This is a genomic window from Micromonospora sp. NPDC053740, assembly GCF_040677775.1.
GTDB classification, from domain to species: domain Bacteria; phylum Actinomycetota; class Actinomycetes; order Mycobacteriales; family Micromonosporaceae; genus Micromonospora; species Micromonospora alfalfae.
In genome coordinates this window covers 95,617-150,407 of the sequence record NZ_JBFASO010000014.1, presented here as the reverse complement: position 1 = coordinate 150,407, position 54,791 = coordinate 95,617, and the positions used below count along the sequence as shown (strand labels likewise).

Sequence of the window (54,791 nt, the reverse complement as noted above, 5' to 3'; positions counted from 1 at the left end):
CCGTCCCCCCGCACCGGTACGGGTTGCGCGAGTCGATCCGTGGCCGGATGGCCACTGTCGGTGGCCGGGCCGACGTGCACTCGGCCGTCGGTTCGGGCACCCGGATTCGGCTGGAGTGGCCCGGTGTCGGCTGACCTGAACGCCCCGGCGCACCCCACCGACGCGCCGGAGACACCGAATCGCACCAGCGTTCCGACGCCCCGGGAGCCGGACTCTCCCGCGGCGCTCGCCGCTCCGGCCGCCGTGGCGCACGCGTCCGACCGGGGTGCCCGGATCGCCGCCGTCGCCATCGCGTTGGCCTGGCACGTCGCGATCGCGCTGCCGGCGGTGCTGTCCGCCCGTGCGGAGTTCGCCGCGCCAGCGGTGGTGCTCGGCGCCTGGATACTGGTCGCCGTGACCGGCGCGGTGGCCGGCGTACGGCTGCTGCGAGGCTCGCCGCTGCCGCCATGGCCGCTGGCCGGGCTGCTGCTGGTCGTCGACGCGGCCGTCTTCGCCGCGGCCGGTGAGCGGCAGTTGTTCACCGCCGCCAACTGGGTGTGGGGCACGCTCGGCTGGTTCTTCGTGCTGGCGGTGTGGGGTCGGCGCGTCGTGGGGCTGATCGCGCTCCTCAGCACCCACGCGTTGATCGCCCTGGTCGCCGTGCTCGGGCACGGCCCCGACCCCGCCGACGTGGCCCGCTACGTGATGTACGTCTACGGCACGTTCTCCCTGCCGGTGGCGGTCTTCGTGGGCAGCACCGTCATCGTCGGCCTGGCTCGGGAACGGGCCGCCGTCTCGGCCGCCGGTCACGCGATTGCGGCGGAGCGGGATGCCGCCGAACGGGGCCTTCGGGAACGCCGGGACCGGCTCGCCCTGGTCAGCTCGGCGGCCGGTCGGGTCCTCGGGGACCTGGCCGCCGGCCAGGCCGACCCGGACGACCCGGAGGTGCAGCGCCTGTGCATGCTGGCCGCCGCCCGGCTGCGCCGGCTGATCGCCGAGTCCGACGATGTGCCCGACCCGCTGTTGCACGAGTTGCGAGCCGCCGCCGACGTGGCGGAACGCAACGGCCTTCCGATCGACCTGGTCACCATCGGCACCCCGCCGCCGCTGCCGGTGGAGGTCCGCCGCCGGCTGGCCGACCCGCTCACCAGCACCCTCGCCGACGCCCGGGGATGGGCGCGCCTGACAGTGGTCTCCGGCCCGGACGAGGTGGTGGTCAGCCTTGTCACACCGGACCGGGAGGGGCCGGAGTCGACCGGCCCGCCTCCCGGGGAGCACGACGACGGGCCGGTGCAGTACCTCTACGAACGGGACGGGAACATCAGATGGGCGCAGACCCGGTGGCGGCGGTGACCGGCGATCGACCGGTCGGGGTGGCGATCGTCGACGACCATCCGGTGGTGGTCGAGGGGGTCCGCGCCTGGCTCGCCACCGAGCCTCGCCTGACGGTGCTCGCCACCGGCGACGACCCGGACGCGGTGCTGCGGGCGGCGCCGGGCGCCGACGTCATCCTGCTCGATCTGCGACTGCACGGGCGGATGGCATTGGACAAGTTGGCCGAGCTGAGCGCCGCCGGGCGGCGGGTGGTGGTCTATTCGGAGCACACCGACCCGCAGACGATGCTCGCCGCGCTGGACGCCGGGGCGGTGGCGTTCCTCGCCAAGCACGAGGGCCGGGAACACTGCGTGGAAACGGTGCTGGCCGCCGCGAGCGACCGCCCGTACGTGCCGCCGGCGCTGGCCGGTGCGATGGTCGGCGACCCACGGCCGGACCGGCCGATGTTGTCCGACAAGGAGCGTGAGGCGCTGCTGCTCTGGTTCCAGTCGATGTCCAAGGCGTCGGTGGCCCGGCGGATGCAGATCAGCGAGCACACGGTGAAGCAGTACGTCGACCGGGCGCGGATCAAGTACACCCGGGCGGGGCGACCAGCCGCCACAAAGGCGGCACTACTCGCCCGTGCGATCGAGGACGGTCTCGTCCGCCCGGAGGAGATCGGCATCTACCGGTCACAGGCGACACACGACCGGCCGACCCCCTAACAGGCGTCATGACAGGGGCGCTCCGGTCCGGAAGGCTTCAGTACACAGCCAGCTGACCGGAAGGTCGTGACGATGCACGCCGACGCGTCCCCCTTCTTCATCGGTCCCCACCGGTTCGACGCCCCCGACGACGACGTGGGCCCGACCCTGGACCGCCGCTACAACCTGCGCCCGACGCCCGGCGAGCGGTTGCTCGGACGACACCGGCTGCTGGTCGCGGGCTACCTGCTCGGGCCGAGCGAGGTGCGACGCCGTTGGCAGTTGCCCGAGCCGGTCGCGGTGACCGTCACCGACCAGCGGATCTGCTGGGTGGGCAGTGGCTCACAGCTGTCGCTGGTCGCCGACGGCACGCACCGGGCCCGGCCGCTGGCTCGACTGAACGGCCTGATGAGCGGTCAGATCCGCTGGCAGTGGCCGTCCCGGTTGGAGCTGCCGACGAGCGCGCCGGACGCCCCGGCGCAGTTGCTGATCGTCTGCGACGCGCTGCGCACCATTCAGCAGCCGGCGTTGGCCCTCAGCGGAACGACCGCCGAGGTCGTGGCGCTGGCCCGGCAGGTTCGCCGGGCGGTTGCCATGTTCCGGCTCAACCGTCCACAACTTGTCGACCTCTCGGCCCAGGAGCGCGACGTGCTGCTGCTGCGGGCCGGCCCCGGCCTGCTCGCCGGCGACACCCGGATCACGCTGCCCGGCTCGTTGCCGGTGGAGTTCCACTCCCGGGACGACTACTACCGATCAAGACCGGATCCGACCTCGTGGGGCGGGCTCGCAGGCGGCGCAGCATCCGGGCATCGGTGAAACCGACAGTCCGGGCGGCCGCTTCCACTGTGGTGCCATGCCCGATCAGGTGCTCGGCCCGCTCCACCCGGAGCAGCTGCTGGTAGCCGAGCGGGGTCAGGCCGGTGCTCGCCCGGAAGAGCCGGGTCAGGGTTCGTTCGGCCACACCGCCGGCGGCGGCCAGTTCGGCCAGCGGCAGGGGCTCGGCGTACCGGCTGTCGATCAGATCCTGCACCCGGTGCACCGAGTCGGACAGGTGTGAGCGGTGCCGCATCAACGCGCTGGCCTGCGGCTCGTGCCCGTTGCGGCGGGCGTAGACGACAAGCGTGCGGGCGATCTTCGCGGCGGTCGCCGGGCCGTGCCGGGTCGCCACCAGGTGCAACGCCACGTCGATGCCACTGGCGATGCCCGCCGAGGTGACCACCCGGTCGTCCACCACGTACAGCACATCGCGGACGACCTGGGCCGCCGGATGCCGGCGGGCCAGGTCGTCCTGCACCTCGTGGTGGGTGGTGCAGCGTCGGCCGTCGAGCAGCCCGGCCCGCCCTAGCGCGTACGCACCGGCGCAGACGCTGGCCACGGTGCCACCGGCCGCGTGGTGCTCGGCGAGCCGTCGCAGGTCGCCGGACGACACCGGTCCCTGCGGCCCGTGCGCCGCCGGCCGCCAACCGGGCACGATCACCAGGTCGTCCGGGGCCAGCTCCGGCCACCGGGTGTCGGCGACCAGCGCTACGCCCTGCACTGTGGGCACCTGCTCGCGCTCCGCGACGTAGTGCAGCTGATAGTCGTACCCGAGGTCGGCGGCGCTGGAGAAGACCTGGGCCGGCCCGGCGAGGTCCAGCAGGTGCAACTGTGGGACCAGCAGGAAGACGACCCGGGTCACGGCGTCAGCCCCGGCTGCCGGTGAGGGTCGCGCCGGTGACCTCGTCCACTGTGCGGATGGTCGCGAAGCGGCCAGCCAGCGCGTACTCGGTGCGGGTCACGATCTGCTCGTTCGTCAGGGTGCGCGGGTCGGCGAGGATCTCCTCGACGGTGGCGGTCTCCGGCAGGTCCCGGTGTGGGATGGGGAAGGTCAGCGTGGCGTCGGTGACGACTGTCATCCGGTAGCCGAGGTCCGCGCCGACCCGGGTGGTGGTCTCCACGCACTGCTCGGTGCGGATGCCACAGACGGTGAGGTCGGTGATGCCCGCCTGGGTGAGCAGTTGCTGGAGGTTCGTCGTGGTGAAGGCGTTGTGCGCGGTCTTGACCAGCGTCGGCTCACCGTCGGTGGGGACCAGACCGTCGATCAGCCTGACGTACCCGAGGGCGGGGTCGAACAACCCGCCAGTGCCGGGCTCGGAGTGCAGGACCCAGACCACAAGGTCGCCGCGGCCCCGGGCGGCGGTCACCAGGCGGTCGACCTGGCGGATCATGTCGGGGTTGGAGCCGTAGGCCCAGATCGGGCGCTGACGGAAGGACTCCTGCACGTCGATCACGACGAGTGCTGCTCTGCTCATGACGTCGATCCTGGTCGGACGGCGTTCGCGCCGGCAGACACCATCCTGACCGGATGCGGAACGATCCGGCCAACCAGGGCGTGTGCCGAAGCCCTTGGGCGGCCTGCGGCCGGGCCGAGGACTTCGACACACGCCTTCACCGTCAGGCGCTGGGCGCGCGCTGTTCGGCGGCGGCGTCCAGAGCGGCGGCCTCCTCCGGTGTGGGCGCGCTGCCGCCCAGGTGCGCGGGCTGCCACCAGGTGTCGTCCGGGCCGGCGGGGGTGTCCGGATAATCCCGTTGCGCCCGCTCGACGAGGGCGCTGAGGCGGGTGGTCAGCTCGGCCGCCAGCACGTTCGGGTCCGGGAAGTCCGCCGGGTTGATCGGCTCGCCGATCAGGATGGTGATCGGCGTGTGCCGACGGGTCAGAGTGCGCGGGCGGCCCTTGGTCCAGAGGCGCTGGGTGCCCCACAACGCGACAGGCAGCACCGGCACCTTCGCCGAGCGTGCCATCCGCACCGTGCCGCTCTTGAGCTCCTTGACTGTGAACGACCGGCTGATCGTCGCCTCGGGGAAGACGCCGACGACCTCGCCCCGCTTGAGCGCGCCCACGGCAGCCCGGAACGAGGCCGCGCCGGCCTGCCGGTCCACCGGAATGTGCCGCATCCCGCGCATCAGCGGGCCGGAGATCTTGTGCGTGAAGACCGAATCCTTGGCCATGAAGCGGACCAGCCGGCCCGACGCGTTCGCGCCCAGACCGGCGAAGATGAAGTCGAGGTAGCTGACGTGGTTGCTGGCCAGCACCGCCCCGCCCGTGCGGGGTACGTGGTGGGCGCCCTCAATGGTGATCTTCAGGTCGAGGACCCGGAACAGCGTCTTGGCGGCGGCGATAACGGGCGGGTACACGAGCTCCGGCATTCGCAGAATCTACCCTGACCGGCTGGGGATCGGCTGGGTGGAGAACCGGCGGCGACGCGGGTGGCGCGCCACCGCCGGCTCGGCGGCCCAATCGGTCAGTCGCCGAGATTGTCCAGGTCCAGTCGACCCCGGGCGAACGCGTCCACCCGGCCCCAACGACCGGGGATGTCCAGCACCTCGATGCGACCCATCCCCACCGGCAGCCGTGGCTCGACCGCCAGGTGACCCTCGTGCGGCTCCAGACCGAGCATGGTGCGAAGCAGCAACAGCGGCGTACCGGTCGACCATGCCTGCGGGCTGCACGCCGTCGGATACTCCACCGGGAACTTGGTCAGCTCTCGCGGATAGCCGCCGAACGCCTCCGGCAACCGGCCGTCGAAGTACGTGGCCGCGTCCAGGATGCCGTTGGCGATGGTCGCGGCCTCCTCGGCGAAGCCGTAGCGGCGCAGGCCCCAGGCGATGAACGAGTTGTCGAACGGCCAGATCGTGCCGTTGTGATAGCCGATGGGGTTGTAGCGGGCCTCCCCCTCGGCGAGGGTGCGCACCCCCCAGCCGGAGAAGAGCCGCGGTCCGACCAGGTGCGCGGCGAGCTTCTCCGCCCGCTCAGGTTCGACGATGCCACTCCACAGCAGGTGGCCGATGTTGGAGCTGAGGATGTCGCACTGCCGGCCGTCCGGGTCCAGGGCCAGGGCGAAGTACTCGCCGTCGTCCACCCACCAGTCCCGGTTGAACCGCTCCTTCAGCTCTGCCGCCTCCCGCTCCAACTGGTCGGCGAACTCGGGGTCACCCCAGAACTCCCGCGCCAGTCGGGCCGCGCGGATCTTCGCGTCGTACGCGTACCCCTGCACCTCGCAGGTGGCCCGTGGGAACGGTGGCAGCGTGCCGTCGGAGTAGGAGATCGAGTCCCAGGAGTCCTTCCAGCACTGGTTCTCCAAGCCGGTGTCGGTGTTGCGTCGCTCGTACCAGATGTAGCCGGTGCCGACCAGGTCGGCGTAGTTGTCGATCCACCTCAGCGCCGCCCGGGACTCCTGCTCCAACTCCTTGACCAGCGCCACGTCCCCGCTCCACCGCTCATACTCGTCGAGCAGCACGATGAACAGCGGCGTCGCGTCGACCGAGCCGTAGTACGGCGAGTGTGGCTGCTCCTCGAAGGCCGCGGTCTCGCCGTAGCGCATCTCGTGCAGGATGCGCCCAGGGTCCTCGTCCCGGAAGTCGTCGAACCGGCTGCCCTGCAGGGACGCCAGGATGCGCAGCGTCGTCTTCGACAACTGCGGGGTGAACGGCAGTGTCTGCAGGCAGGTGAGGATGCTGTCCCGGCCGAACATGGTCATGAACCAGGGCAGACCGGCGGCGGGCAGGGTGGCGCCGCCCAGCGACAGCGGCGAGAAGCGCAGCGCCGCCAGGTCGATCAGACTGCGCCGGTACGTGCTGGCCACCCGTCCGTGCTCGCTGTTGACCTTCGGTGCGTCGGCGATCCACTTCTCCAGGTCGTGCTGGAGGGCGAGCCGCTCGGTGCCGTGCATGCGCAGCCCAAACCGCAGATCCCGGCCGCCGGGCCCGACCGCGTGGGTCTGGACGTCGATCGAGGCGTCCCACTGCTCGTTGGGCTCCAGGTGCACCGTGTACGCGAAGCCCTTGCTGTCGTACCGGGCCGACATCGACGACGAGATGACCGTCTCCCGCCGGAAGTTCCCCCGCCGGTACCCCAGCCGCAGCCGGTCCGACTCCACCTCGGTGTAGATCTCGCCCTTCTTGTTCAGGATCTCGTCCTTGACCTGGAACAGGTCGGCGAAGTCCGACGCCGCGTCCATCCGCACTTCCAGGTCTACCGGCTTCTCGTCGTGGTTGAGGATGGTCAACTGCTCACAGAAGCTGCCACCCACTGTGCGCTCCCGGATGATCGACAGCTTCGCGTCCACGTAGTGCGTGGCCATCCCCGGGACCAGGAAGAATCGCGACTCGAAGTACTGCAGGTCGTCGTAGGAGAGCGAGTTGAGTCGCTCGCCGTTGACGGTCAGCACCCAGGTCGACAGGAACCGGGTGTCGATGGAGAAGAGTCCGGTGGGTTCGCTCGGCGTCGCCTCGATGTCACCGGTGTCCTCACAGACGACGAACGTGTTGCCGTCCAGGATCCGGATCGTGTTGCTCTGCCCCATCAGTGCACCTCCCCGGCGAATCGTCGACGCGGCCCGCGGGCGTCCGGGGAACCCGGAAAGATCCGCTCCACCTGTACGACGAGACGAGCGTCACCGGCCACCGTCATGTCCCCCCGCAACAGCGCGGCCAGGCCGTGCTCGCGCCCCGAGGCGATGTCGTCGAAGAGGACCGGGCTCGCCCCGATCACCGTGTCGGCCTCCTGGTCCTCCTGACTGACGTTCAGCCGGCCGTGGTCGATCCGCAGCAGCCAGTGCCGGGTCTGCGCCCCCTCGTGCAGGTCGATCCGCAGCGTCCCGGAGGTCTTGGCCAGCAGGGGTTCGTACCCCCGCCGGTCCAGGTCCTCGAAGAACCTCGTGGTCGCGTCCACCATCGGGTCCACTCCTCCCAGTTGCCGGGCCGGGGATCCCACCCACCGCGCTCGCGTCGCACGGACGGCCGGCGTTGCACGTCCCCGCACGGGTCCCCGCCGCTCCCCCGCTCAACCTCGCCCAGTTCGGGTGACCCGTCACCCCTCCCAGCCCTCCGCCCGCCCTTTGCGCCGCCCCGCCCCGCTCCGCCCTGCCCTGCCCTGCGCCGGTGATCAAGAGCTTTGCGTCATCACTGTCGGCGTGTCCTGACGCGAATCTCTTGATCACCGAGGGGGTGGGGACGCCACAGCGCCGGCCCTCCCGGAAGGGAGAGCCGGCGCGTGCCGCGGCGGACGGGTCAGTTGTTCGGGTCGTCGGCGCTGATGTCGGCCAGGACCGACTGCGGTTCGCGCTCGACCGCGAGGTCACCCATCGACACCAGGCCGATCAGGCGCCCGTCGTCGATCACCGGAAGTCGGCGTACGGCGTACGTCCGCATCAGGTCCGCGGCGGCCACGGCATCGTCGTACTGACTCACCGTGATCACGTCGCGAGTGGTGATCTGGCTCAACCGGGTCGAACCCGGGTCCATGTTCTCCGCGACACCGCGGACCGTGATGTCCCGGTCCGTGACGATGCCGACCACACTGTCGCCGTCGGTCACCACCACATCGCCGATCGCGCTGTCACGCATCTCCTGCGCGGCTGCGATGAGCGTGTCGTTGCCGTCCATCGTCACCAACCGGGTCGTCATGAACTCTCCGACCGTTGTCATGGTGCTCCCCTCTCGGTGTCGGCACGGCCCGTCTACCCGCCGCCCGGGAGCGGGTAACGCCGACCGCCCCGGCCTATCCGCGTGGGTGTCGCAGGCGTCGCAGTTCGTAGAGGCCGCTGCTGGTCAGGCTGTAGAACGCCGGCAGCAGCAGGAAGATCACCAACGCGAACAGCGGGCCGGTCAGGAATCCGACCAGGATCGCCAACGCGTACCCCAGGAGACCGATCGCGGCCCGGGCCCGTTCGGCCGGGAAGAACCGCTGCGGCACCGTCTGGTCCAGCAGATCGTGGTGCCGGGCGAGGTAGTGGTACAGCCCCAGCCAGCTCACCGAGACCAGCACGCCGACCAGACCGTAGACGACCACGCCGGTGCGCTGGTCCGCCTTGTCGCCGTCCCGCATGGCCTGCGAGACGACCGAGGTGGCGAACGGCAGCAAAGCGGTGCTGAACAGCACTGCGAGGTTGTACCACTGGAGGGCCTTTCCGCTGTTCACCACCCGGTTGAAGGCGGCTCGGTGGTTCAGCCAACCCACCGCCACGTACACGTACGACGTGACATAGGCGAGGTACGCCGGCCACTGCTCGACCAGCGCGTGCAGAAGCTGACCGCGGCCGACCCGAGGCGGCTGGAGGTCGAGCACCAGCAGCGTGATGATGATGGCGAAGACCCCGTCGCTGAACGACAGCAGCCGGGAGGTTTCCCGCCGCAGGGTCGGGCCAGCGGGGCCCGTCCCTGCGCTGCTCGTGCCGGCTCCCATCGCCCACCCCCTCCCCGACGTCCCGCAACGGCGAAGTGCCGCGGTATACCCGTCGACGGGCGGCACACCCGCCCACCGGCGGCGCGCGTCGACTCCGCTGCCTACCGTGGGCGGATGATGACGGGCGAGGAGGAACTGCGGGAACTGGTCGCCGGCAACAATTGGCTGACCCGGGCGCTGACTGTGGTGCGTGACTCCGGGCTGCCGGACGCCTGGATCGGCGCGGGCGCACTGCGCGACCTGGTCTGGGGCGAGCGGTACGGCGACGGGTTCGACCCGGCGCGGGTCCGCGACGTGGACGTGGTCTTCTTCGACCCGGCGAGGCTGAGCCGCGTCGACGACGACCGGGCCACCGCCCGGCTGGCGGGGCTGTGGCCACAGCCGCCGTGGCAGGCGCGCAACCAGGCGGCGGTGCACACCTGGTACGCGGCCACGTTCGGCGGCGACCCGATCGAGCCGTACCGGAGCGTGGCCGAAGCGGTCGCCACCTGGCCGGAGTACGCGACGGCGGTGGCCGTCCGGCTGGACCCCGCCGGTCGGCTCAAGGTCTGCGCCCCGTACGGCCTGACGGATCTGCTGGGTGGGGTGTGGCGGCACAACCCGGCCCGGGTGGACGTGGCCCGGTCGCGGCAGCGGTTGGCCCGGCACCGGCCGGCGCAGCGTTGGCAGGGCGTGACAGTGATCGAGCCGGGCTGACCGGCTGCGAGCGGGTCAGCCCTGAGGCGGCATGCCGTAGAGCCGCTCGACGTGCAGGCGTAGCACGATGCGTCCCTCGTCGACCATGGCCTGGCGGTACTCGTCCCAGTCGGGGTGTTCGCCGCTCAGCCCCCGGTAGAGCGCCACCAACTCCTCGACTGTCTCGTCGCCGAGTTCGGTGGCCGGCGGGGACAGTTCGGCGCGACCCTCGACCACCGCGTACGCCCACCCGTCCGCACTGCCGACGTGGAAGCTGGCACGCGGGTCGCGGCGCAGGTTGGCGGTCTTGGCGCGGCCGTCGGTGACCGAGACCCGGATCAGGCCCGCGTCCCGGTCGAAGGAGTAGAGCACGGTGGACAGCTGCGGACGCCCGTCCCGCTTGATGGTGGCGAGCACGCCCATCGAGCGGCCGGCCACCAGATCGGTCAACGCCTGCTGGGTGCGGTCATCCGGCATGGTGTCCTCCAGGTTGGACGATCGTCTCCGACCCATCCAAGCACGACCTGCCGGCCGCCGCGGGCGACCACCCGGAACAGCAGGGCGACCACCTGGAACGCCACCGAGCCCGCACCGACGGACGGCGCGGGCTCGGTGGTCGGGTGACCGTGCCGGTCAGCGGCGCTCGGCGGCGACCAACTCGGCGAGTTGCACCGCGTTCAACGCGGCGCCCTTGCGCAGGTTGTCGTTGGAGCAGAACAGCGCCAGCCCGTACTCGACGGTCTCGTCGGCGCGGATCCGGCCCACATAGGTCGGGTCCTGGCCGGCGGCCTGCAACGGCGTCGGCACGTCGGTCAGTGCCACACCGGGTGCGTCGGCCAGCAGCTCGTGGGCGCGCTGCGGGGTGAGCGGCCCGGCGAACCGGGCGTTGATCTGGAGCGAGTGCCCGGTGAAGACCGGCACCCGGACACAGGTGCCGGAGACCTTCAGGTCGGGGATCTCCAGGATCTTGCGGCTCTCGTTGCGGAGCTTCTGCTCCTCGTCGGTCTCGAACGAGCCGTCGTCGACTATCGAACCGGCCAGCGGGAGGACGTTGAAGGCGATTGGCTGGGTGAACGAGCGGGGCGCGGGGAACTCGACTGCCGACCCGTCGAAGGCCAGCCCGGCGGCGTGCTCGGCCACCTTGCGGACCTGCTCGTCCAGCTCGGCGACGCCGGCCAACCCGGCGCCGGAGACCGCCTGGTAGGTGGAGACGACCAGGCCGACCAGGCCCGCCTCGGCGTGCAACGGACGCAGTACCGGCATCGCGGCCATCGTGGTGCAGTTCGGGTTGGCGATGATGCCCTTGGGCCGGTCCAGTGCGGCGTGCGGGTTGACCTCGGCGACCACCAGCGGCACCTGCGGGTCCATCCGGAACGCCGACGAGTTGTCGATCACCACGGCGCCGGCAGCGGCGACCCGGGGCGCCAACTCGCGAGCGGTGCCCTTACCGGCCGAGAAGAGCACGATGTCCAGCTCGGAATAGTCAGCGGTCGCGGCGTCCTCGACGGTCACCTCGCCGTCGCGCCACGGCAGCGTGCGTCCGGCGGACCGCGCCGAGGCGAACAACCGCACCTGCTCCGCTGGGAACTCCCGCTCCGCCAGCACCTGCCGCATCACGCCACCGACCTGGCCGGTGGCCCCCACAATGCCGATCCTCATGCTCGCGAGGCTACCGACCCCACCGCCGAAACCGGGACCCCTTTCCCACCCTCCGGGTCCCACCTCACACCCCACCCCCGCACCCCTTCCTCCCGTTGATCATGAAGTTATTGCCACGACACGCCGTGCCGAGTGACAACAACTTCATGATCGACGGCGCGAGGGGTGGGGCGGAGGGGCGAGGGGGTGGGGTGGGGTGGGGTTAGGGGAGGAGATCTCCTAGGGCGGTGGCCTCCAGGTCGGCGCGGATCACTGCGGCGTCACCCTCGATGACCAGTGTGAGAGCTTCCGGGTGCAGGTGGGTGGCTGCCGCCGCGGAGACCTGGTCCACGTCGGCGGAGAGCAGCGACTCGCGCAACCGCGCGTGGTAGTCGTCCGGGAGGTCGTGCACCACCAGGGTGGTCAGCGCGGAGGCGATCGCCCGAGGGCTCTGCAACTCGACCGAGAGCTGCCCGGCCCGCCAGGAGCGGGCCACCTCCAGCTCGTCCTCGGTCACCCCGGTGGCCTGGGTACGGGTGATCTCGCCCACCGCCTCGACCAGAGCCGGCGCGGTGACCGCCGTCTGCACTCCGGAACTGACCGCGAACCGACCGAACCGCCGCGACGCGGCGAAGTCGCCCCGGATGCCGTAGGTGTAGCCGTGCACCTCCCGCAGCAGGTGGTTGAGTCGGGAGGTGAACGCCCCACCGAGCACCGTGCCGGCGAGCGTCATCGGCACGTGGTCGGGGTGCGCCCGGTGTGGTGACGGGTGGCCCAGCCGCAGCGTGGACTGCACCGAGCCGGGCCGGTCCACCAGGATGATCCGGCGACCGCTGTGCACCGGCACCTCGATCGGGCCGCCCCGCTCGGCGGGGCCACCACCGGTGCCGGCGAACGCTGCGGCGGCCAGCGCGTCAAGGTCGATCCGGTCCAGGTCACCGGCGACGATGAGGGTGCCGGGGCGCAGGAACCACTCCGAGTGGAAGACCGTGACGTCCTCCACGTCCAACCCGGCTACCGACTCCGGGTCGCCGTGCATCGGGCGTCCCCAGCGGTTCTGCGCGCCGAACAGGTCGGCGCGCAGCGCGGCGTCGGCGCGCGGGCCGGGGTTGGCCCAATCCATCCGGAGCGCTGTCGCCTCGTCGTCGCGTACCCGGCGTACGTCGGCGCTGTCGAGCCTCGGCGTCCGGACCGCCTCGGCGAGCAGTTCCACTGCCGCGCTCAGCCGGTCCACCGGGATCACCACGCTGGCCTGGAACGAGTCCCAGTCCAGACCGGTCGACAGAGCGGTGCCGAGCCCTTCGACGGCGAGCGCGTACGCGGCGGCGTCCCGCTGCGCGGTCCCCTCCTCCAACGCCTTGGCCAGCACGCCGGACAGACCTTCCTTGCCGACCGGCTCCTGGCCCGCGCCCACGTCGAGCAGCAGCAGGGCCACGGCGAGGTTCTGCCCCGGCAGGTGTGCGGCGACGACCTGACCACCGGCTGCGGTGCGGCGGACCACCGGCGGGAACCGGTACGGGCGGGCGGCACCCGGGCCGGGACGGTCGGCGATCAGCGTCATGAGGTCTCCTCGGGCAGGTAGGTCAGGGTCACCCGGTCGGTGGCGAGCACGTCGGCGGCGGCCTCGGCGATCTGCTCGGCGGTGACCGCGAGCAGGGCCGGCAACTGCTCGGCGATGCGGGCCGGGTCACCGAACTGCGTGGTGTACCGGCCGAGCAGGTCCGCGCGGCCGTCGACGGTGGACAGCTGACGCCACCACCCGGTGCTGAGCAACGCCTTGGCCCGGTCCAACTCGGCGGCGGTGACCGGCACGGTGGCCAGCTCGTCGACGACCTCGGCCAGCCCTTCGGCCAGCCGCTCGGCGCTCACCCCGGGGCGGGCGGTGGCGGTGGCGATCAGCGGTGCCGGGGCATGTGCCAGGTCCACCCCGTACGCCCCGACCAGGTCCGGTTGCGCGATCCGCTCGCCGTCGGCGAGGCGCTGGTAGAGCCGGCTGCCCCGGCCGCTGCCCAGGATGGTGGCGAGCACGGTGATCACGTTGTATCCCGGGCTGCCGAACGGGTAGCTGCGGTGGGCGATGTAGACCCGTGGCGCCGGCACATCGGCGCTCACCGACTCGACGGCCGTCTGCCCGGTGGCGGGGACGTTGCGGCCGTCCGGTGCCGGCGGGATGTCGTCGCGGGCGGGCAGCGCGCCGAAGTACTTGTCCGCGAGCGCGAACACGTCGGAGGCGGTGGCGTCGCCGACCACTGTGAGCACCGCGTTGTTCGGCGCGTAGTAGGTCCGGTGGAACGCCTGGAAGGTGGCCAGGTCGGCGGCGTTCAGGTCGGCCATCGAGCCGATCGTCGCGTGGTGGTAGGGGTGCCCCGGCGGGTAGAGCAGCGGCAGCAACCGCAGCCACGCGTCGCCGTACGGCACGTTCTCGTAGCGCTGCCGGCGCTCGTTCTTCACCACGTCCCGCTGGTTGTCCAGCGTCTCCTGGGTGAGGGCGGGGACCAGGCCGCCCATCCGGTCGGCCTCCAACCAGAGCGCCAGCTCCAGGTGCTCGGCCGGGACCGTCTCGAAATAGTTGGTCCGGTCCGGGTTGGTGGTGGCGTTGAGCGAGCCGCCGGAGCCCTGAATCAGCTTCATGTGCTCGGTCTTCGCCACGTTCACCGAGCCCTCGAACATCAGGTGCTCGAAGAGGTGGGCGAAACCGGTCTGCCCGGCCGGCTCATGCCGGGAGCCGACGTCGTACCAGAGGTTGACGGCCACGGCGGGCGCGGTGCGATCCTCACTCACCACCACGCGCAGGCCGTTGTCCAGTCGGGACGTCTGAATGGGCCAGGGGTAACCGCTGTCGGGCATGCCCCGACGCTATCCGATCTCGGAGGCGGAAAGGTGACGTGCCGTCGGTCGGCGAGCCGACCCGGGCGGCATCGGAGCCGCCGCGCGGGGTACCGGAGAGCAATGACCGTCACCCCGCCTCCGTCCCGGTCCGCCGGCCGGGTCGCCACCGCCGTCGAACGCGCCAGCTCCGCACTCGGCCGGCTGCGCCGTGGCCGACTGCTGCATCCGGCCGGTCGCTCGTTCGTCGGCGAGACGGTGATCTGGGGTACGCCCGGACCGCCCAGCGGGGTCGCTCTGCTGGACCAGCCCGGCCGGTACCGGACCACCGTCCGGCTCTCCAAGGGAACGCCCACACCGGGCAGTTGGCCCGACGTCCTGGGCCTCGCGCTGCGCCTGCACCACGACGACGGCCGGCCGTTCGACCTGCTGGTCAGCTCCAGCGGCGCCGCCCCGGGGCTGCGGAACCTGCCGCTGCCCAGACGCCGCTTCACCGGCACGTACAGCACGATCACGTGTTACCGCGCGGGTCGGCGCCGCCTCTGGCTGGCCGTGCTGGCCGACCCCGACTCGGTCGACCTCGGTCGCAGCCTGGCCACGGCGGTCGCCGCGACCCGGACGGACACTCCGCGCCTAGTGCTCGCTGTCGCGTCGGCGGTGGGGCCGTGGCGACTGGTCGGGCAGGTCAGCCTCGGTGCCCAGCTCAGCGCCGAGGAGGACGCGGCGCTCGCGTTCGACCCGGTGCGCAACCTGCCACCCGAACTGCGGGTGGCAGGTCCGCTGGCCTGGCTGCGCGACCAGACCTACCGGGGGTCACGCCGGGCACGCGGGGCGACCGCTCAGTCAGGCGGTTCGACAGCCACCACTGTCTGATCCGAGGTACGACGCTCCAGCACCGTGTCCGGTGCGGCGTTCTGGTCCGCAGCACGGATGTCCGACTCGGCGAGGATGGCCTCCGCCTGCGCCTCCGGGTCGTCGCTGCCCACCGCCTCCTCCTCGGGCAGGAGGTGGTGCGCGCGGGACTCCACCCGGTCCTGATCGCTCTGCTTGTGTGTCATGGCACCCCTGTTACCCCGACCGCGCCCCCGGCACGCGATCTTCGCCCCGCATCTTGGGACGACGGGACGGGTGACCGCGTCCGGTCGGGTACGCTGGCCCGGTGACGCGTTCCTATCGATGGTTTAGGCAGCCGGCTCGCACGCCGGTGACTTCACCATGAACTGACGTCACCACGGACCGAGCCGGCTGGGCAGGAGCTGTCGTTCCTGCCCTTTTGCGTACGAGCAGCCGGCTCGTCCCGGGCACCGGCCCCGGGCACTGTCGGCGGAAGGATGCCCACCGTGACGACCCCGGAGACCGATCGGGTCAGCGATCAGCGGATCGACCGTGTCGTGCCGCTGACCACGCCCGCCCTGCTGCACCACGAGTTGCCCCTGGACGCCCCGCTCGCGTCGGCCGTGTTGACCGGCCGCCGCGCTGTCGGTCGCGTGCTGGACCGCGAGGACGACCGCCTGCTGGTGGTGGTCGGTCCCTGCTCGGTGCATGACCCGGCCGCCGCCCTGGACTACGCGCAGCGTCTTCGGACGGCAGCCGACCGGCTCGCCGACGACCTGCTGATCGTCATGCGGGTCTACTTCGAGAAGCCACGCTCCACCGTCGGTTGGAAGGGTCTGATCAACGATCCCGGCCTGGACGGCAGCGGGGACGTCAACACCGGTCTGCGGCTGGCCCGGGCGCTGCTGCTCGACGTGCTCCGCCTCGGCCTGCCGGTGGGTTGCGAATTCCTGGACCCGATCACCCCGCAGTACATCGCGGACACGGTGGCCTGGGGCGCGATCGGTGCCCGCACGGTGGAGAGCCAGGTGCACCGCCAGCTCGCCTCCGGGCTGTCCATGCCGATCGGCATGAAGAACCGCCCAGACGGCAGCATCGGCACGGCAGTGGACGCGATCCGCGCCGCCGGGGTGCCACACGTCTTCCCCGGCATCGACTTCTCCGGCACCCCGGCGATCATGCACACCCGGGGTAACACCGACGGGCACCTCGTGTTGCGCGGTGGGGGTGGCCGACCCAACTACGACGCCGAGTCGGTCGCCGGGGCACTCGACCTGCTCCGCGCCGCCGACCTGCCGGAACGGCTGGTGATCGACGCCAGTCACGCCAACAGCGGCAAGGACCACCGCAACCAGCCACTGGTCGCCGCGGACGTGGCCGCCCAACTGGCCGCCGGCCAGCGTGGGATCACCGGCGTGATGCTGGAGTCGTTCCTGCTGCCCGGTCGGCAGGAGCTCGACCCGACCCGGGAGCTGGAGTACGGCCGGTCGGTCACCGACGCCTGCCTGGGCTGGGACGACACCGCCGATGTGCTCGACCACCTCGCGTCGGCCGTGCGGGCCCGTCGGGCCACCCTCCCGACGACTGTGTGACAGCCGACACCACCACCCACGGAACACGAGCGGGGGTCGGCTCGTTGACTGGGGTGTCGGTGTGTCCAGTGTCCCCGGGCCTCACCTAAATAGCCTTCGCGGAATACCGTCCGGCTGGAGCCGCGTAGTGCCACTCGCCGAGAGGCGACCTGCACACCGACACCAGCGCCGCCCCCGGCCCACGAGGCCGGGGGCGGCGCTGTCCGTAGGCGGGCCACCAGCGGGACCGGGGGTGCGACAGGACCCCCGCTAACCGTTCTGCCCGGTCATACGATCGATGTGTGGGTGATATGTCAAACGAGCTTGGCGCTTTTCTGAGTGCTCGCCGGGCACTGGTGACACCGGAGCAGGCCGGCATTCCGCATGGGGGTGTACGACGCGTGCCGGGCTTGCGGCGCGAGGAGGTCGCCATGCTCGCGGGCCTGAGCGCGGACTACTACCTGCGCTTGGAACGGGGCCGTGACCGCAATCCGTCCGTGCAGGTGCTCGAGTCCATCGCACGCGTTCTGCAGCTCGACGAGGAGCACCTTGCCTATCTGCTGACGCTGGTCTCGGATTCCGCCCGAAAGCGCAGACGTCGATCCCGCAGGGAAACGGTTCCGCCGGGTGCGCTCAAGCTCCTGGGCTCCCTCGTTCAGCCCGCTTTCATCGAGGGCCGGTATTTCGACATCCTGGCCTCGAACAGTCTCGCCCAGGCGCTCTCGCCAGGCCTTGTCACGGGGGGCAACCAGCTCAGGGACCTGTTCCTGAACCCCGCCGAGCAGGCGCTGCATCCGGAATGGGAAAACATCACTGAGTGCTTCGTGGCGAACCTGCGACAGGCGGTGGGCACCGACATCGACGACCCCCGGTTCATCGAGCTCACCGGAGAGCTCTCATTGGCGAGCGACAGGTTCCGCCAGCTCTGGGCACGCCACGAGGTACGCGGACAGCGCGGTACGCCGATCCGGTTCAATCACCCGCAGGTCGGGGAGCTGACCCTCAATCGTGAACGGCTGAGCATCGGCGGAGCGGATGGCCTGATGCTCGTCGTCTACCACGCCGACGCCGGGTCCGGTGACGCCGAGAAGTTGAGTCTCCTTGCCTCCGCCGGTCTACCCGCCGGCCGCGAGCCACGACCGGTCCAGCCCTCCCGGACCTGAAATGTGCCGGTGGCAAGTTGCGGGCGATCAGAGGGGGTCCTGTCAGACCCCGGTCTGAAGAGGGCTCCGGGTACGCCGACCTGCCGTGGTTAGCGTTCGGAACATGACCGTCACACTGATCACCGGGGCCAACAAGGGCATTGGCTTCGAGACCGCCAGACAGCTTCTGGCGTTGGGGCACGAGGTCTACATCGGCGCGCGGGATGTCGAGCGGGGTGAGAAAGCCGCGGCCGCGCTCGGGTCGCGGTTCGTCCAACTCGATGTGACAAACGATGCCTCTGTGCGCAGCGCGTTGGCGACGATCGACTCGGCCGAGGGCCGACTCGACGTCCTCGTGCACAACGCCGGCATCCTGGAGACCGACCTCGACGGGCCAGCGGCCCTGCGCTCGTTCGACACGAACGCGGTAGGGATCGTGCGCGTCACGGAGGCGGCGCTGCCCCTGCTCCGCAGGTCGTCCAATCCCACAGTCGTCACCGTTTCGAGCAGCGCCGGATCGTTCTGGGCGGTGACCAATCCCGAGCGGCCCGAGTTCGGTCTGCCGCTCGCCCTGTATTCGGCGTCCAAGTCCGCGGCCACCATGCTGACCGTGCAGTACGCGAAATCCCAGCCGGGCATCAAGTTCAACGCTCTCGAACCAGGCCCCACCGCCACCGACATGACCGCCGCCTTCGGTATCGGGCGGCCGGTGGAGGAGAGCGCCCGCCAGGTGGTGCGCCTGGCGACACTGGGCCCGAGCGGACCGACGGGGACCTTCCAGGACGAGGCAGGGGAACTGCCCTGGTGAGCAGGCGGCACCGTGGGTGCGTGGGCCGACAGGCGTGACGTTTGACCGATTCCGCGCCGGGTAGCTGATCGACGTGACCGACGACGCATCCATGACCGGCGAGCCGGACACCCGGGCCCTCGACGATCTGCTCGACGGCATCTTCAGGGCGCAGGAGCGGGTCGAGCAGGCAGAGATCTACCGCCAGGCGGTGGCTGCCGAACTCCCGCCGGAGCTGCTCGCCCGCATCAACGCGCTCCCCGAGGGTGAGTACGCGGTCGACGAGGTAAGCGACCTGCTGGGCGGTTCGGTCGGCTGAGCGACCGCAGAAGGGACACCGACATGACCAACCACGAGGACCACGACGAGAAGGTGCCGGCGCTGGGTCAGCCCCCGAAGGGCAGGGACACCACACCCGAGCCGGACTTCGCCAACGAGCACGACCGCACGGCGGTGGATCGGGACATCATCACCGGGGCGGACGAGGACGAACGGGAGCCGGAGTCGCCGCACGGTTGGTCCGGCATGCAACGTTGAGGCGTACACGAAAGGGGGGCCGGTGTCTGCCGGCCCCCCTTTCGCGTCCTGCTCGTCAGTCGTCCTGGTGCCCGCCCTCGGCGGCCTGCTGCGCCGTCGCGTAGGCCATCTGGAGGAAGTCGGACGCGGCGACCGCCGTCAGCGCGGTCGCGACCAGGCGGGTGAGCCGGGGCGCGAGCACCAGGCCACCGGTCAGCCCGGTAGCCACCCAGACCGCCAGGCAGAACGGGCAGCTCAGCAGCTCGCCGATGGCGTGCCGGGTGGGGCTGCCCGAGTCGCGGACCTGCTCCATCACCTCGCCGCTGCCGATCGGACGGTCGTAGCGGGTGAACGGCGCCCGCAACGGGCTGGTCACCGCGTCCTTGGACAGCAGCCGGCTCAGCTTGTGCGTGGCGATGGAGAGCAGCACCACGTCGGACGCCGCGGGACGCTCCGGCACCGGTCGGCCGGTCGCCTTGACCAGGCCGGCGAGAGCCCCGGTCACCCCGGCGTAGGCGCCCATCGCCACCAGGTAGCCGCCGAGCGGCCGGTGCTCGTGCGGCGCGTACGCCCGGCGCAGCCGGGCCGCCTTGTGTCGCAGGCCAGTGTCGCTCACCCGATCTCCTCACGTGTGTCGTGGTGGTGTGGGAACGGCGTCCCGCGCGGCCGGCTCAGCCGGCCTGGAGGTTGTCGGCGACCTCGCGTGCCAGGTTGGTGAGCGCCTCGTCGGCCAGCTGGTCCGGGCCGGGCCCGCCGGACCCGTCGGCCAGGTCCAGCTGGATCCGGGCGCCACCGGAATCGGCCGGCTCCACCCGAATCTCGGCGGACCAGTCGTCGGCGTCGACGTCGCCCCAGCGGGCACGCAGCTCCTCGCCGCTGATCTCCGCGGCGGGGCTGCCGTCGCCGCGCAGTGGCTCCGGCAGCCAGGCCGAGGCACGGTTGGGGTCGGTGGCAGTGCTGAAGACCACCTCGGGTGGCGCGGACATACCGCGCACGGCGCGCGCCGGCATCACGCGTCCCGCAGGCGGCTGGGGTCGACCTCGCGACCTGGGTGTCGGGCCAGGTACTCGGTCTCCAGCTCCGCCGTTCGCCGGAGGTGGTTAGCGAGTGCGGAGTCCGCCGCGTGCCGCAGGGTGTCCAGGCGGGTTCGGTGCAGGCTGTGCATCTCGCGGATCAGGTCCTCGTCGGTCAGCTCCGTCGGGTCGATGCCGAGCAAGTCGCCGTCGAGGCCGGGAGCGCCGGCCGGGTCGTCGAGCTGATCGCCGCCCCACTCCGGCACCCGCTGCTCCGGGCTCATATCCGCACTGCCGCTGGACGCAAAGCCGTCCTCACGTACCGATCCGGTCATGATCGCCCCCCTTGATCTCGTTTGGGCTGGCGTCTAGACGATTGCCCAGGCGCGGTGATGCCAAACCAAGCCGTCGGAGCGACGACTACGACACGGTGTCGGAGACCGGTAACGTCCCCGGTACCCTCAATGTCATGAGGCGGCTCTGGACCCCGGCGTGGATCGCGCGCCACGTGGCCATGGTCGTGCTGGTCGTGGGCTTCCTGGGGCTGGGCTGGTGGCAGATCAGCCGGGCCGCCGCCGGCAACAGCCTGAGCTGGGGGTACGCGGTCGAGTGGCCGATCTTCGCCGGCTTCGTGGTCTACGTCTGGTGGCGTGAGGTGAAGCTGGCCCGCCGCAAGGCGGTGGAGGCCGATGCTCCGCCTGCGGATCCGGCCGTCGAGCCGGCGCCGGCGGTCACCACCGGGTCCCGACCGGCGGTACGCCGCCCGGTGCGGGTGTCCCGGGTGCCGGCCGGCGGCGATGTCGTCGAGGACACCGACCTGGCCGCCTACAACCACTACCTGTCATGGTTGAACGCCAATCCGGGCGCCCGGCCCGGTGACTATCCCGGCTGAGCCGGGCTCGGAAGGACGGACGAAGGTGGGCGCTGCCCTTACCCGGTACCGCGTGATCGCCTGGATCGTGGGCGTGGTGCTGATCCTGCTGGTCGTGATCGGCATGCCGCTGAAGTACGCGTTCGACAACCCGGTCGTCGTGGAGACGATCGGGCCGGCGCACGGCTTCCTCTACATGATCTATCTGGTGGCCGCGTTCGACCTGAGCCGCCGAGCTGACTGGCCGCTGAAGCGGATGCTGCTGGTGATGCTGGCCGGCACGGTGCCGTTCGTCTCGTTCTACGCCGAGCGCCGGGTCAGCGCCTGGGTGGCCGCGCCGCAGGAGGAACGGGCTCCGGAGCCGGTCGCCGGCTGAGTTCGCTGAACGGCCGGTGGGCCGGCACGGCTCCGGCCCACCGCCAGCGGGTCATCGGTTGGGCCGCCACGGGTCCGCTTCGGCGAGCGGGTCTACCCAACTGCCGTAGCGGTTGACCTCCCGGGCCCGCAGCAGCGACCGGGTGACCTGGCCGAACTGCCGTTCGTCATCGGCGCTGAACAGCAGCACCTCCGAGCCTTGGTACCACCCCCACAGTTCGTGCGGCGGCGGGCGCCAGCGATCGCCGACCACTGCGAGAGCGGCCGGGAGCAGGAACACGGCACCGAGGATCAGGTACGCCCCTGCGGTGAGGCGGTGCAGACCGCCGGTGAAGCCGAGGAGCACCCCCACGCCGCCGAGCATGCTGGCGGTGATCACCACGGCCCGGACGGCGATCCGGTCGTGCGGGCCCCGGGTGGTACGCAGATGGGTCAGGTCGGCGACCCGGTAACTGTTTCGACCGACGGTGAACCGGTCGACGGTCACGATGATGCCGGGCCGCGCGTACAGCAGTGTCGACCGGGCGCCCGGCACCGTTCGCGGCGGTCGCGTCTTTGCGCCTTCACGATTCACGGTTCCTCCCGAAGGGGACGGTTGGCCGAGTGGCCCCGCTGGCGACAGTCATCGCTGCCTGTCGACGGGATTCCCGGCTCCGGACTTCATTGTGTTGCGGCGTCGCCAGTCGACCTGGGCATTTACCGGGTAGAGACAGCTCGCCACGACCGGGTGACATCGCCGAGAAACAGCATCCATTTCGCCTTTTATCGGTTATGGCGACCAGGGATACCACGGCATACGCCCGGAACGACGAAAGTCGTATATCCGTCAGTACGCCGCGAAAAGGGCGATGTTCCTTCGTTCCCAGGCGTCATCAGCCACGATGGCGACACCCAGCCCAGGGGTCCGACGCGCAACTCTGCCAACTTTCGCCACTGCTTCAACTGCGAGCGACATCCGTCCCGGGTTAGGTTGGGCGAGCCGGTCCGGCCCAGTGCCGTCCGCCCGGATGGCCCCGGCCGGTGTCGTCGAGGGCGTCAGCAGCCCCGGCGGCCGTGGGAGAGGGGCCTTCCGCTCTTGTCATCCCTGAGAAATCTGCTGCGCACAGTGGCGCTGGTCGGCATGTCGGCCGCGCTGATCGCCCCGACGGCGGTGGCCCAGGCCGAGCCGTCCCCCGCCGACCTGACCCGCCGGATCGAGACGTCCTCGGCCGAGTTGGAGCGGGTCGTCGAGTCGTACAACAAGTTGCGTGAGGAGATCAAGACAAACGAGGCCGCAGTGGCCCGATTACAGACCCGCATCGGCCCGCTCGAACAGCAGGTCGAGCAGAGCCGGGCAGACGTGGCGAAGCTCGCCTCCACCGCGTACAAGACCGGCGGCCTGCGCACCGCGGACGCCCTGCTGCGCCCCGGCGGCTCGGCCGCGCTGCTGGACCGGCTCGGCACGATCGAGCAGTTGACCCGCCAGCGGCAGGAGCGCATCTCCGGCTTCACTGCCGACCAGCAGCGGCTGCTCGACGAGAAGGCCCGCCTGGGCGCGACCTTGACCCGGCAGGCCGCACAGGCTCGTCAGCTCGCCGCGGGTAAGAAGCAGATCGAGCAGGACCTGGCCAAGCTGTACGAGCTGCGCCGGCAGGCGTACGGGGCCGCCACCGAGCGACCCGAGCCCAAGGCGGCGACGACCGAGGCCAAGAACGTGCCCGCCGTGTCCGGTGCCGCCGGCACTGCTGTGCGTTACGCGTTCGGCGCGATCGGCAAGCCGTACGTCTGGGCGGCCGACGGGCCGAACGGCTACGACTGTTCCGGCCTGACCTCGGCCGCCTGGCGGGCGGCCGGGAAGTCCCTGCCGCACAACACCCGGATGCAGTGGAGCGCTGTCGCCCACATCGGGCGGGGCGAGCTACGCCCCGGCGACCTGGTCTTCTACAGCGGGCTCGGGCACGTCGCCCTCTACGTGGGCGACGGTCAGGTGATCGACGCGCCCAGCGCCGGTCGCAACGTGCTCAAGCGTGGCATGAACATGATGTCCATCCAGGGTTACGGCCGGGTGCGCTAACCGCTGTCGAAAACGGCGAACGGCCGGCGTCCCCCTATCGGACGCCGGCCGTTCGCCGTCATTACTACCAGGTCAGGCCGCTTGCAGCCCCTCCGCCCGAGCCAGCTCGCGGAGCCGGCCGAGGGCCTGGATCTCCAGCTGCCGGATCCGCTCGCGGGACAGCGAGAAGCGGGACGCGACCTCGGTGAGCGAGTGCTCCCGGCCGTCCTCCAGCCCGTAGCGGGCCCGCATGATGCCGGCGGACCGGTCGTCGAGGTGGTTGAGCAGCCCTTCGATGCGCTGCCGCTCCAGGCCGCTGAGGACGATGTCCTCCGGCGACGGCGCGTCACTGTCGGCAACCAGGTCGCCAAGGCTGGTGTCGCCATCGTCACCAACCGGGGTGTCCAGCGAGACGGTGTCCTGCGACCAGCGGCGCAGCTCGTTCACCCGCTCGACGGTGACGCCGAGGGCGGTGGCGATCTGCTCCGGCTCCGGGTCGCTGCCCAACTCACGGGTCAGCTGCCGGGCCACGTTACGCATCCGGTTGACGTCCTCCACCAGGTGCACCGGCAGACGGACGGTGCGCTCCTGCTGGGCGATCGCCCGGCTGATCGCCTGCCGAATCCACCAGGTGGCGTAGGTGGAGAACTTGTAGCCGCGCTCGTAGTCGAACTTCTCGACCGCCCGGACGAGGCCGGTGTTGCCCTCCTGGATCAGGTCCAGCATGGGCATCCCCGAGCGCACGTAACGCCGGGCGATCGACACGACCAGTCGGAGGTTCGCGCGGATGAAAAGGTCCTTCGCGCGCTCCCCCTCGACGACCAGCCACTCCAGGTCGGCCCGGTCTACACCGGCGGGAACGGCTTCCTCACCGAGCAGGTGCTCGGCGTAGAGGCCGGCCTCGATCGCCTTGGAGAGCTCTACCTCCCGGGCGGCGTCCAGCAGTGGCGTCCGGGAGATCTCGTGCAGGTAGACGCCCACCAGGTCGCGTTCCTCGGCGACCTGATCGGTTCGCATGCCGATGTTCTTGTCCACGTTGCCCACGGTCCCCTCGCTCGCGCCGGTTGCCCGGTTCCTTGCCATTCCCCACACCTGTCAGCCCCTGGTAACTTCTGCTGTGCCCATCGGTGCTGACACCTACACAACAGATGAGACGTGTCGGGGATTCCTCGTCGTGAGTCGAAAGTGTCACGAATGCCTGAGTAGTAGCTGAGAGCACGGTCCATGTTTGCTGTCAGCACCCCATCGGGTGGCTCGCCACGGGCACCACGTACGGGTTACCGCACCATGGCAACACCGCCCGCCGCGGGGGCACAGCGACCCGGGTCACCACCGCGATGCGATCCTGGTCACTGCCAGATACGCACCGGTGAACCGGTCGGTTCATTCACGGGGGTGTTATTACCCCCCGGCCAGATGAACAATCCGAGGGCCCGTTCGCTTCCCGGTGTGGGTGGCGCTAGGAGGCGAGCAGGGCGAGGGCGCCGCGCACCTGGTCGGCCGAGCGTGCCAGCGCGGCCCGGGCAGCGTCGATCTCAGCGCCCGAGACGAGGGCGACGAGCGCCGTCTTCAGGTCCCCGTCGGCCTCGGTGAGGGCCTGCCGGGAAAGCTCTTCCGAGCAGCCGGTGGCCTCGACCAGAATCGAGATCATTCGTCCGCGGAGTTTCGCGTTGGTGGCCACCATATCGATCATGAGGTTCGAGTAGACCCGACCCAGGCGCACCATGACGGCTGTTGAAAACGTGTTGAGCACCAATTTCTGCGCTGTGCCCGCCTTCATCCGGGTCGACCCGGTGACCACCTCGGGTCCGGTGTCCACCCCGATGAACACGTCGACCGACCGGGCGGCCTCCGCCTCCGGATTGGCGCAGAGCAGCACTGTCGAGGCGCCCTTGGCGCGGGCCGCGGCAAGCGCCCCGAGGACGTACGGGGTGCGTCCGCTGGCCGCCAGACCGACCACCAGGTCCCCGGCCCGTACACAACTGGCCGCTTCGACCGCGCCGCCCCGGTCGTCGTCCTCGGCGTCCTCGACGGCCCGCCACATGGCGTCCGGGCCGCCCGCCAGGTGCGCGCAGAACCAGTGTCGGGGCGAGTTGAAGGTGGGGGCCAGTTCGGCGGCGTCGAGCACGCCCAGTCGGCCGGAGGTGCCGGCCCCGAAGTAGTGCACCCGGTGACCGCCGCGTAGCGCCGCGACCGCCAGGTCGACGGTGGTGGCGATCTCGTCGAGCACCGCGGCGACCGCAGCGGGCACCCGTCGGTCCGCCTCGTTGATCACGGTGAGTACGTCCCGGGTCGACATCAGGTCGAGGTCGACGCTGAGCGGATTACGTCGTTCGGTGGGGGCACCCACCCGGACCGTGGGGCGAGCGGGCCGTGCGGGCATCTCCGCACCGGCCGTCATGCCCGCCTCCGGTTGGCACCCACCCGGTGCGACTGGACCGCCTCGGCGGTCGCCTCCAGGGCCTTGCGGGCCCTGGCCCGGTTGCGGGCGGCCACCCCGACGAAGAGGCAGTCGACCACTGTGAGCTGAGCCAGCCGGCTGGCCGTCGCGCCGGAGCGGTAGGTGGTCTCCCGGGCCGCCGTGGTCAACACGAAGTCCGCCACGTCGGTGATCGGCGAGCGCGGGAAGTTGGTCAGCGCCACTGTCGCGGCACCGCGGGTACGGGCCTGCTCCAGCACCTCGATCACGTCGGAGGTGGTGCCGGTGTGCGAGATGCCGATCGCGACGTCTCCCCGCCCCAGCAGGGCAGCCGACGTCAGCGCGGTGTGCACGTCCGGGAAGTAGAAGGCGATCCGGCCGATGCGGTGCAGCTTCTGCTGGAAGTCCGAGGCGACGAACCCGCTGGCGCCGGCGCCGTAGATGTCGATCCGAGCGGCACCGCTGATCGCCTCGACCACCTGCTCGCAGACGGCGGGGTCGAGTTGCTCGGCGGTCTCCTCGACGGCGCGGGCGTCGTTGAACGCGATGGTGGCGATGATCTGGGCGAGGTCGGCACCGGGCGGGATGTCACCGCCGACCACTCGGGCGTCCGGTGGCTCGATCCGGCGGGCGGCCTCGGCGGCGAGGCGGATGCGCAGTTGGGGGTAACCGTCCATGCCCACGGAACGGCAGAACCGGATGACTGTCGCCTCGGATGTCTCGGCTGCGGTGGCGAGATCGGTGATTGTCCGCCGGGCGGCGGCCGCCGGGTCGGACACGACCAGCCGGGCGACCCGCTGCTCGGCGGGCGACAGCGATGGCAACAGCCCGCTGATGTGGACGATCAGCCCACCGGGCTCGTGACTCGCAGAAATCTTCGGACTCTTCGCCACGGATGAAACTTACTTTCAGCAGGCGTGAGCGTCAACTATGACTGTCCGAGGTGGGGGAAACTTCGATCGCCGGGATCACCGGTCCCGTACAGCCTGCCACTTCCCCAGGATCGCCGCCTCCTCCGCCGGGTCGAGTCCACCCTGCCGGACGGCCGCCGGGTGCGCGGCCATCCACGACGCGGTCGCCCGAACGGTATCGGCCAGCGGACGGACCGTCAGACCGGCCTCCAGTGCCGGTCGGACGTCCCGGTCCATCAGGCCGGCGGTCTCCGGCAACCGAACCCAGAGCGGCAGCGCCCGCTCCCCCGACCACTCGCGTACGTCGTGGGACAGCAGGAACTCCTGGTCGACCCAGGTGAGGGCCGGATCGGCGACGCCCAGCCCGGCGGCCACCCCGGCCAACAGCTCGGCCCGCGACATCGCCGGTGCGGTGCCGTCGTACGTGCCGCCGAGGCGGGTGCCGGCGGCGTGCAACAGCCAACGCGCCAGATCGGCGACGTCCACGAACTGCACCCGATCGGTCGGGTGCCCGGGGGCCAGCACCTCGCCACCGGCTGACAGCCGCCGCACCCAGTACGGGAAACGGTCGCTCGGATCCTCCGCGCCGACGATCAGCCCCGCCCGGCAGATGAACGAACGGTCCACGCCCACCCGCTCCCGGACCAGTTCCTCGATGCTCACCTTGCACTCGCCGTACCAGTTGTGGTCCGGGCCGACCGGACCGTCCACGTCCGCCGGGGCCGGCGGCAGGATCGGCGCGTCCGCGGCGGTCTGGCCCGGGGTGGCGTGGTCCGCGTACACCGAGATCGTCGACACGAACGACCAGTGGCCGATGTGGTCGGCGAGCGCGGCGAGCGCGTGCCGGGCGTGGCTGATCTGGCGGGTCACGTCGACCACCGCGTCGAAGCCCTCGGCGGCGAACGGGACGAGTGACTCGGGATCGTCGCGGTCGGCCGCCACGAACCGCGCCCCGGGCGGCACCGCGCCGGACACGCCACGGGCCGCGCAGGTCACCTCGTGACCCTGTTCGACGGCGAGCCGTGCCGTCGCCCGGCCGAGGAACTGGGTGCCACCGAGAATGAGGATCCGCATCCGCCGATCCTGCGCCCCCAAGCTCCTGACAATCCATCCAATCTGCCCACGGCAGACCGTGATCATGAAGCTGTCGCCATTCAGATCGGCGTGTCACTGCGACAACTTCATGATCGACGGAAGGGGTCGAAGGGGGTGGGCACTAGCGTGGGGCCCATGGGAGAGCGCAGCGTGTTGGTGACCGGGGGTTCCGGCGGGCTGGGCGGGGCGGTCGTCGCCGCGTTCGTCGAGGCGGGCTGGCGGGTGGTCGTACCGGAGCGGAAAGCCCGGCCCGGGTCGGAGCCGGCGGCGGCCGGACTGGTCCGGGTGGTCGCGGACCTTGGCGAGCCGGCGGGCGCGGCGCAGGCGGTCGAGGCCGCGGCCGGCGAACCGGCGGCGCCGCTGCGCGCCGTGGTCAACCTCGTCGGGGGGTACGCCAGCGGCGGGTTGGTGCACGAGACCCCGGTCGAGGAGTTCGAGCGGATGCTCACCGTCAACCTGCGGCCGACCTTTCTGGTCACGCAGGCCGCGCTCCCGCACCTGGTGGCGTCCGGCGGCGGCGCGGTGGTGTGCGTCTCGGCCCGCGCGGCGGTCACCCCGTTCCGCGGCGCGGCCGGTTACTCGACGGCCAAGGCTGCGGTGCTGGCCTTCGCCAACGCTGTCGCTGTGGAGTACCGGTCGCAGCACGTGCGCTGCAACACGGTGCTGCCCAGCGTCATCGACACCCCGGCGAACCGGGCCGCGCAGCCCGACGCCGACCATTCCCGCTGGGTCACCCCGGCCGAGATCGCGCCGGTGATCCGGTTCCTCGCGTCGGCCGACTCCGCCCCGACCAGTGGCGCCACAGTGCCGGTCTACGGGCGGGCCTGAGCCACCACCGGGCCGAGGTCCTCGCCGCCCGAGGCGGACGGCGGTAGCCAGGTTTCCAGGTGCGCCTGAATCTGCTCGGTCACCTCCTCGGCCGGGCGGCCCGCGTCCACAAGCACGAAGCTGGGGTACTCGGGCAGTGCCCGGTAGGCGGTGTCGGCGGCGGTCAGCCACCCCATCGTCTCGTGGTCGGTGCCGCGTTCCTCGATGCGCCGGTACGCCTCCGCCGGGTCGACGGCGAGCAGGAAGGTCACCTGCGGTGTCGGGAACAGCCGGTAGCCGGCCCGGGCGAGCCGCTCCCAGCGCTGCCCGCCGTGCGCCCTGATGCTCGCGTACTGGCAGGCCGAGTAGCGGTCCATCACCGCCGTCCGACCGGTGAGCAGACAACTGATCAGGGCGATGGCGATGGCCAGCCAGCGCAGCACCGACTCCACGGCCAGCACGCCGTCGCGACCGACGAGCCGTTGCGCGTCCGGCCGACCGAGGCGTTGGGCGAGCCGGCCGAGCCAGCGGCGGCCACTGGCGTTGCGGCGGTAGGTGGCGGGGCGTCCGGCGGCGGTCAGCGCGTCGGCCAGCCGGTGCGCCTGCGTGGTCTTGCCCGAACCGTCGATCCCGATCAGGGCGACGGTGCGCAATCGGGCCTTGCGTCGTCGCATCCCCGATGATCTGGCCACTCTCCACAGGTTATCCGACCTACGCACGTGGTCCGCGAGGTTTGTGGTGCTTCATCCCTGTTGACGCCCTACCGAGACCCCAGCAGGTGTGGACGAACGGAATGCCGGGTACCGGAGTCTGAAATCCAACCGCCGGTCCACCAACACGACGACGGAGGAACCAGATGGCTGAGCGCGGAGACGAGAGTCTGGTGCACACCCTCAAGAAGGTCGCCGCCGTGCTCAAGCAGTCCGAGATTCCGTTCGCCCTGGGCGGCAGCTTCGCGGTCTACGCCCACGGGGGCCACTCCAGCGATCACGACGTCGACTTCCTGATCCGGGAGGCCGACGTGGAAGCGGCACTGGAGGCCCTGGTGGCCGCCGGCTTCGTCGCCGAGCGTCCACCGGAGGACTGGCTGGTGAAGGTCTTCGACGACGGCCGGATGGTGGATTTGATCCACCGGCCGATCGAGACGCCGGTGACCGAGGAGACGTTCGCCGACACTGTCATCCGACCGGTGGACGCGATTCACATGCCGGTGCTGTCCGCGACCCAGCTGATGGTGCACAAACTGCTCAGCTTCTCCCAGCACTACTGCGACTTCGCCCGCGGTCTGCCGCTGGCCCGCTCGCTGCGGGAGCAGATCGACTGGGAACGGGTACGCAAGGAGACGCAGCACTCGCCGTACGCCGAGGCGTTCCTGGTGCTGCTGGACCGGCTGGAGGTGGTGCCGGACGCCGGCACCCAGCCAGGAGAGGGGACATCGTGACCCACCATCGCGACATCGACGCCGGGCCACCTGACGAGTACGTCGAGGCGGAGATCCAACGGTTGCTGGTCGAGGACCCCGCCGTCGCCGAACAGGGGATCACAGTGGTTCGACGGGAACGCGCCCTCGTGCTCCACGGCGAGGTGGAGAGTCCGCACCGGCGGGAGGAGATCCTGCGTCGGGTGTCCGAGCGCTTCCCGGACGTGCCGATCACCAGCGACATCGGGGTGATCCGCACCCAAGCGCCCACGGAGATCGAGCAACTGCCCTGAGGGAGGTTCCATGGTGATCCGGATTGCCGCTGTGGGCGACGTGCATCTGGACGAGGACGTGGTCGGCCGATTCCGGCCGGCGCTGGAGGAGCTGCCGGAGTGCGCCGATGTGCTGCTGCTGGCCGGCGACCTGACCCGGCACGGCACCGAGGCCGAGGCGCGCTGCGTGGCAGAAGAGTTCGGTGGGTTGGCCGTACCTGTGGTGACGGTGCTGGGCAACCACGACCACCAGTGCGACCAGGTGCCACAGGTGGTCAAGGTGCTGGAGGACGCGGGCATCACGGTGCTGGAGGGCAACGGCGTCGTGCTGGACTGCGCTGGTGGCCGGCTCGGCATCGCCGGCGTCAAGGGCTTCGGCGGCGGGTTCGCCGGGCGGTGCGCCAGTGACTTCGGCGAGCCGGAGATGAAGGCCTTCGTGCGGACCACCACCGACAGTGCGGACCGTCTCGGTGCGGCGCTGCGCTCACTGGACTGCGACATGCTCGTCGCGCTCACCCACTACTCGCCGGTGCCGGACACACTGGTCGGCGAGCCGTTGGAGATCTACCCCTTCCTCGGGTCGTACCAGCTGGGGCAGGCGATCGACTCGGCGCCCACGGCGCTGGCAGTGCACGGGCACGCGCACGCCGGCACCGAGCGCGGCACGACCCCCGGCGGGGTACGCGTCCGCAACGTCGCGCACCCGGTGATCAAGCAGGCGTACAGCGTCTTTCACGTTGGCGATCAACTCGACACCGATCAGGTTTCCACGCTCGGCCAGTCGGGTATTCAGAGGTCATGGAGCTGATTCTCTGGATTCTCGCAGTCGTACTCGTGGTCGCCGGCATCCTCGCGCTGTTCCGCCGGCAGATCCTGTGGGGCATCGTCCTCATCGTCGTCGGGCTGTTGGTCGGCCCGGGTGGTGTCAGCATCTTCAATTAGCGCTCACACGCTCAACACCGGGACCCGCCGGGGTCGCCGCGACCGAAGCTTCGTCCTCCCGACAGAAGCATCGGTCATGGCGATCCCGGCGCTTTTTCGTGGCTGGCCGGTCTGGTGAACCGCCCTCCCGCTCGGCGGTTTGAGCCGACCCCAGCGGGGAAATATCTCGACGATGGAGATATCTCAGGACGCGCCGGCGACCTCCGGGCGGCGAGCGTGGTGGGCCCTCGCCGGTTTCGCGGCGGCGGTCTTCGTCGCGGCCGCGATCGGCGGGCTGGGAGTGCAGGGCACCACCGAGGAGTACGCGAACCTGCGGCAGCTCGGCTGGGCCCCGCCCTCGTGGCTCTTCGGCCCGGTCTGGTCGCTGCTCTACGCACTGATCGCGGTGGCCGGCTGGCTGGTGTGGCGCCGGGTCGGCTTCTCCCCCGCCCTCTGGGCGTGGACCGCCCAACTGGTGCTCAACGCGATCTGGACCCCGCTGTTCTTCGGCGCGGGGCTGTACGGGCTGGCGTTCGCGGAGATCGTGCTGATGTGGCTGGCGATCGGCCTGACCGTGCTGCTGTTCGCCCGGGTGTCCCGGGTGGCGACGGCGCTGCTGCTGCCGTACTGGGCCTGGGTCACCTTCGCCGCCGCGTTGAACCTGTCGATCTGGCGGCTGAACGCCTGACCCGTCGGTTCCCCGACGGCGGCGACCGCCGGGGACCGTGGCCGTTGCCGGATCAGCAGCGGGGGACGTTCGGGATGTAGCCGTCGTGGCCGGTGTAGACGTACGCGTCGGCGATGAAGCGTCCGGAGCCGATCCGGTCCCAGATCGAGCTGGTTCCGTACGTGCCGGTGACAGTGGTGCCGCTGGTCTGGCAGGCGATGGTCACCCGGGTGCCGTCGGCGACGGTGCCCACCGAGGCGTACCCGGTGCCGGGGCCGGAGCGGACGGTCAGCGGCGTGCCGCTGGTGTCGACGGTGCCGTTACCGCTGCCCGAGGAGCACCCGTTGCCGCTGGTGTAGCTCTTGGTGCCCCAGTACAGCGCGAGGCTGCCGTTGAAGCGGACCTGGATGTCGGCGCCGTTGAGGCGCTGCTCGTAGTGCAGGTGTGGGCCGGTCGATCCCCCGGTGCTGCCGACCCAGCCGATCACCTTGCCGTACCCGACCGTCTGCCCGACCGAGACGTTGAAGCCGCTGAGGTGCGCGTAGTAGGTGCTGTAACCGCCCCCGTGGTTGATTCGGACGTACTTGCCGTAACTGGTACCGCCGAGGTCGGTGACGCGGTCGACGGTGCCGGGGGCGCTGGCGACCACCGGGTCGCCGGCATCGTCGGTGCGGTTGAAGTCGACCGCGTACGCCGGGCTGTGGTCCGACCGGGTCTGCCCGGACCAGGACTGCCCGCACGGGAACGGCACCCTGAAGGTCGGCGCGGCCAGCGCGGGAGTCGCCGGCGTCAGTGCTCCCCCGACCAAGAGACCCGTCACCAGCAGGCTGATCCACCGCTTTCGCATACAGCTCCTCCTATGTCGAAAACCTTCGATCCGTGGGGGCTAGCCTGACAGATATCGTCAATCTTCGAAAGAGTCCGCAGCGTGCCCCGCCACCACGCCCACCAGGCAGCCCGCAGGTTTCCGGATTGTTACTCGCTCGTGTCTGACAGGGGGTGGACCCGGCCGGATGCAAGCGCTTACATGTGTGCACGCCCAATCGGACCGGCGACGGGTCACCAGCACGACCGCGCCGGCTAGGAAGGAGGACGGCATGGCGGTCTTTACCAGACCACGCCAGGCCTTCGTGATCGCCGGTGTAATCGGGCTGGCGCTCAGCGCCACCGCCTGCGGTACCGGCGACGACAAGAAGAGCAGCAAAGCGGGCTCCGCGGAGTGCGCCGCATACGACAAGTACGAGGGCCACGACGGCAAGAAGGTCTCCATCTACGCGTCCATCCGTGACGCCGAGGCCGACCTGCTGGAGCGGTCGTGGTCGCAGTTCACCGAGTGCACCGGCATCGAGATCGACTACGAGGGCAGCGGCGAGTTCGAGGCGCAGCTCCCCGTCCGGGTCGACGGTGGCAACGCCCCCGACATCGCCTTCGTGCCGCAGCCGGGTCTGGTGAAGCGTTTCGCGGACGCCGGCAAGCTGAAGTCCCTCAGCGCCGACACCAAGGCCCTCGCCGAGCAGAACATGCCGGCCGACTGGCTGAAGTACGGCACCGTGAACGGGACGCTCTACGGCGTGCCGCTCGGCGCCAACGTGAAGTCCTTCGTCTGGTACTCGCCGAAGACGTTCAAGGAGAAGGGCTGGGAGGTTCCGACCACCTGGGACCAGCTCATCGCCCTGAGCGACAAGATCGCCGCCAGCGGCGTCAAGCCGTGGTGCGCGGGTGTCGAGTCCGGTGACGCCACCGGCTGGCCGGCCACCGACTGGATCGAGGACGTGGTCCTGCGTACGCAGGGTCCCGAGGTCTACGACCAGTGGACCACCCACGCCATCCCGTTCAACGACCCGAAGATCGTCGACGCGGTTGACCGCGCCGGCAGCATCCTCAAGAACGAGAAGTACGTCAACGGCGGCTTCGGCGGCGTCAAGAGCATCACCACCACCGCCTTCCAGGAGGCGGGCCTGCCGGTGACCACCGGCAAGTGCGCGATGCACCGACAGGCGTCGTTCTACGCCAACCAGTTCCCCGAGGGCACCAAGGTGGCCGAGGACGGCGACGCGTTCGCCTTCTACTTCCCGGCCATCGACCCGGCCAAGGGCAAGCCGGTGCTGGGCGCGGGCGAGTTCGTCGTCGGCTACGCCGACCGTCCCGAGGTCCAGGCCGTGCAGACCTACCTCGTCTCGGCGGAGTACGTGAACAGCCGCGCGAAGCTCGGCAACTGGGTCACGGCGAACAACAAGCTGGACATCGCCAACGTCGCCAGCCCGATCGACAAGCTCTCCGTCCAGATCCTCCAGGACAAGACGGGCACCTTCCGCTTCGACGGATCCGACCTGATGCCGGCCGGCGTCGGCGCGGGAACGTTCTGGAAGGGCATGATCGAGTGGCTGAACGGCAAGGCGACCGCCCCGGTGCTTCAGGGCATCGAGAGCAGCTGGCCTAAGTGATCCCGGCGGTGGCCCGGTCCGCGTTCGCGGGCCGGGCCACCGGCCGAGGTGGACCCGGAAGGGAGGGTTGATGAAGTTCGACTTCGCCGATCAGCAGCCGAAGTTCCTCATGCTGATGTACGGGCTGGTCGCCTTCGTGCTGGTGGTGGGGGGTCTGCTCCTGTTGCTCGACGTGGTGCCGGCCTGGTTCGCCCGTCGACGGGAGGCCCAGCTCGTCGCCGCCTCCGTGAGCGGGGCCCCGCTGCCCCGTCGGCCCAAGCAGCGGGAAGGGATCTTCGCGTTCTTCTTCCTGCTGCCGACGCTGCTGCTGCTCGTCATCGGACTGGTCGTGCCGGCCATCCGCACCGTGCTGCTCTCCCTGATGAACAGGACCAGCACGGAGTGGGTGGGGTTTGACAACTTCGCCTGGATGTTCTCCGACGACTCGATCGTCCGGGTCCTGATCAACACCCTGGTCTGGGTGCTCCTGGTCCCGCTGGTGGCGACCGGATTCGGCCTGATCTACGCCGTACTGGTGGACAAGGCCCGGTTCGAGTCGGTGGCCAAGTCACTGATCTTCCTGCCGATGGCCATCTCCTTCGTCGGCGCCAGCATCATCTGGAAGTTCGTCTACGCCTACCGGGGTGACGGCGACCAGATCGGTCTGCTCAACCAGATCGTGGTCAGCCTCGGCGGTGAGCCCAAGCAGTGGCTACTCGAATCACCACTCAACACGCTGCTGCTGATCGTCATCATGATCTGGATCCAGGCCGGCTTCGCCATGGTGGTGCTCTCCGCCGCGATCAAGGCGATCCCCGGCGACATCGTCGAAGCCGCCCGGCTCGACGGCGTCAGCCCGTGGCAGATGTTCTGGCAGATCACCATGCCGAGCATCCGACCGGCGCTGATCGTCGTGATGGTGACCCTCACCATCGCCACCCTCAAGGTCTTCGACATCGTCCGGACCTCGACGAACGGCAACTACGACACCAGCGTGATCGCCAACGAGATGTACAACCAGGCGTTCCGGTACAGCGAGAACGGGCGGGGTTCCGCGCTCGCGGTCTTCCTCTTCATCCTGGTCATCCCGGTCGTGATCTACCAGATCCGTAACCTCCGTCAACAGCGGGAGGGCTGAGATGACCACCGCAACGCCCACCGTCGCCGTCGGCACGCAGAAGACCGACGGCACTCCGTCCACCACTGCCGGCCGAGTCCGCAAGCGCCTCAACAGCCGCACCGCGACGCTCGTCTCGATCGTCATCGCCGTGGTCTGGACCATTCCGACCTTCGGTCTGCTCGTCTCCTCCCTCCGCCCGGAGGACGAGATCAAGACCACCGGCTGGTGGACGGCCTTCACCAACCCGCAGTTCACCTTCGAGAACTACGAGCAGGTCCTGTTCGGGCGGTCGTCGTCCTCCGGGCAGCTCGCCGGTTCCTTCATCAACTCGCTGGCGATCACCATTCCGTCGGTGCTCTTCCCGCTCGCCTTCGCGTGCCTCGCCGCGTACGCGCTCGCGTGGATCAACTTCCGCGGCCGGGACTGGGTCTACATCGCGATCTTCGCGTTGCAGATCGTGCCGCTGCAGATGGCCCTGGTGCCGCTGCTCAGGTTCTTCTCCACAGGTGTCACCCTCGGCGGCGTCACACTGATGCCCGCCTGGGACCTGGTCGACGAGCAGAAGTTCGCCCAGGTGTGGTTCGCCCACACCTGCTTCGCACTTCCATTCGCCGTCTTCCTGCTGCACAACTTCATCTCGCAACTGCCGGGGGACCTGATGGAGGCGGCCCGGGTCGACGGGGCCACCCACCCGAAGATCTTCCGCACCATCGTGCTGCCGCTGATCACCCCCGCGCTGGCGGCGTTCGGCATCTTCCAGTTCCTCTGGGTCTGGAACGACCTGCTGGTCGCGCTCATCTTCGCCGGTGGCGGGGACGAGACCGCTCCGCTCACCGTCCGGCTCGCCGAGATGGCCGGCACCCGGGGCAACGAGTGGCAGCGCCTGACCGCCGGTGCGTTCGTCAGCATCGTCGTACCGCTCATCGTGTTCCTGTCCCTGCAGCGCTTCTTCGTGCGAGGTCTGCTCGCCGGCAGCGTCAAGGGCTGACCCGCGCGCCCGCCGCCTGGCCCCTCGGGCGGCGGCGGGCGCTCCGGGCACCGAGCGGGGGAAACCGTGACGAGGATCGATGATGTGGCCCGGCTGGCCGGAGTGTCCACGGCCACCGTCTCGCGGGCGCTGCGCGGACTACCGACGGTCTCGGCCGCCACCCGGCGCCGGGTACTCGCCGCCGCCGAGCAACTCGACTACGAGGTCTCGCCGAGCGCGTCCCGGCTCGCCGGCGGCCGGACCGGCACTGTCGCCGTGGTGGTCCCCCGGATCACCCGCTGGTTCTTCAGCACCGTCGTCGAGGCGGTCGAGGAGTACCTCCACCAGTCCGGCTACGACCTGCTGCTCTACAACCTGGGCGGCCGGGAGCAGGTCCGCCAGCGGGTCCTGCGTACGGCCAACCTGCACAAGCGGGTGGACGCCATGATGCTGGTCGCCACGCCCCTGCGCCCGGCCGACCTGACCGCGCTGGCCACCCTGGAACTGCCCGGCGTCACCATCAGCTCGGGCAGCAGGGTGCCCAACTGGCCGTGCGTACGGATCGACGACGTGGCTGCCGCGCGGACCGCGACCAAGCATCTGATCGACCTCGGCCACCACCGGATCGCCCACATCTCCGGCGATCCGGACGACGAGTTGGCCTTCACCACCCACCTCGACCGACGTCGGGGTTACCAGGCGGCGCTGCGCTCCGCCGGCATACGACCCGACCCCACACTGGACATCGAGTCCACCTTCACCATCGACGGCGGCAACCGCGCCACCGCCGAGTTGCTGGCCCGCGGCGAGCCGCCGAGCGCTATCGTCGCCGCCTGCGACGAGATGGCGATGGGCGCGATTTCCGCCCTGCGTGACGTCGGGCTGCGGGTGCCGCAGGACGTCAGCGTGGTCGGCATCGACAACCACGACCTGGCCGGTGTGCTCGGGCTCAGCACCGTCGCCCAGCCCGCTGCCGAGCAGGGCCGGCTGGCCGCCCAGATGTTGCTCGACCCGCTCGGGGCCCGACCGCCGGGCCCGGTCGTCAGTCAACGGGGGGCCGGTTGGGACACTCCGGTGGTCCTGCCCACCCGGTTGGTGGTCCGGGATTCGACAGCACCGCCCCGGGCACACTGAAATTCCACACACCGCAACACGGGAGACGACCCTGAACACCGACCCGACGCAGCAGACCTCCTCAGGCCAACCGGCCACCGGCTGGTGGACCGAGGCCGCCATCTACCAGATCTACCCCCGCTCGTTCGCCGACTCTGACGGGGACGGGATCGGTGACCTGCCCGGCATCACCGCCCGCCTCGACCACCTGGTCGAGTTGGGCGTGGACGCGGTGTGGCTCTCCCCCTTCTACCCCTCGCCGCAGGCCGACGCCGGCTACGACGTGGCCGACTACCGCGACATCGACCCGCTGTTCGGCACTCTCGCCGACGCGGACAAGCTGATCGCCGAGGCCCGCTCCCGCAACCTGCGGGTGATCGTCGACCTGGTCCCGAACCACACCTCCTCGGCGCATCGCTGGTTCCAGGCCGCGCTGCCGGCCGCTCCCGGCAGCCCGGAACGGTCCCGGTACATCTTCCGGGACGGCCGCGGTCCGGCCGGCGACCAGCCGCCGAACGACTGGCAGAGCGTCTTCGGTGGTCCAGCCTGGACCCGGACTGTCGACGCCGACGGACAGCCCGGCCAGTGGTACCTGCACCTGTTCGACACCGGGCAGCCGGACCTCAACTGGGACAACCCGGAGGTGCACGCGGAGTTTCTGGACGTGCTGCGCTTCTGGTTGGACCGCGGCGTGGACGGCTTCCGGGTCGACGTGGCGCACGGCCTCATCAAGCAGGCCGACCTTGCCGACTGGCAGGAGCCGCAGGAGATCCTCTCCGGCAACGAGATCGACAAGCCCCGCCCGCCGATGTGGGACCAGGACGGCGTGCACGAGATCTACCGGCAGTGGCGACAGGTGTTGGACAGCTACCCCGGTGAGCGGGTGCTGGTCGCCGAGGCCTGGGTGGAACCGGCCGAGCGGCTGGCCCGCTACGTCCGCCCGGACGAGATGCACCAGGCGTTCAACTTCGAGTACCTGCTCGCCGCGTGGAGCGCACCGGCCCAGTACGCGGTGATCACCCGTTCGTTGGAGGCGACCGACTCGGTCGGCGCGCCGACCACCTGGGTGCTGTCCAACCACGACGTGGTGCGGCACGCCTCCCGACTCGGCCTGCCGGTCGGCACCGTACGCCCCAACGGCATCGGCATCGGCGACCCGCAGCCGGACGCCGCACTCGGTCTGCGCCGGGCCCGGGCGGCCACCCTGCTGATGCTGGCGTTGCCCGGCTCTGCGTACCTCTACCAGGGTGAGGAGCTGGGGCTGCCCGAGCACACCACACTGCCCGACGAGGCCCGGCAGGACCCGACCTGGGCACGCAGCGGGCACACCCAGCGCGGCCGGGACGGCTGCCGGGTGCCGATCCCGTGGGAGGCCGACGCGCCGTCGTACGGCTTCGGGCCGACCGACGCGAGCTGGTTGCCGCAGCCCGCGCTCTGGGCGGAGTACGCGCTGGACCGGCAGCGCGACGTGCCCGGTTCGACGTACGAGCTGTACCGCGCGGCGTTGCGGTTGCGGCGTGCCCACGGGCTGGGTCGCGGCACCCTGGAGTGGTTGTCCTCCGGCGACGAGGTGCTGAGCTTCCGCAACGGTGAGCTGACCGTGCTGACCAACTTCGGTGCCGCCCCGGTGCCGGTGCCGACCGGCACAGAGGTGCTCGCCGCCAGCGCGCCACTGGACGACGACGGCGCGGTCCCGGCCGACGTGACCGTCTGGCTGCGAGGCTGATTTCCCGCCGACCACACCCTCAAGATCGCGCTACTTTCACGATGTAGTGGCCTCGCTCCGGCGGAAGGCAACTAGAACCAGGAAGTAGCGCGATCTTGAGCGGCGCGTTGCGGGGCGGCGCGCGCGGCGGCGCGCGGGGGGTCAGAGGCGGTCGGCCCGGCTGTGCAGCAGGTCGTGCACGTTGTCGATGTCCGCCGGTGAGGTCCGCGAGGCGAGCCAGTACATGACACCGGTCGGGATGAAGAAGAGCTGGAACGCGGCCAGCCCGACGGCGAAGTTCAGCGGTGGCGGGAACGCCGCTCGCAGCGCCTGGAAGGCCACCCCGACCAGCCCGTTGCCGGCCGCGCGACCGACCCCGTTGACCAGGTTGCCCAGGCTGTAGACAGTGCCCCGGTGCTCCGGCGGGTTGACGTCGGCGATCAACGCGAACCAGTTCGGCGAGTTCGCCGACGTCAACGCGAGCGCTACGATGGCGGTGAGCAGGCTCAGCCCGACCGACGGTTCGGTGAACACACTGGCCAGTACCGCACCCACCACCGCGCCGCCGCTCGCGCCGTCCGGCACGTCGATGGTCACCGGTACGAAGAACAACACCAGGTAGAACGGCAGCGCGGCGAGGATGCCGATCGAGGCGACGAGCGCCCGCCCGCGCGGGGTACGCCGTTGCACGGCGTCACCGATCAGCCCGCCCACGATGGACAGCACCCCACCGAGCTGGAACAGCGTGGCGAAGACGCTGCCCACCACCACCGCCGTCGACGTGGAGTAGCCCTGGGCCTCGGCCCGTTCGGCGAAGAGCACCGGCAGCCAGACCAGCGAGCCGAACGCGGCCTGCGCGGTCAGACCCTGCAGGATCAGCCACCGGTTGGTCCGCCGGGCCAGGATGCGCGGCAGGTCGGCGCGGCTGATCCGGTAGTCGTACTCGGCGCCGGCGTTCAACCTGCCGGCCAGTTCCGGCTCGCTCTGGCCACGCTGGATGTCGTACGTGAACAGGTAGGCCACCGTGGCGACCAGGCCGACGCCGGTGAGCAGCAGGAACGGTCGCCGCCAGTCGGCCGCCCCGAGCAGCCCGCCGACGAGCGTGCCCGCCAGAGTGCCGACCCCCTGGGAGAGCCCCCAGAAGCTCATCACCAGCCCGCGCCGGGTCGGCGAGATCAGGTCGGTGACCACGGAGAAGCCCACCGAGCCGACCGCGCCGAGACCGACCGCCGCGACCAGTTGCGCGGCAAGGAACGTCAGGTAGCCGCCGGCGAGCGCGCTACCGCCGGTGCCCGCCGCCCAGAGCAGCGTGCCCACCATGAGCAGCGGTTTGCGGTTGGTGTGGTCCCCGACGTACGCCCAGCCGACCGCCGCGACCGCGCTGACCAGGAAGCTGGCCGCGGTGACCACGCCGAGCAGCCGCCCGGACACGTCGAACGCGTCGGAGATCGGGCCGTACAACGGGGGGACCAGCCCGATCGCCACGTTGTCCAGCGAGGCGAGCAGCACGAACACCACGACGCTGTACAACCGGTGCGCCGGCCCACCGCCCCGACCATGGGGGCGCAGGCTTGGCCCGCCACTGGTCACCGTCATGACCGGCAGCCAACCAGACCGCGTGCAGGACGTCGTCACGCGGGTGGGTGCCGGTCACCGTCCACCGGCACCCACCCGCGTCGATTCCGACGGTCAGCGCCGGTCGAGCACCAACCCGCGCGCCGCGGCGTACTGGTCGCGCACTGCGGGAACGGCCGCTGCCGCGTACTCCTCGGTGCCCTCGACCGCCCAGACCGGCGGCGTGGGACCGCCCAGGGCGACCCAGGCGGCCTGCCGGGCGGCGCCGTCGGCGACGTACTCCCCCGCCGGCGGGACGACCACCGGGCAGCCGAAGACCTGCGGCGCGATCTGACGCACCGCTGCCGACCGGGCCCCGCCGCCGATCAGGATGACCCGGCGGGCGACAGCACCCTGCGCGGTCAGCGCGTCCAGGCCGTCGGCGAGCGCGCAGAGCATGCCCTCCACGGCGGCCCGTGCCAGGTGCGCGGGGGTGGAGGTACGCAGGGTCAGGCCGTGCACAGCGCCGGTGGCGAGCGGACGGTTCGGTGTCCGCTCACCCTCCAGGTACGGCACCATGACCAGCCCGTCCGCTCCGGCTGGCGCGGAGAGCGCCAGGTCGGCCAGCTCGTCCAGGCTGACGCCGAGCATCGCGGCGGCGGCGTCCAGCACCCGGGCGGCGTTGAGCGTGGCAACCAGCGGCAGGAACCGACCGGACGCGTCGGCGAAGCCCGCCACGGCGCCGCTCTCGTCGGCTGCGGGAACGTCCGCGACGCTGAACACGGTGCCGGAGGTGCCGATCGAGACGATCACGTCACCCGGCCCGGCGCCGACGCCGAGTGCCGCAGCGGCGTTGTCCCCGGTGCCCGCGCCGAGCAGCGCGCCACCCGACCCACCCAGGTCGTCGGCAAGCTTGCCCGCCGACTCCGCCGGGCCGAGCACCTCGGGCACCACCAACTGTCGGCCGAAGCCCCGCTCCAGCAGGTCCAGTCGGTAGTCACCGGTGGCCGGCGACCAGTAGCTGGTGCCGCTGGCGTCGCCCCGGTCGGTACGCAGCGCGCCCAACCCCGGCGCGCCGGCCAGCCGCCAGGTCAGCCAGTCGTGTGGCAGGCAGACGGCGGCCACCCGGGCGGCCAGCTCCGGTTCGTGCGTCGCCAGCCACCGCAGTTTGGTCAGGGTGAAGCTGGCCACCGGGACGCTGCCGGTGGCCTCGGCCCAGAACCGACGCCCGGCCGAGCCGCCGCCGGCCTCCTCGATGAGGTCGGCGGCGGCGTCGGCGGATCGGGTGTCGTTCCACAGCAGCGCCGGGCGGACCACCCGGCCGTCCTCGTCGAGACACACCATGCCGTGCTGCTGGCCGGCGACGGAGATCGCCGCCACGTCGGCCAACCCGCCGGCCTGGTCGGCGGCGCTACGCAGCGCCTGCCACCAGGCTTCCGGGTCGACCTCCGTGCCGTCCGGGTGCGGTGCCCGGCCCTGCCGGAGCAGGGCCCCGGTCTCCGCGTCCCGGATCACCACCTTGCAGGACTGGGTGGACGAGTCAACGCCTGCGACCAACGGCATGGCGGGGCCTCAGCGGGCGCCGAGCAGGTGCTCGACGGCGAGCTGGTTGAGCCGGACGAAGGCGAAGCCTCGGGCGGCCACCGCGTCGACGTCGACATCCTCGAACGCGGAACGGTCGGCCAGGAACTCCTCGTAGCCCTCGCCGTCGCCGAGCGTCGGCGTGCTGAGCTCGCCGACCTTGCTGGCGGCGAGCGCCTCGATCACCTCGGGGTCGGCGCGGAACGCGGCCGCACGCTCCTTGAGCAGCAGGTAGGTGCTCATGTTGGCCGCCGCGGAGGCCCACACCCCTTCCATGTCCTCGGTGCGGGAGGGCTTGTAGTCGAAGTGCCGCGGCCCGTCGTAGGCCGGGCCGCCGTTGGGGCCGCCGTTCTCCAGGAGGTCCACCAGGGCGAAAGCGTTCATCAGGTCACCGTGGCCGAAGACCAGGTCCTGGTCGTACTTGATGCCGCGCTGGCCGTTGAGGTCCAGGTGGAACAGCTTGCCCTGCCAGAGCGCCTGGGCGATGCCGTGGGCGTAGTTGAGCCCGGCCATCTGCTCGTGGCCGACCTCCGGGTTGAGGCCGACCAGCTCGGGGTGGGCCAGCTGGGAGATGAAGCCGAGCGCGTGCCCGATGGTGGGCAGCAGGATGTCGCCGCGCGGCTCGTTCGGCTTGGGCTCCAGGGCGAACCGCAGGTTGTAGCCCTTGTCGATGGAGTACTGGGTGAGCAGGTCCACCGCCTCGCGGTAGCGGTCCAGGGCGGCGCGGACGTCCTTGGCGAGGTCGTACTCGGAGCCCTCGCGGCCACCCCACATGACGAACGTGCTGGCACCCAGCTCGGCGGCCAGGTCGACCTGGCGCAGCACCTTGCGCAGCGCGTACCGGCGGACGTCGCGGTCGTTGCTGGTGAAGCCGCCGTCCTTGAAGATCGGGTGGGTGAAGAGGTTGGTGGTGACCATGGGCACCACCAGGCCGGTCTCGTCGAGGGCCTTGCGGAACCGGGCGATGTGCTGGTCACGGGTGGCCGCGTCGACGCCGAACGGGATCAGGTCGTCGTCGTGGAAGGTGATGCCGTACGCGCCCAGCTCGGCGAGCCGGTGCACTGCCTCGACCGCGTCGAGCTCGGGACGGGTGGCGTCACCGAACGGGTCGCGGGCCTGCCAGCCCACGGTCCAGAGCCCGAAGGAGAACTTGTCGGCGGGGGTGGGACGGGGTGCCATGAGCGACCTCCGGGGTGGTGTTGTCCGCTATTTGTTCAGCGATTGAATTATTTGCCCACCCTATGGCACTGTCAAGGGGTGAGCCTCACCCCCGCCCCGGCCGGCGCAGTCCGTCAGGGCAGCCTGCGCGAGCTCAACCTCGCCCTGGTCCTCGGCCGGATCGCCACGGCCGACCGACCGCCCTCCCGGGCCGACCTGGCGACCGCGACCGGCCTGACCAGAGCCACGGTGTCCGCTGTCGTCGAGGACCTGCTCGCCGGCCGACTCGTCAGTGAGTCCGACCCCGCACCCCGCTCGGGTGCCGGCCGCCCTGCGCGCGGGCTGGTCCTGGCCGATCAGGGGCCGGCCGGGCTCGGCCTGGAGGTCAACGTGGACTACCTGGCAGTCTGCGTGGTGGACCTCGTCGGCCAGGTCCGGCACCGCACCGTGCACCGGGCCGATCTGCGCCCGGTGGCTCCCGCCGACGCCCTGGCCCGCCTGGTCGAGATGGCCGGGGCAGCCCGCGAGGACGCTGCCCGGCATGGCCTCACCCTGGTCGGGGCCGCGCTCGCGGTGCCCGGCCTGGTGGACGACGCCGGGCTGGTCCGGCTCGCGCCGAACCTCGGCTGGCGTGACGTGCCGGTGCCCGCGCTGCTCGCCGAGCACCCCCCGCTGATCGAGCAGGTGCCCGGCGTCCCCGCACTGGTGGTGGACAACGAGGCCAACCTCGCCGCGCTCGGCGAGCTGCACTCTCAACCACCCGGCCCGTCCAGCTTCCTGCACATCTCCGGAGAGGTGGGCATCGGCGCCGGCATCGTGCTGGACGGCGCGCTGTTTCGTGGCGTACGCGGGTGGAGCGGCGAGATCGGGCACCTTCCGGTGCGCCCCGACGGCCGTCCGTGCCGCTGCGGCGGGCAGGGCTGCCTGGAGCAGTACGCCGGCCAGGAGGCGATCGTGGCCGCCGCCGGGCTGGTCCGGGCGGAGCTTCCCGCAGACACCGCCACGGCCCGGTTAGCCGAGTTGGCCGAGGCCGGCGACGCTGACGCGCTACGGGCGCTGCACGACGCCGGAACGGCGCTCGGCGTCGCGGTGGCCAGCGTCGTCAACCTGCTCGACCTGGACACCGTCGTGCTCGGTGGCGGTTACGCGGCGCTCGCGCCCTGGCTGTGCCCTCCGGTCCTCGCCGAGATCGGTGCCCGGGTGCTCACCGCGGCCTGGTCGCCGGTCACGGTCCGCCCGTCGACGCTCGGCGCCGAGGCCGCCGCGGTAGGCGCGGCCGGCTCGGTGGCCCGTCGGATCGTCGCCCAGCCTGCCGGCTGGCTGGCCCGCTCCGGCTGATCGCCACTCCACGCCGTGCGGCGCTGTCGGGGGGAGTCGGTATCCTTGCCCTCAGGCAACGATCCCCGGTGAGGAGTCGAGAAGCAGCATGCGCACACGTCGTCAGACGCGAGCCGGCGTCCGGCGGTGACCACGACCCAGCAACCCGGCGGCGCGTCGTTGCCGGCCGACGAACTGCTGGCCCGGGAGCTGCTCGACGGGCTCGCTGAGGCCGTGCTGACAACGGACGGCACCGGTCGGGTCACACTGGTCAACGCCATGGCGGCCGAGCTGATCCCGGAGATCGACGCCGGCACCGAGCTGGCCGGTTGCTCGGTGACAGCCCTGGCCCGGGCGGTCGCCAGCGGCGCTGACCGCTTCGAGGCCGACCATCACGGCCGGCGACTGCGCGGCGTCCGACGGCAACTCGCCGGCTCCCGGTGGGCCTGGTATGTCCGCGACGTCACCGAGGAGCACGCCCGCGCCGCCGCCCTGCTCGCCGAACGCTCCCGCACCGCGTTCCTCGCCCAGGCCGGCAGTCGGCTGGCGCTGGCCCTGCACCGGGACCAGGTCCTCCTGGCCACCACCACGCTCGCCGTTCCCTACCTGGCCGACGTCGCCGTGGCACTGCCCCGGCCGACAGCGCCGACCGAACCGCACCCCCGATGGATCCGGTACGCCGACGGCGAACCCGCCCCGGTCACCGGGCTGGCCAGCCCCGCGCCCGTACTGGTTGAAGCGCTGGCCGGCGACCGGGCCGAGCCGGGCCCCTGGGCGGAGGCAGCGCTCACCGACCTGGCCGACCTGCTGCCGCCCGAGTTCGGCCCCCCGGGCACGGTGCTGGCCAGCCCGCTGCTCAGCGCCAGCGGGTCGGCCGGTGCGCTGCTGCTCATCCGTCGGCCCGGGCGGCCCGGCTTCGACCCACGCGACGTGGAGCTGGCCCGGGAGTTCGCCGCCCGCGCGGGTGCCGCACTGGCCACCGCCGACCTGCACGGTGAGCAGGCACACCTGGCCCGGGTGCTGCAATCCAGTCTGCTCCCGCCCGAGCTGCCCGTCGTGCCAGGAGTGAGCATGGCCGGCGGCTACCGGGCAGCGGGCGACACCCTACGCATCGGCGGCGACTTCTACGAGGTGTTCCCGCACCCGCGCGGCGCCCTGTTCGCGCTCGGTGACGTCTGTGGCAAGGGCGTGGGCGCGGCGGTGCTGACCGGCCGGGTCCGCCAGTCGTTGCAGACGCTGCGGTTCGTCGAGCAACGCCCGCTGGAGCTGATCCACCTGCTCAACCAGGCGCTGTTCGACGCGCCGGACGCGGCACGGCGCAACCAGTTCACAACGGTGCTGCTCGGTTCGGTGGACCGAGGGCCGGCCGGGCTGGACGTTCGGATCGCCGGCGGGGGGCACCCGGCACCACTGCTGGTCACCGCCGACGGCACTGTCACCCCGGTCCCGGTCGGTGGCATGCCGGTGGGGGCGCTGACAGCCGCACGGTTCGCCGAGACCCGGGTGCACCTCGACCCGGGCGATCTGCTGCTCGCGTACACCGACGGGGTGATCGAAGCGCGCGGCTCGCGCGACGCGGCGATGTTCGGCGAGGCCCGGCTGCGGGCCGCGCTCGCGTCGGCGGCCGGGCGACCACCGGCGGCGCTGATCGACCGGGTGCTCCGCGCTGTCGACGACTGGCTGGGCGGGCAGGCCCACGACGACGTCGCCGTGCTGGCCCTGGGCGCGTCCGCGCCGGCATGACCGACGGGCGGCGGCTCGGCCGACTTGATCAGGCGGTACGCGCCACCGGCGGCTCGCCGGCCGGCCATTCCCGGGCGGCGCCTACCGATTGTTCCGGACCGCCCGACGAACCCGTCCACCCCGCTCGGGTCTGCCGGTCCGATTCGACAGACCAGTCTCCCGACCGCCCACCGGGCCGGTCGTCCGGCCAGTCCCCCTGGCCCGTCGGCTCACCCGGCGTCGGCGCGTTCTGCGCCTGCTGGCGACGGGCGGCTTCGTCGAATTCCCGCATCCCGGTCAGCAGCGCGTCGCGGCCCTCCCTGCTCATCCCGGCCAACACGGCGGCGAGTTGCGCCTGGCGGTCGGCCCGCAGCTCGGCGATGAGCCGGCGGGCCTCCGGGGTGAGATGGAGCGAGATCTCCCGCCGGTCGAAGCGGCCCGGCTCACGCTCCAGCATGCCGGCGGCGACAAGCCGGTCGCAGAGACGGCTGGCGGAGCTGAGCAGCATGTCGAGTCGGCTGGCGAGCCGACGCAGGTTGATCCCGTCGAACTGCTCCACCACCATCACCGCCCGTAACTGGGCACCGGACACTCGGCTGGCGGTCCCCTCCCGGGCGGATTCCCAGATGCCCAGCAGGGCAGCAGCCGCCACGTCCAGCGCGGCAGCCATACTCGTCTCAGGGTCCGTCGGACGGTTCAGTTCGGCCATGGTGGCCCGAGAGTACTCCGAACCCACTGGTAGTCGAGCTTTCAGCGAGGGAGTGACGATGAGCGAACCGGTCAATCGGGCACGACGTGCCCTGAACGAGACACCAGCGGACCGGCTCGTCGGTGGCATCGGGGACGTGCTCGCCCAGTCGTACGGGATCACCGACGTCGAGCTCTATCAGGTCGACTACCGACTCGCGGAGCTCCTGCCACTCACCGACGGTGACTCGATCACGAGCCCCGGGCACCCGGCCTGGCGTGCCTTCGACCACCAGTCGCCGATACTGATCGACGGCACCGCCTGGTTCCCGGTCACCATGCGTGGCGAGCGTCGAGGTGTGCTGTGCCTCTCGCCCGTTCCGGACGACCGGGAGGTCGTCGCCGACCTGGCCGACATCGCCACCGCGCTCGCCCACGAGGTGGCGGCGGTCTCCGCCGGCACCGACGTCTATCGGGCGGCCCGACGCACCCAACGCCTCACCCTGGCCGCCGAGATGCAGTGGGACCTGCTCCCCGGCCGCAGCCGGATCCGCCCCTCGTTCAGCCTGGCCGGGCAGTTGGAGCCGGCATACGCGGTGCGCGGCGACAGCTTCGACTGGTCCGACGACGGGGAACGGCTCTGGCTGTCCACCATCAACGGCACCGGTGAGGGCGTGGCCGCCTCCCTGCTCACCTCGCTGGCCACCCACGCGCTGCGCAACGCGCGTCGGGCCGGGCTGAGCCTGGCCGACCAGGCCGCCCTCGCCGATCAGGCCATCTACGACCTGTACCGGGGCGAACAGCACCTCTCCGCGTTGCTGATGGAGCTGGACCTGCGCTCCGGGATGATGACAGTGGTGGACGCCGGTTCGCCCCGGCTGGTCCTGCTCCGCGACGGCGACGTCGCCGAGCAACCGCTGGAGGCGCAGTTCCCGCTGGGCATGTTCGAGGCGACCGACTACCACGAGCAGAAGTTCCCGCTGGAGCACGGCGACCGGGTCTTCGTGGTCAGCGACGGGGTGGTGGAGGCCACCGGTCAGCACGTGCGCTACGGCGAGACGGCACTGGACCGGTTCCTGCGGCGGACCGGGCCGATGGCACCCCTGGACGCCGTCCGGTCGCTGATCGGTGATCTGCGCGCGTTCGTGGCCGGTGACCTGGTCGACGACGCGGTGGTCGTCTGCCTGGACTGGACCGGCCCGCAGGCGTGAGCGGTGGTCAGTAGGCGCCGCGGCCGTTGAGCACCGCGCCGAAGGTCTTCCAGAGGATGGTGAGGTCGGCGGCGAGGGACCAGTTCTCCACGTAGTAGAGGTCGAGCCGGATGCCGTCCTCCCAGCTCAGGTCGGAGCGGCCACTGACCTGCCACAGGCCGGTCATGCCGGGCTTGACCAGCAGCCGCCGGGCCACGTCGCCGTCGTAGCGGGCCACCTCCGAGGGCAGCGGCGGGCGGGGCCCGACCAGGCTCATCTGCCCCAGCAGCACGTTGACCAGCTGCGGCAGCTCGTCCAGTGACCATTTGCGCAGCAGCCGGCCGACGCGGGTGACCCGGGGGTCGTGGCGCATCTTGAACATCAGGCCGTCGGTCTCGTTGCGCGCTGTCAGCTCGGCCAACAGCGCGTCCGCGTTCACCACCATGGTGCGGAACTTGAACACGCCGAACTCCTGCCCGCCCCGGCCGACCCGGACCTGTCGGAACAGCACCGGGCCCCGGCTGTCCAGTTTGATGGCCAGCGCGATGAACGCGATCAGCGGCAACAGCACCGCCAGCGCCAGCGACGAGACGGACCGGTCGACGAGACCCTTCACCAGCTTGCGGACGCCGCGGAACTCGGGCGCTTCGACGTGGATCAGCGGCAGGCCGGCGACCGGGCGGGTGTGGATGCGCGGGCCGGCGACGTCGGTCAGCGCGGGTGCCACCACCAGATCGATGCCGGTCCCCTCCAACTGCCAGCCGAGGCGGCGCAGGCGGGTCGCGGTCAGCTCACCGGAGGCGGTCACCGCGACAGTGTCCGCGCCGATCGCTGTGGCAGCCTCCGGGATGCCCCGGAACGACCCCACCACCGGCACGTCACCCAGCCGCTGCGCCACCGGCGCGAGCAGCGCGTCCGGGATGCAGGCGCCCACCACCTGGTAGCCGGCGTACGGCTCACGGCGCAGCGTGTGGACCAACTCCAACACGTGGGCGGTGTCACCGACCACCAGCACCTTGCGCGACCAGCCGGTGCCCAGCGAGCGGGCCCGGTGCAGCCGCTTGCGGGCGGCGAACCGCGCCACCTCCAGCCCGACGGTGCCCACCGCGAAGGAGATGCCCAGGAAGCCCCGGGAGACGCCGACGTCGGCGATGTAGCCGATGATGGCGATCGCCCCGGCCAGCCGCAGGCTGGCGGAGCTGACCCGCCGGTACTCGTCCGCCCCGTAGCCGATCACCCGGTCGTCGTAGCAACCGAGCGCCTTGAGCGAGATCAGCCAGGCCAGCACCAACCCGGGGGCGACCAGCACGTACGGGATCTCCGAGCCGGTCGGCTCGTCGTCACCGAATCGGGCGACGTACCCGATCAGCAGCGCGATGATGAGGATGGTGGTGTCCAGCACCACCAGAACGCGGACGTAGGACCGTTCGTCGGCGCGCGCCACAAACCCGGCGCGTCGACCGTCCGGCTCCGCCGACGTGGCGGGGGTCAACAGTGTCGCCACGCTCACCGGCCCTCCCACTCTGTACAGGATGGCCCCGGCCGACGGCTCGGACCGGAGGCGGACCGACAATGCCGGAACAGTCGACATCCTGCCTTGACAACTATGACTGCCGATTGCTTCCGACGTATTGCCGTCACTTTTCTTCAACAACCTCGTGACCGAAAAGGGGCCTGCCACACCGAATCGACGGTACGGCAGGCCCCTTGACGTCTGAGCGTCGGATCAGCGCGGCGCTGGCGGACGCCGTGCGATGGCGCTGAGGAAGATGCTGCCGATCTCGCTCGGGTCCTTCGTGACGAAGACGTCGCCACCGGTCACCTTGGTGATCGACTCCAGCTCCGCCTTGCTGACGCCCTCGCCGATACCGATCATGATGACCTGGACCGGCCGCTCCGGGTCGGCGATCTGCTTGAGCTTGCCGAGCAGTTGCTGCTGGTTGAGGCCGTTGTCGTCCTCGTTCTTGCCGTCGGTGAACAGCACTATCGAGTTGACCCGGCCGGGCTGCCAGTTCTCCTGCACCGCCTGGTACGCCGCCAGCATGGTGTCGTAGAGGCCGGTGTCGCCGCTGGACGGCTTCACTGTGGCGAGCGCGCCCTCCAACTGGGCCCGCTGGCCGGAGAGCGGCCCGATCGGGACCAGCTCCCGGTAGTCCCGGTTGCCGACGAGCTTGGTGGAGAAGGTCCACAGGCCGATCGACCAGGAGTCGTCGAAGAGGCCGAGGCCGCGACGAGCCGCGTCGACGGTGACCTCCTCGCGGCTGCGGTTGTTGGCGCTGGGCACCGGGTCCTTCATCGAGCCGGAGACATCGATGACGGCGAGCATCCGACCGGACTGCGTGGCGATCGACCAACTGGAGACGACCCGCTGGATGGCGGCCGGGTCGAGGCCACCCGCCGCGGTGCCGCCGTTCGCCGGTGCGGTCGGCGCGCCGCCGGACGGGCTCGGAGCACCCTGCGGCGCCTTGAAACCCTCACCCCAGTTGCCGTCCGGCGCGCGCAGCGACTGCGCGGCGAGCCGGTTACGGAAGGTCGGGCTGGTGAGCAGCTCGAACAGCACCTTGGCCGCCGACGCCTTGCTCGGCTCGATGCCGGGCAGCACCGCGTACGGGTAGTCCAGCGGCATCGGCGCCGGCTCCATGTAGAGCGCGGCGAGCGGCACCGGCGGCTTCTTGCTGTTGTACGCGATCACGTCCTCTTCGGACAGGGCCGCCGCGCCGAGACCGCTGGCGATGGACGTCGAGTCGTTGGCGGTGGGGAAGCGGGCCAGCAGGTCGTTGCGGAGCGAGGACCGCCCGGTGGCCAGTGCGCGGAGCGCGCCGACCGTGTTGCGCTGGGCGTCGCCGCCGGCGCCGTTCGCGGCGGCGGTCAGCGAGAGCAGACCGGACAGACCCGCCGCGTCGCGGGTCGGCTCGACGATCCCGGTCCGCAGCGGCGCGCTGGTGTTGTTTACCTGCTTGAGCAGGTCGGTCCAGTTGAACTTCTTGTCCGGCCAGCCCAGCCGGGTGGCGATCGGCTCGGGCATCGCGACGACGATCGGGCTGCGCGCGATGGACTGACCGTTGGTCGGAGCGAACGCCGTCGCGTCCTTCTTCAACCGCAGCAGCCAGGTCGAGGAGTCGGGCACCCAGACGTCCGGGCTGACGGCGGTGCCACTGGCCTGCCCCACACCGGCCAGCACAGCACCGTGCTTGGCCGCCACCACGGCCGCCACGTCGACCGGGTCGGACGCGGACACGTCGACGCGGATGCAGGTCGGGCCCACCGCCGCGCCATCCTTGACCCACTGGGACGCGGCGGCGTCCACCGCTGGCGCGAGTTCGGAGGCGACCGCCACGGCGAGTCGGATCTCGCCCGAGCAGCTGGGCTGAATCAACTCCTGGTAGCCGAACCACGCGCCCGTCGTCACGACGAGCACCCCCGCCGTTGCGGCGGCGGCGGCTAGGTGGAGTTTCGAACGCATGCGATGGCGGCCTGCTGACACGGTGACCATCTTGCGTACTAGGTGCCGTCTCTGCCACATCCGTTCGGACTAAAGTTACGGAGGAGAAACAGTTGACCACTTTTTTGCAACACAGAGTGACGGGGCAGCCTCGCGGCGTTGCCAAATAAGTATCGCCCTCACGTCTCTAAGTCATCGTTCAGGGCAGTACGCACGTCGGGCTCGGCACCGGCACCGGCTCGCCGACCGCCTCCAGGACACCGGTGTCGACGTCGCGACGGAACACCCGCACCATGTCCGCCCGCTCGTCGGCGACGTAGAGGTGCTCCCCGATGAGGGCGAAGTGCCGGGGCCACTCCCCGCCGGTGTCCACTTCGGCCACCAGCTCGGGCAGCTCTCCGGCCAGGGTGAAGACCGCCACGGTTCCCACCCCACGGTTGGCGACGTAGAGGAACCGGCCGTCCGGGGCGACAGTGACCTCCGACGGCTGGACGTGACCGGCGCGCTCGCTCGCCTCGACCCGCCCACGCTGGTGCAACGCGCCGTCGTCGGTCAGCTCGTAGGCGGTGACCGAGGCGTCCAGCTCACCGACGAGGTAGCAGCGCCGTCCGTCGGGGTGCCGGGCCAGGTGCCGGGGGCCGGTGCCGGGCTTCGTACGCATCCGGGGCGCACGCGGCACCAGTCGTCCGGTCGCCTCGTCCAGGTCGTACCGGTAGACCGAGTCGGTGCCGAGATCCACACCGAAGATCGGCCCGTGGCCCGCCCCGGGCGAGACCATGTGGGCGTGGGCGTGGTCCTGGCGCTCCGGGTCGGGGCCGTGCCCCTCGTGCACCACCAGGTCGGTGCGCTCGCCCGGCACGCCCTGCCTGTCGAGCGGGAAGACCGCGATGCTGCCGCTGCCGTAGTTGGCCGCCAGCAGGTGACTCCCGCCGGGCAGCACCGCCAGGTGGCAGGGCTCGGCCCCGCCGGTCGACCGACTGCCGAGTGGGTCCAGCGCGCCGTCCGCCCCGACCTGCCAGGCGCTGATCTCGCCGTCTGTCAGCTCGTTGACCGCGTAGAGCACCGGCTGGGTGGGGTGCCGCGCCAGGAAGGAGGGGGACGGGGTGACCGCCACAGTGCCGAGCGGGGTCAGCGCCCCGGTCCTCGGGTCGCGACGAGCGGCGACGATGCCGCTGCCCCGCCCGCCGCTCTGCGCTGTGTAACCCCCGATGTGGACGACCTCACCATTACCACTCACGCCCAACTCCTCCGCCGGCATCCTTCGTCGATCCAACCAGAGGCTGCCCGCGTTGCCCGTCCGTTAACCGGCTTTCCGGCCCGGATCTCAGGCCGCCGGCACCGGCTCACCCCGCTGTCGGGCGACGTGCTCCACCAGAGAGATCAACACCATCTTTCCGGACTGCCGGTCCCGGGCGTCGCAGAGCACCATCGGCACGTCCGGGTCCAGGTCGAGCGCTCGGCGTACGGTCTCCAGGTTGAACCGGCGGGAGTCGTCGAAACAGTTCACGCCCACCACGAACGGGATTCCCCGCTGCTCGAAGTAGTCGATGGAGGGGAAGCAGTCGGCCAACCGCCGGGTGTCGGCGAGCACCACCGCGCCGAGCGCGCCGAAGGCCAGCTCGTCCCAGAGGAACCAGAACCGGTCCTGGCCCGGCGTGCCGAACAGGTAGACCTGAAGGTCGTCGTTGATGGTGATCCGGCCGAAGTCCATCGCCACGGTGGTGGTGGACTTGCCCTCCACGCCGGAGATGTCGTCGGTGCCGATCCCGGCACCGGTGAGCACCTCCTCGGTCTGCAACGGACGTACCTCGCTCAGGGCGCTCACCAATGTCGTCTTGCCAGCCCCGAAGCCTCCCGCGATGAGGATCTTCAGGGCCAGCGGGATGGTGGTGCTGGTGCCCACCTGGTCATAGCGCACGGAGTCCACTGACCACCGCCTTGAGGATGTCGTCGTCGGGAAGGATGCCGGCGGGCGGCGGCTCGTGCACAGCGACCAGGCCCTCGGCGAGGAGATCACCGAGCAGTACCCGGACCACGCCGACCGCGAGGTCCAGCTCGGCTGCGAGTTCGGCCACTGACACCGGCCGGTGGGCCAACGTGACCAGCCGTCGATGCTCCGGCGGCAGATGCGACTGGCTCGTCGCGTCGACGTCCGAACCAGCCAGCACGAACGCGACAAGGTTGAAATCGTCGACGGCGGCGCGTACCCGGCCTCCGGTGAGCGTGTACGGGCGCATCACCGGGCCGGCTTCACCGTCCAGCCACTCGTGCTGCGGCCCGGGCGGCTCAGTTCGCATCTCCGGCACCCGCTGCCGATCGGGCCGGCGCGGCAAGGCTCTCCCCCACCCGAATCACCAGCATCGCCATCTCGTACGCGACCAGTCCGATGTCCGCGTCGGCGTCGCTCACCACGGCCAGGCAGGCACCCTGCCCGGCTGCGGTGACGAAGAGGTACGCCGCCTCCATCTCCACCACTGTCTGCCGGACCGGGCCGCCGTCCACGTGCCGGCTGGCGCCTCGGGCGAGGCTGGAGAAGCCGGCGGCGAGCGCACAGAGGTGCTCGGCGTCGGAGCGCTCCAGCTCGGCCGAGCAGCCGAGCAGCAGGCCGTCGGCGGAGAGCACCACCGCCTCGCGGGCGGCCGGTACCCGTTGCACCAGTTCGTCGAGCAACCAGTCCAGGCCGGCGCTCTGCTTCGTCGAATGCCGCACTAGGCGTCCCTCTCAGTCACGGTCGGGGGTTCGGGGGTCGTCGGCGGGTCGGTGGGGGCAGCCGGGCCGGTTGGCGCGGCCGGGCCGGTTGG

At 71.0% G+C, this 54,791-nt stretch carries 59 protein-coding genes and 1 pseudogene (1 of these 60 running past the window's edge); 28 read left to right on the top strand and 32 right to left on the bottom strand.

Translation table 11 applies throughout. The features are described from left to right. The 4 genes from AB0K35_RS30865 to AB0K35_RS30850 all read left to right on the top strand — a co-directional run. Positions 1–134 carry the 3' end of an ATP-binding protein gene (locus tag AB0K35_RS30865; RefSeq protein WP_308193538.1) on the top strand. 1,045 nt of this gene lie to the left of the window's left edge, so 134 of the gene's 1,179 nt are visible here — the last part of the coding sequence; its start codon lies beyond the left edge, outside the window; its stop codon occupies positions 132–134. Beyond that, positions 124–1,332 (top strand): hypothetical protein, encoded by a 1,209-nt coding sequence (locus AB0K35_RS30860; RefSeq protein ID WP_363889867.1) that lies wholly within the window; start codon positions 124–126, stop codon positions 1,330–1,332. Before AB0K35_RS30865 ends, AB0K35_RS30860 begins: the two co-directional genes overlap by 11 nt. After that, positions 1,305–2,018, top strand: a complete 714-nt coding sequence (locus tag AB0K35_RS30855) for a response regulator transcription factor (protein ID WP_357281976.1) — start codon at positions 1,305–1,307, stop codon at positions 2,016–2,018. The genes AB0K35_RS30860 and AB0K35_RS30855 overlap by 28 nt, the downstream gene beginning before the upstream one ends. Before the next feature lie 72 nt (positions 2,019–2,090). Then, on the top strand, positions 2,091–2,813 hold the full coding sequence (locus AB0K35_RS30850; RefSeq protein WP_238670433.1) for a hypothetical protein: 723 nt from the start codon (positions 2,091–2,093) through the stop codon (positions 2,811–2,813). Here AB0K35_RS30850 and AB0K35_RS30845 read toward each other — a convergent pair. The 7 genes from AB0K35_RS30845 to AB0K35_RS30815 form a co-directional block, all read right to left on the bottom strand. Further along, a complete protein-coding gene (locus AB0K35_RS30845) occupies positions 2,695–3,675 on the bottom strand; it encodes a DJ-1/PfpI family protein (protein ID WP_363889862.1) in 981 nt (326 codons plus the stop codon). The genes AB0K35_RS30850 and AB0K35_RS30845 overlap by 119 nt on opposite strands. 4 nt (positions 3,676–3,679) lie before the next feature. Beyond that, positions 3,680–4,288 (bottom strand): isochorismatase family protein, encoded by a 609-nt coding sequence (locus AB0K35_RS30840; protein ID WP_238670435.1) that lies wholly within the window; start codon positions 4,286–4,288, stop codon positions 3,680–3,682. A gap of 142 nt (positions 4,289–4,430) precedes the next feature. Continuing rightward, positions 4,431–5,183 (bottom strand): lysophospholipid acyltransferase family protein, encoded by a 753-nt coding sequence (locus tag AB0K35_RS30835; RefSeq protein WP_238670436.1) that lies wholly within the window; start codon positions 5,181–5,183, stop codon positions 4,431–4,433. Positions 5,184–5,278: 95 nt separating this feature from the next. After that, positions 5,279–7,339 carry a glycogen debranching N-terminal domain-containing protein gene (locus tag AB0K35_RS30830; RefSeq protein ID WP_238670437.1) on the bottom strand — a complete coding sequence of 687 codons (2,061 nt, stop codon included), beginning with the start codon at positions 7,337–7,339 and terminating at the stop codon, positions 5,279–5,281. Then, a complete protein-coding gene (locus tag AB0K35_RS30825; protein WP_238670438.1) occupies positions 7,339–7,710 on the bottom strand; it encodes an SCP2 sterol-binding domain-containing protein in 372 nt (123 codons plus the stop codon). Before AB0K35_RS30825 ends, AB0K35_RS30830 begins: the two co-directional genes overlap by 1 nt. Positions 7,711–8,045: 335 nt before the next feature. Next, positions 8,046–8,462, bottom strand: coding sequence for a CBS domain-containing protein (locus tag AB0K35_RS30820; RefSeq protein WP_091405600.1), 417 nt, complete (start codon positions 8,460–8,462; stop codon positions 8,046–8,048). Positions 8,463–8,535: 73 nt separating this feature from the next. Further along, the gene (locus tag AB0K35_RS30815; RefSeq protein ID WP_238670440.1) at positions 8,536–9,219 is read right to left on the bottom strand and encodes a TMEM175 family protein; all 684 of its coding nucleotides are present in this window, start codon (positions 9,217–9,219) and stop codon (positions 8,536–8,538) included. Positions 9,220–9,333: 114 nt separating this feature from the next. Between AB0K35_RS30815 and AB0K35_RS30810 the strand changes: the two genes are divergently transcribed. Beyond that, on the top strand, positions 9,334–9,915 hold the full coding sequence (locus tag AB0K35_RS30810; RefSeq protein WP_238670441.1) for a nucleotidyltransferase family protein: 582 nt from the start codon (positions 9,334–9,336) through the stop codon (positions 9,913–9,915). A 15-nt stretch (positions 9,916–9,930) separates the two neighbouring features. Here the strand turns inward: AB0K35_RS30810 and AB0K35_RS30805 are convergent, their stop codons facing one another. From AB0K35_RS30805 to AB0K35_RS30790, 4 genes are all read right to left on the bottom strand, one after another. Continuing rightward, the gene (locus AB0K35_RS30805; RefSeq protein ID WP_363889961.1) at positions 9,931–10,371 is read right to left on the bottom strand and encodes a PPOX class F420-dependent oxidoreductase; all 441 of its coding nucleotides are present in this window, start codon (positions 10,369–10,371) and stop codon (positions 9,931–9,933) included. 156 nt (positions 10,372–10,527) lie between these two features. Beyond that, on the bottom strand, positions 10,528–11,553 hold the full coding sequence (locus AB0K35_RS30800; RefSeq protein ID WP_238670442.1) for an aspartate-semialdehyde dehydrogenase: 1,026 nt from the start codon (positions 11,551–11,553) through the stop codon (positions 10,528–10,530). A 202-nt stretch (positions 11,554–11,755) separates the two neighbouring features. Further along, positions 11,756–13,093, bottom strand: coding sequence for a pitrilysin family protein (locus tag AB0K35_RS30795; protein WP_363889855.1), 1,338 nt, complete (start codon positions 13,091–13,093; stop codon positions 11,756–11,758). Then, positions 13,090–14,379 (bottom strand): pitrilysin family protein, encoded by a 1,290-nt coding sequence (locus AB0K35_RS30790; RefSeq protein ID WP_357281954.1) that lies wholly within the window; start codon positions 14,377–14,379, stop codon positions 13,090–13,092. Before AB0K35_RS30790 ends, AB0K35_RS30795 begins: the two co-directional genes overlap by 4 nt. Positions 14,380–14,481: 102 nt before the next feature. On the opposite strand from AB0K35_RS30790, the gene AB0K35_RS30785 reads away from it, so the two are divergent. Next, the gene (locus tag AB0K35_RS30785) at positions 14,482–15,231 is read left to right on the top strand and encodes a phosphodiesterase (protein ID WP_363889852.1); all 750 of its coding nucleotides are present in this window, start codon (positions 14,482–14,484) and stop codon (positions 15,229–15,231) included. On the opposite strand, the gene AB0K35_RS30780 is transcribed toward AB0K35_RS30785, so the two are convergent. Beyond that, positions 15,198–15,416, bottom strand: coding sequence for a hypothetical protein (locus tag AB0K35_RS30780; RefSeq protein ID WP_363889845.1), 219 nt, complete (start codon positions 15,414–15,416; stop codon positions 15,198–15,200). The genes AB0K35_RS30785 and AB0K35_RS30780 overlap by 34 nt on opposite strands. A gap of 273 nt (positions 15,417–15,689) precedes the next feature. Here AB0K35_RS30780 and AB0K35_RS30775 point away from each other — a divergent pair, with 273 nt between their 5' ends. The 5 genes from AB0K35_RS30775 to AB0K35_RS30755 all read left to right on the top strand — a co-directional run bounded on the left by AB0K35_RS30775 (position 15,690) and on the right by AB0K35_RS30755 (position 19,229). Beyond that, positions 15,690–16,784, top strand: coding sequence for a 3-deoxy-7-phosphoheptulonate synthase (locus AB0K35_RS30775; RefSeq protein ID WP_238670447.1), 1,095 nt, complete (start codon positions 15,690–15,692; stop codon positions 16,782–16,784). 290 nt (positions 16,785–17,074) lie between these two features. After that, on the top strand, positions 17,075–17,926 hold the full coding sequence (locus AB0K35_RS30770) for a helix-turn-helix transcriptional regulator (protein ID WP_238670580.1): 852 nt from the start codon (positions 17,075–17,077) through the stop codon (positions 17,924–17,926). A 103-nt stretch (positions 17,927–18,029) separates the two neighbouring features. Beyond that, entirely contained in the window at positions 18,030–18,713 is a 684-nt protein-coding gene (locus AB0K35_RS30765; protein ID WP_238670448.1) for an SDR family NAD(P)-dependent oxidoreductase, read from the top strand. Positions 18,714–18,804: 91 nt separating this feature from the next. Then, the gene (locus tag AB0K35_RS30760) at positions 18,805–19,011 is read left to right on the top strand and encodes a hypothetical protein (RefSeq protein WP_238670581.1); all 207 of its coding nucleotides are present in this window, start codon (positions 18,805–18,807) and stop codon (positions 19,009–19,011) included. A 23-nt stretch (positions 19,012–19,034) separates the two neighbouring features. After that, positions 19,035–19,229: a hypothetical protein gene (locus AB0K35_RS30755; RefSeq protein ID WP_238670449.1), complete on the top strand. Its 195-nt coding sequence runs from the start codon at positions 19,035–19,037 to the stop codon at positions 19,227–19,229. 55 nt (positions 19,230–19,284) lie between these two features. On the opposite strand, the gene AB0K35_RS30750 is transcribed toward AB0K35_RS30755, so the two are convergent. From AB0K35_RS30750 to AB0K35_RS30740, 3 genes are read right to left on the bottom strand one after another with little or no spacing between them, the layout of a single operon-like run. Continuing rightward, complete coding sequence (locus tag AB0K35_RS30750) at positions 19,285–19,824, bottom strand: DUF1360 domain-containing protein (RefSeq protein ID WP_238670450.1); 540 nt, start codon at positions 19,822–19,824, stop codon at positions 19,285–19,287. Positions 19,825–19,879: 55 nt separating this feature from the next. Then, the gene (locus AB0K35_RS30745) at positions 19,880–20,218 is read right to left on the bottom strand and encodes a hypothetical protein (protein WP_238670451.1); all 339 of its coding nucleotides are present in this window, start codon (positions 20,216–20,218) and stop codon (positions 19,880–19,882) included. Next, positions 20,218–20,556 carry a DUF6158 family protein gene (locus AB0K35_RS30740; RefSeq protein WP_357281939.1) on the bottom strand — a complete coding sequence of 113 codons (339 nt, stop codon included), beginning with the start codon at positions 20,554–20,556 and terminating at the stop codon, positions 20,218–20,220. The genes AB0K35_RS30745 and AB0K35_RS30740 overlap by 1 nt, the downstream gene beginning before the upstream one ends. A gap of 134 nt (positions 20,557–20,690) precedes the next feature. Between AB0K35_RS30740 and AB0K35_RS30735 the strand changes: the two genes are divergently transcribed. Together AB0K35_RS30735 and AB0K35_RS30730 are read left to right on the top strand one after the other, a co-directional pair. Beyond that, positions 20,691–21,113: a hypothetical protein gene (locus AB0K35_RS30735; RefSeq protein ID WP_238670453.1), complete on the top strand. Its 423-nt coding sequence runs from the start codon at positions 20,691–20,693 to the stop codon at positions 21,111–21,113. A gap of 25 nt (positions 21,114–21,138) precedes the next feature. Further along, entirely contained in the window at positions 21,139–21,468 is a 330-nt protein-coding gene (locus AB0K35_RS30730) for a DUF3817 domain-containing protein (RefSeq protein WP_238670454.1), read from the top strand. A gap of 51 nt (positions 21,469–21,519) precedes the next feature. Here the strand turns inward: AB0K35_RS30730 and AB0K35_RS30725 are convergent, their stop codons facing one another. After that, entirely contained in the window at positions 21,520–22,041 is a 522-nt protein-coding gene (locus tag AB0K35_RS30725; protein WP_238670455.1) for a DUF6232 family protein, read from the bottom strand. Positions 22,042–22,542: 501 nt separating this feature from the next. Here AB0K35_RS30725 and AB0K35_RS30720 point away from each other — a divergent pair. Then, positions 22,543–23,520 carry an NlpC/P60 family protein gene (locus AB0K35_RS30720; RefSeq protein ID WP_363889838.1) on the top strand — a complete coding sequence of 326 codons (978 nt, stop codon included), beginning with the start codon at positions 22,543–22,545 and terminating at the stop codon, positions 23,518–23,520. A gap of 72 nt (positions 23,521–23,592) precedes the next feature. Here AB0K35_RS30720 and AB0K35_RS30715 read toward each other — a convergent pair whose 3' ends face one another. From AB0K35_RS30715 to AB0K35_RS30700, 4 genes are all read right to left on the bottom strand, one after another. Next, the gene (locus AB0K35_RS30715; protein WP_238670457.1) at positions 23,593–24,582 is read right to left on the bottom strand and encodes a sigma-70 family RNA polymerase sigma factor; all 990 of its coding nucleotides are present in this window, start codon (positions 24,580–24,582) and stop codon (positions 23,593–23,595) included. A 376-nt stretch (positions 24,583–24,958) separates the two neighbouring features. Continuing rightward, complete coding sequence (gene murQ, locus AB0K35_RS30710; protein WP_210784546.1) at positions 24,959–25,900, bottom strand: N-acetylmuramic acid 6-phosphate etherase; 942 nt, start codon at positions 25,898–25,900, stop codon at positions 24,959–24,961. After that, on the bottom strand, positions 25,897–26,811 hold the full coding sequence (locus AB0K35_RS30705) for a MurR/RpiR family transcriptional regulator (RefSeq protein WP_238670458.1): 915 nt from the start codon (positions 26,809–26,811) through the stop codon (positions 25,897–25,899). The genes murQ and AB0K35_RS30705 overlap by 4 nt, the downstream gene beginning before the upstream one ends. Before the next feature lie 75 nt (positions 26,812–26,886). Continuing rightward, positions 26,887–27,903, bottom strand: a complete 1,017-nt coding sequence (locus tag AB0K35_RS30700; RefSeq protein WP_363889833.1) for an NAD-dependent epimerase/dehydratase family protein — start codon at positions 27,901–27,903, stop codon at positions 26,887–26,889. A 156-nt stretch (positions 27,904–28,059) separates the two neighbouring features. On the opposite strand from AB0K35_RS30700, the gene AB0K35_RS30695 reads away from it, so the two are divergent. Next, entirely contained in the window at positions 28,060–28,752 is a 693-nt protein-coding gene (locus AB0K35_RS30695) for an SDR family NAD(P)-dependent oxidoreductase (RefSeq protein ID WP_238670460.1), read from the top strand. Here AB0K35_RS30695 and AB0K35_RS30690 read toward each other — a convergent pair. Beyond that, positions 28,737–29,423: a thymidylate kinase gene (locus tag AB0K35_RS30690; RefSeq protein ID WP_363889829.1), complete on the bottom strand. Its 687-nt coding sequence runs from the start codon at positions 29,421–29,423 to the stop codon at positions 28,737–28,739. The genes AB0K35_RS30695 and AB0K35_RS30690 overlap by 16 nt on opposite strands. Before the next feature lie 161 nt (positions 29,424–29,584). Between AB0K35_RS30690 and AB0K35_RS30685 the strand changes: the two are divergent. From AB0K35_RS30685 to AB0K35_RS30665, 5 genes and pseudogenes are all read left to right on the top strand, one after another. Beyond that, positions 29,585–30,172: pseudogene (locus AB0K35_RS30685) on the top strand (nucleotidyltransferase); the annotation flags it as partial. After that, positions 30,169–30,444 carry a hypothetical protein gene (locus tag AB0K35_RS30680; protein ID WP_238670463.1) on the top strand — a complete coding sequence of 92 codons (276 nt, stop codon included), beginning with the start codon at positions 30,169–30,171 and terminating at the stop codon, positions 30,442–30,444. The pseudogene AB0K35_RS30685 and the gene AB0K35_RS30680, both read left to right, overlap by 4 nt. Before the next feature lie 10 nt (positions 30,445–30,454). Continuing rightward, entirely contained in the window at positions 30,455–31,231 is a 777-nt protein-coding gene (locus AB0K35_RS30675) for a metallophosphoesterase (RefSeq protein WP_357366407.1), read from the top strand. After that, positions 31,222–31,365, top strand: coding sequence for a GPGG-motif small membrane protein (locus AB0K35_RS30670; protein ID WP_007464364.1), 144 nt, complete (start codon positions 31,222–31,224; stop codon positions 31,363–31,365). The genes AB0K35_RS30675 and AB0K35_RS30670 overlap by 10 nt, the downstream gene beginning before the upstream one ends. Positions 31,366–31,537: 172 nt before the next feature. Next, positions 31,538–32,032: a TspO/MBR family protein gene (locus AB0K35_RS30665; protein ID WP_363889826.1), complete on the top strand. Its 495-nt coding sequence runs from the start codon at positions 31,538–31,540 to the stop codon at positions 32,030–32,032. Positions 32,033–32,084: 52 nt separating this feature from the next. Here AB0K35_RS30665 and AB0K35_RS30660 read toward each other — a convergent pair whose 3' ends face one another. Continuing rightward, the gene (locus tag AB0K35_RS30660) at positions 32,085–32,858 is read right to left on the bottom strand and encodes a M23 family metallopeptidase (protein ID WP_238670466.1); all 774 of its coding nucleotides are present in this window, start codon (positions 32,856–32,858) and stop codon (positions 32,085–32,087) included. A gap of 250 nt (positions 32,859–33,108) precedes the next feature. Here AB0K35_RS30660 and AB0K35_RS30655 point away from each other — a divergent pair, with 250 nt between their 5' ends. The 5 genes from AB0K35_RS30655 to AB0K35_RS30635 all read left to right on the top strand — a co-directional run bounded on the left by AB0K35_RS30655 (position 33,109) and on the right by AB0K35_RS30635 (position 39,360). Further along, a complete protein-coding gene (locus tag AB0K35_RS30655; RefSeq protein ID WP_238670467.1) occupies positions 33,109–34,455 on the top strand; it encodes an ABC transporter substrate-binding protein in 1,347 nt (448 codons plus the stop codon). A 70-nt stretch (positions 34,456–34,525) separates the two neighbouring features. Further along, positions 34,526–35,572 (top strand): sugar ABC transporter permease, encoded by a 1,047-nt coding sequence (locus tag AB0K35_RS30650; RefSeq protein WP_238670468.1) that lies wholly within the window; start codon positions 34,526–34,528, stop codon positions 35,570–35,572. Position 35,573: 1 nt separating this feature from the next. Next, positions 35,574–36,542: a carbohydrate ABC transporter permease gene (locus AB0K35_RS30645; RefSeq protein WP_238670469.1), complete on the top strand. Its 969-nt coding sequence runs from the start codon at positions 35,574–35,576 to the stop codon at positions 36,540–36,542. 66 nt (positions 36,543–36,608) lie between these two features. Then, complete coding sequence (locus AB0K35_RS30640) at positions 36,609–37,655, top strand: LacI family DNA-binding transcriptional regulator (protein ID WP_238670471.1); 1,047 nt, start codon at positions 36,609–36,611, stop codon at positions 37,653–37,655. Between the two features lie 31 nt (positions 37,656–37,686). Next, entirely contained in the window at positions 37,687–39,360 is a 1,674-nt protein-coding gene (locus AB0K35_RS30635) for a glycoside hydrolase family 13 protein (RefSeq protein ID WP_238670582.1), read from the top strand. Between the two features lie 141 nt (positions 39,361–39,501). Here the strand turns inward: AB0K35_RS30635 and AB0K35_RS30630 are convergent, their stop codons facing one another. The 3 genes from AB0K35_RS30630 to xylA form a co-directional block, all read right to left on the bottom strand. After that, the gene (locus AB0K35_RS30630) at positions 39,502–40,935 is read right to left on the bottom strand and encodes an MFS transporter (RefSeq protein ID WP_363889820.1); all 1,434 of its coding nucleotides are present in this window, start codon (positions 40,933–40,935) and stop codon (positions 39,502–39,504) included. A gap of 93 nt (positions 40,936–41,028) precedes the next feature. Further along, positions 41,029–42,456: a xylulokinase gene (gene xylB, locus AB0K35_RS30625; RefSeq protein WP_238670474.1), complete on the bottom strand. Its 1,428-nt coding sequence runs from the start codon at positions 42,454–42,456 to the stop codon at positions 41,029–41,031. A 9-nt stretch (positions 42,457–42,465) separates the two neighbouring features. Further along, entirely contained in the window at positions 42,466–43,653 is a 1,188-nt protein-coding gene (gene xylA / locus AB0K35_RS30620) for a xylose isomerase (protein ID WP_238670476.1), read from the bottom strand. A gap of 78 nt (positions 43,654–43,731) precedes the next feature. Here xylA and AB0K35_RS30615 point away from each other — a divergent pair, with 78 nt between their 5' ends. Then, positions 43,732–44,970 (top strand): ROK family transcriptional regulator, encoded by a 1,239-nt coding sequence (locus AB0K35_RS30615; RefSeq protein ID WP_363889817.1) that lies wholly within the window; start codon positions 43,732–43,734, stop codon positions 44,968–44,970. A gap of 126 nt (positions 44,971–45,096) precedes the next feature. Continuing rightward, the gene (locus tag AB0K35_RS30610) at positions 45,097–46,692 is read left to right on the top strand and encodes a PP2C family protein-serine/threonine phosphatase (RefSeq protein ID WP_363889814.1); all 1,596 of its coding nucleotides are present in this window, start codon (positions 45,097–45,099) and stop codon (positions 46,690–46,692) included. A gap of 28 nt (positions 46,693–46,720) precedes the next feature. On the opposite strand, the gene AB0K35_RS30605 is transcribed toward AB0K35_RS30610, so the two are convergent. After that, the gene (locus tag AB0K35_RS30605) at positions 46,721–47,341 is read right to left on the bottom strand and encodes a MarR family transcriptional regulator (protein WP_363889811.1); all 621 of its coding nucleotides are present in this window, start codon (positions 47,339–47,341) and stop codon (positions 46,721–46,723) included. A gap of 97 nt (positions 47,342–47,438) precedes the next feature. On the opposite strand from AB0K35_RS30605, the gene AB0K35_RS30600 reads away from it, so the two are divergent. Further along, a complete protein-coding gene (locus AB0K35_RS30600) occupies positions 47,439–48,569 on the top strand; it encodes a PP2C family protein-serine/threonine phosphatase (RefSeq protein WP_238670481.1) in 1,131 nt (376 codons plus the stop codon). Between the two features lie 7 nt (positions 48,570–48,576). Here the strand turns inward: AB0K35_RS30600 and AB0K35_RS30595 are convergent, their stop codons facing one another. From AB0K35_RS30595 to AB0K35_RS30570, 6 genes are all read right to left on the bottom strand, one after another. Continuing rightward, positions 48,577–49,992, bottom strand: a complete 1,416-nt coding sequence (locus tag AB0K35_RS30595) for a sugar transferase (protein WP_363889958.1) — start codon at positions 49,990–49,992, stop codon at positions 48,577–48,579. 282 nt (positions 49,993–50,274) lie between these two features. Beyond that, positions 50,275–52,032, bottom strand: a complete 1,758-nt coding sequence (locus AB0K35_RS30590; RefSeq protein WP_238670482.1) for a substrate-binding domain-containing protein — start codon at positions 52,030–52,032, stop codon at positions 50,275–50,277. A 157-nt stretch (positions 52,033–52,189) separates the two neighbouring features. Next, positions 52,190–53,227, bottom strand: coding sequence for a lactonase family protein (locus AB0K35_RS30585; RefSeq protein ID WP_363889808.1), 1,038 nt, complete (start codon positions 53,225–53,227; stop codon positions 52,190–52,192). 87 nt (positions 53,228–53,314) lie between these two features. Continuing rightward, a complete protein-coding gene (locus tag AB0K35_RS30580; RefSeq protein WP_091405745.1) occupies positions 53,315–53,917 on the bottom strand; it encodes an ATP/GTP-binding protein in 603 nt (200 codons plus the stop codon). After that, complete coding sequence (locus tag AB0K35_RS30575) at positions 53,898–54,287, bottom strand: DUF742 domain-containing protein (RefSeq protein WP_238670485.1); 390 nt, start codon at positions 54,285–54,287, stop codon at positions 53,898–53,900. Before AB0K35_RS30575 ends, AB0K35_RS30580 begins: the two co-directional genes overlap by 20 nt. Further along, positions 54,277–54,699: a roadblock/LC7 domain-containing protein gene (locus tag AB0K35_RS30570; RefSeq protein WP_363889805.1), complete on the bottom strand. Its 423-nt coding sequence runs from the start codon at positions 54,697–54,699 to the stop codon at positions 54,277–54,279. Before AB0K35_RS30570 ends, AB0K35_RS30575 begins: the two co-directional genes overlap by 11 nt. Between the last annotated feature and the right edge of the window lie 92 nt (positions 54,700–54,791).

Bases quoted from the DNA above. Each gene is read 5' to 3' on its own strand.
- AB0K35_RS30855 (WP_357281976.1), top strand. From the start codon at position 1,305: ATGGGCGCAGACCCGGTGGCGGCGGTGACCGGCGATCGACCGGTCGGG.
- AB0K35_RS30850 (WP_238670433.1), top strand. From the start codon at position 2,091: ATGCACGCCGACGCGTCCCCCTTCTTCATCGGTCCCCACCGGTTCGAC.
- AB0K35_RS30840 (WP_238670435.1), bottom strand. From the start codon at position 4,288: ATGAGCAGAGCAGCACTCGTCGTGATCGACGTGCAGGAGTCCTTCCGT.
- AB0K35_RS30835 (WP_238670436.1), bottom strand. From the start codon at position 5,183: ATGCCGGAGCTCGTGTACCCGCCCGTTATCGCCGCCGCCAAGACGCTG.
- AB0K35_RS30830 (WP_238670437.1), bottom strand. From the start codon at position 7,339: ATGGGGCAGAGCAACACGATCCGGATCCTGGACGGCAACACGTTCGTC.
- AB0K35_RS30825 (WP_238670438.1), bottom strand. From the start codon at position 7,710: ATGGTGGACGCGACCACGAGGTTCTTCGAGGACCTGGACCGGCGGGGG.
- AB0K35_RS30820 (WP_091405600.1), bottom strand. From the start codon at position 8,462: ATGACAACGGTCGGAGAGTTCATGACGACCCGGTTGGTGACGATGGAC.
- AB0K35_RS30815 (WP_238670440.1), bottom strand. From the start codon at position 9,219: ATGGGAGCCGGCACGAGCAGCGCAGGGACGGGCCCCGCTGGCCCGACC.
- AB0K35_RS30810 (WP_238670441.1), top strand. From the start codon at position 9,334: ATGATGACGGGCGAGGAGGAACTGCGGGAACTGGTCGCCGGCAACAAT.
- AB0K35_RS30805 (WP_363889961.1), bottom strand. From the start codon at position 10,371: ATGCCGGATGACCGCACCCAGCAGGCGTTGACCGATCTGGTGGCCGGC.
- AB0K35_RS30800 (WP_238670442.1), bottom strand. From the start codon at position 11,553: ATGAGGATCGGCATTGTGGGGGCCACCGGCCAGGTCGGTGGCGTGATG.
- AB0K35_RS30795 (WP_363889855.1), bottom strand. From the start codon at position 13,093: ATGACGCTGATCGCCGACCGTCCCGGCCCGGGTGCCGCCCGCCCGTAC.
- AB0K35_RS30790 (WP_357281954.1), bottom strand. From the start codon at position 14,379: ATGCCCGACAGCGGTTACCCCTGGCCCATTCAGACGTCCCGACTGGAC.
- AB0K35_RS30785 (WP_363889852.1), top strand. From the start codon at position 14,482: ATGACCGTCACCCCGCCTCCGTCCCGGTCCGCCGGCCGGGTCGCCACC.
- AB0K35_RS30780 (WP_363889845.1), bottom strand. From the start codon at position 15,416: ATGACACACAAGCAGAGCGATCAGGACCGGGTGGAGTCCCGCGCGCAC.
- AB0K35_RS30775 (WP_238670447.1), top strand. From the start codon at position 15,690: ATGCCCACCGTGACGACCCCGGAGACCGATCGGGTCAGCGATCAGCGG.
- AB0K35_RS30770 (WP_238670580.1), top strand. From the start codon at position 17,075: ATGTCAAACGAGCTTGGCGCTTTTCTGAGTGCTCGCCGGGCACTGGTG.
- AB0K35_RS30765 (WP_238670448.1), top strand. From the start codon at position 18,030: ATGACCGTCACACTGATCACCGGGGCCAACAAGGGCATTGGCTTCGAG.
- AB0K35_RS30760 (WP_238670581.1), top strand. From the start codon at position 18,805: ATGACCGGCGAGCCGGACACCCGGGCCCTCGACGATCTGCTCGACGGC.
- AB0K35_RS30755 (WP_238670449.1), top strand. From the start codon at position 19,035: ATGACCAACCACGAGGACCACGACGAGAAGGTGCCGGCGCTGGGTCAG.
- AB0K35_RS30745 (WP_238670451.1), bottom strand. From the start codon at position 20,218: ATGCCGGCGCGCGCCGTGCGCGGTATGTCCGCGCCACCCGAGGTGGTC.
- AB0K35_RS30740 (WP_357281939.1), bottom strand. From the start codon at position 20,556: ATGACCGGATCGGTACGTGAGGACGGCTTTGCGTCCAGCGGCAGTGCG.
- AB0K35_RS30735 (WP_238670453.1), top strand. From the start codon at position 20,691: ATGAGGCGGCTCTGGACCCCGGCGTGGATCGCGCGCCACGTGGCCATG.
- AB0K35_RS30715 (WP_238670457.1), bottom strand. From the start codon at position 24,582: ATGGCAAGGAACCGGGCAACCGGCGCGAGCGAGGGGACCGTGGGCAAC.
- murQ (WP_210784546.1), bottom strand. From the start codon at position 25,900: ATGACGGCCGGTGCGGAGATGCCCGCACGGCCCGCTCGCCCCACGGTC.
- AB0K35_RS30700 (WP_363889833.1), bottom strand. From the start codon at position 27,903: ATGCGGATCCTCATTCTCGGTGGCACCCAGTTCCTCGGCCGGGCGACG.
- AB0K35_RS30695 (WP_238670460.1), top strand. From the start codon at position 28,060: ATGGGAGAGCGCAGCGTGTTGGTGACCGGGGGTTCCGGCGGGCTGGGC.
- AB0K35_RS30675 (WP_357366407.1), top strand. From the start codon at position 30,455: ATGGTGATCCGGATTGCCGCTGTGGGCGACGTGCATCTGGACGAGGAC.
- AB0K35_RS30670 (WP_007464364.1), top strand. From the start codon at position 31,222: ATGGAGCTGATTCTCTGGATTCTCGCAGTCGTACTCGTGGTCGCCGGC.
- AB0K35_RS30665 (WP_363889826.1), top strand. From the start codon at position 31,538: ATGGAGATATCTCAGGACGCGCCGGCGACCTCCGGGCGGCGAGCGTGG.
- AB0K35_RS30660 (WP_238670466.1), bottom strand. From the start codon at position 32,858: ATGCGAAAGCGGTGGATCAGCCTGCTGGTGACGGGTCTCTTGGTCGGG.
- AB0K35_RS30655 (WP_238670467.1), top strand. From the start codon at position 33,109: ATGGCGGTCTTTACCAGACCACGCCAGGCCTTCGTGATCGCCGGTGTA.
- AB0K35_RS30650 (WP_238670468.1), top strand. From the start codon at position 34,526: ATGAAGTTCGACTTCGCCGATCAGCAGCCGAAGTTCCTCATGCTGATG.
- AB0K35_RS30645 (WP_238670469.1), top strand. From the start codon at position 35,574: ATGACCACCGCAACGCCCACCGTCGCCGTCGGCACGCAGAAGACCGAC.
- AB0K35_RS30630 (WP_363889820.1), bottom strand. From the start codon at position 40,935: ATGACGGTGACCAGTGGCGGGCCAAGCCTGCGCCCCCATGGTCGGGGC.
- xylB (WP_238670474.1), bottom strand. From the start codon at position 42,456: ATGCCGTTGGTCGCAGGCGTTGACTCGTCCACCCAGTCCTGCAAGGTG.
- xylA (WP_238670476.1), bottom strand. From the start codon at position 43,653: ATGGCACCCCGTCCCACCCCCGCCGACAAGTTCTCCTTCGGGCTCTGG.
- AB0K35_RS30605 (WP_363889811.1), bottom strand. From the start codon at position 47,341: ATGGCTGCCGCGCTGGACGTGGCGGCTGCTGCCCTGCTGGGCATCTGG.
- AB0K35_RS30600 (WP_238670481.1), top strand. From the start codon at position 47,439: ATGAGCGAACCGGTCAATCGGGCACGACGTGCCCTGAACGAGACACCA.
- AB0K35_RS30575 (WP_238670485.1), bottom strand. From the start codon at position 54,287: ATGCGAACTGAGCCGCCCGGGCCGCAGCACGAGTGGCTGGACGGTGAA.